Here is a 57,142-nt window from a genome sequence, read left to right as displayed (position 1 = left end):
TGTTTTCCGCTACGATGGTGTGAAGGCTGAAAAGATTGAACTTCCGGACAATAGAGGGCGATAGCGCCTACACCTCATAGACCGTGGAATTCGGCATCGGGTTTCGGCACCGGCCCCGGCAAGATCAACGTCGATCCCAACAGTGTCGGCACAGGCGCCGGCAAGTCCGGCAGTGCCGGTTCGCTCTAAGGAGAAACCGATTGCTCTGAATCGAAAGAACGCACTCTTCGCGGGGCATGACGTGGGAGCTGAGAACTGGGCCACCGTCGCCTCACTCATCGAGACCTGCAAACTCAATGCCGTCGATCCGCTGGCTTATCTGACCGCCACGCTGACCGCCATCGTCAACGGCCACAAGCAAAACCGGATCGATGACCTGTTACCCTGGAATCATGCGGCTGCGACATGAACCGTGCTTCTGAAGGGTTATAGATAGCAATCGGCCCCTCGCTGCTGGCTTAATGCAAGAGTTGATTTCTAACAGCCTTGCTGCTAACGCGGGTGATCACTCTAGGTGCGGCACGCGTTGTCCGCTTTCTTATGTCAATTGACTATAGCCTTGTTGATGGGCCGCAAGGCGGGCTCACCTTCGACTCCCTCGACTTGACGAACTCCGGCGTGACGTGAGGGGGAATGCGCCCCTGACCGCAATCATCGACAAATACGTCCTGTATGCCGGATTGATGCCGCGCAAACATCAGTTCAATCGGAAAGCACTTCTGACGTTCCTTGACAGGTTCGACAACCGCGTACGGTCAGTAATTCAACACCGCCCCTATTTGCTCATTGGCGGCATTTGACACGTAGCAACGCGATCCCATGACAAACCTTGACTGCGCCACCTTTGAGGGCATTGCCGATCTCGTCTTGGAAGTGCCCTATTCGAACAACCACGTTCGGATGGTCGTCAATGATACACTTCCATGGACGGCCGACCAGGCTCTTTTCTTTCACAAATGGTCGGACGAAGAAATCATCACCTTTCACATGGATATCCTGGAGAGAAAGATAGAAGAGTGCATCAGCGTCGCGACAAGTGAGGTGTTCCGGCTCAGGCATCCCGACACGGCTAGGGAAAACATTCGGCTCGTTCTCATGCTCCGGCATTTGCCGGTTCCAAATGCGGAGGCCTTTCTAATGCTAATCGAAAAACGAGTTAAGGACGAAGAAATGCAATTCCGATACGGTTATGGTGGCGACGCTATGTAGCGCTTCACTCAATCGAGTACTCTGCAGTTAGGGTGAATGAAGTTGGCAAATGCCGCACGGTCGGCGTGTGGGTTAAGGATTCGGTCAAGGTGTGAGTGGCACACCGGTTACGGTGCTTTCGCCTGGCCGAGACGATTTTTGACCGGTGGGACGCACAGGCCGAGAGTAACGGCGCTGTCGCGTGGAAAAGTCTGCCGCAATATCTGCCATGGCTTTCAGTCAAACTCTACAAGGCGTGGCGAGAGAGCGACGAGACCTACGATCTGGAGCCGGATGATGGAGAAATGGGTGAATTTTCCCCATTGCTCGAAACGCTCTTCGATCCGCGACCCCGTACATTCGGCGAGGCATTGGCAAAAGCTGCGGATTTCCATGCATCGGGGTGCGGGACGGATGACTACGACGTCGTCAACGAAGAAGAATTGTGGTTCTTCCCGGTCGAACTGCTAGCCGCATGCCGGCTCCGCCAGCAACGTGGCCTGGAGCTGCCGCCGCTGATTATTCCCTGTTTAACGCCACGCCGCTTTGCCGCTTCCAGAATGCGTTGCCGGTTCCGTTCGACGAAACCTAGGCAAAACTTCTGCCTGCTTACGCCGCCGCGACCAACAAATTCGATCTGAAAGCCTGAACGGGCCGTGGTATGCGATGCCGAATACAGAGACGTTGAACTACAAAGAGTTCGTGGAAAAATTCCTGCGTTTCGAATCCGGCGGAGGGAAGCGTGGTTTTGCTGATCAGTCAGTCCGCAGGGATGGCGCGCCCAGTAGCGATATGGCCGCAGCGCCTTAGCTTGAACCATTGGGCTGTTGTTATCTTCGAAGCGTCTCGGATGGTGATTCGCCGAACTGGCGCTTGTAATCGATAGCGAAGCGTCCCAGGTGGCTGAAGCCCCATTTGCGGGCGATCTCGGCGACCGACGAGCCTGGTGGCTGCGCCAGCAAATCCTGATGGGCCTGGGTCATCCTGAGTTGATGAAGATAGGTCATCGGCGTCGTCATGCGCCACTGCCGGAAACTCAACTGCAATGTGCGTATGCCGACATTGGCGGCGGCTGCGATCTCTTCGATGGTAATCGGCTGGTGAAGGTGGGCCCGCATATAGTCGATCGCCCTGTCGACATGCCGCGGCGCTGCGAGGGGCGCCGGCTGCATCAGTTCGGCCAGAAACCGATGCGGGAAGCCTTCAAGCAGCAGGCCGTTTATCGTCTCCGACAGACCACGCAGCGCAAGCGGCGAGTTCGAAAGGGCTTCGTCGCCGGTCAATCCAGCAAAACCCGTTTCGGCCAGCGATTTCAGCATCCAGCCGGCCCCCCGGGTCAAGTCGATCTCGGGATGGAAATCGAGCTCGTGTCCGATCGGCCTTTCGAGCATATCGGACAGCCGCTGGACAAGCTCCTGCTTTCTGACGATCATTGTCAAATGCTGCCGGGGACCGGATATGTGCACACCGGCATGACACCTGCCATCGGTGATCGTTCCCCGTCCTTGCGCCGAAATGACTTCACTTCCGTCGCTGTAGATACTCATCGCGCCTGCCGACGGCAGAAATATCAGGATCTTGTCGCTTTCCGCCTGCCGCTCGCACCGGAGATTCCCCTTGTAGGAGCACAGGCTGAACGAAAGCGGACCGGTCTCGACGAAATTGCATGAATATTCGATTTGTCCATTGAGTGGCTGGACGATGATCGGTGACGCCGGAGTGGAGAGCAGGGCCGCGAGTTCATCTGGATCGGTGCCGCTCACGGCGATACTTTTCCGGTTCAGTTCAGCAATTCGGGCCATCGGGTTTCCCAGGCTGGATGCCATATATCGAGCACGTCAAGCTGCAGGACGGTCCTGCTGTCCGCTGCCATGGAGCAGAAGTCGACCGGCCTACCTTCGGTTGCTTTCCTATCTAGATACTACGGGTAATCGATCCGTAAAGGCCGTGGATGCATGAACCGCCTCCTCCTGAAAGGGTGAACCGGGTGTTTTCAAAACAGATCGGGCTTTGACGCAATCGGCGGAAACGCTTGGGTTTTCTCAGGATGGCAGATGATCCCTATCGTGACCAACAAAGGTCATTTATGTATATATTGCTGGATCCGCCTATAATTAGGCTGCGCAATCTGGATATCCTTTTCGCAAAATGGACTATCGGCGCCTATCTACATGATCTTTGCTGTGGTCGACGGCAGATTAACCACATTTTAACATTAACAGATTGACGCTCCCGGATTTCGCAAATATCAATCCGCCTATATATCTCGATAAGGCTTTGAAGGAGATGCCTCGTGGCAGTGGATGCAGTGAATCCTGGTACGCCTACCGTGCTGTCGACGCCCGCCGATACCTCGGCCACGGGTACTGTCCCCTCCTCGACTCCTAGCAGCACAAAGAAGGTCGATCCCAACAGCGAACAGGAAATCTTGAGCGCTGCAGTCGAAGCGTTCCTTCCGAGCATGATCTCCAACACAATGATGCTGAACAATTCGATCTTCAATTTCGCCAAGGAAGCGATCGATGAGGGCGACAGCGAGTAGGCGCTCCCCCTTTCGTCATTTGCAATCGGTTTGTATTGAGTAGGAATTGCCGATGAGTGGAGAAGAGTGGTCCGGCCGGGCATTTGCGCTTCCCGTTGATGCCGCCCCAACCGGAAATCTGCTGAAGACGACAGAAACCATAGCCGAGCGGATTGCCCAACCGGCCGCCGGCAACATTCCGAGCGTCGAACTCGCATCCCTGCCGGATATCAGGACCCGCAAGATCACGCCGGAAGCCGAGGCCATTCCGACATTCCTCATGCCGGCAGGCGATACCAAACCCGCGTCATTCCTCGACCGCCTGACGTCGTTTTTCATGCCGGGCGCGCCGAATGCGACGCCTGAAGCGCCCTTGGTGAAATTTGCCTCGCTCTCGAGGGATGCTGGAGAAACACATCCTTCGACGGAAAAAATTACCGATGCGATGGACAGGCTGGAAAAGTCGCAGCAGTTTGCGACCGGCACTGCTCTCATGTCCTCGCTCACCCAGTCGGTGATGTCGTCTTCCAAGCGACTGACGCAAGGACAATAGAGATCATGGCTACATCGCTTTTCCAGCAGGCGCGCCGGCTTGCACCCACGACGTTCTCCGGCGCTTGCCTCCTTGTCCTATGCCTTCTTCTGTCCGCCTGCAGTGAGGATGTCGTTTCGGGCCTCGATCAGCGCGATGCTTTCGATGCCCAGGTGCTTCTCGAACGGGCAGGCATTGCCGTGGCGACGAAGAGCGAAAAGGGAGGCGCCTTCACGCTTTCGGTCGATTCCGGTGACCATGCGCGGGCAATCGAACTGCTTTCCGATGCGGGGCTGCCGCGGCAGCAGCACAGCAATGTCGCCGAGCTGTTTCCAGGCGATGGCTTCCTGGTGACGCCCTATGAACAAAAAGCCCGCATGACCTATGCTGTCGAGCAACAGCTTGCCGAGACGCTTTCGGCGCTCGACGGCGTGGCATCGGCACGCGTCCACGTCGTGCTGCCCGAGGAAAACGGCAGAGGGCTGATCAAGGAAAAGGCGAGGGCCGCTGCCCTCCTGCAATATCGCCCGGGCGCCAACCTGTCGGATATCGACATGAAGAGCCGCTCGATGCTGGTCAACAGCGTCAGGGGTCTCTCCTACGAGGATGTGTCGGTCGTTGCCAGCCCCTGGTCTGAAGTCGGTGTCCCCACGGCTGCGGAAAAGAGCCCCGCCGTCGCGTCGCCGGCGGTGCCGGGTCCCGCGGTTGCAAGCATCACATCGTTTTTGAAGGGGCATAACCTGATGGTCGCCGGATCGATCCTGCTTGCCATCGCCGCCTGCCTTCTCCTCCTGCTGCCGCAGCGGAAGGAAAGCTGAATGCGTGCCCCCAGGATCGAGGGAAACGTCATCCTGGCGGATGCGAAGCTCCGACGGGCCGCCCTGGCCTGCGCCGACCTCAGCGTCTGCGAAGCATGGCCGCCCGAATTCGATGCAGCTTCGCGCGGCCGGATGCCGCCGCGCCTCGAGAAGCGGCTTTTTGCATCCCTCGCCGAAAGCAGCGGTGATCCCGCAATGCTGGAGATGGATGCCCGGCTGCTTATCGGGATGACCGACAGTCAGCGGCACCGGGCGGCGGTGACGGCGGGCCTGATCTATCATCTCCCGGCTATGGGCGCGGTCATCGACCGCGGTGCGATGGATGCGCTGACGGCGCTCTTCGGTAAGTTGCCTCTTTCCATCGCCCTGTCCTATGCTCATCCTTCGCCCATCGCAGCCGGTTCGCTCGACGTGTCGGGCGAGGAACTGAGGCAGCTCGTCGAAGCCGACGGATGGGTCATCCTCGATCTGTGGGCGGCCGAGCAGGGCCTGGCTCGAAACTGGCGCGGGTGGAGTCGAAGGGCAGGAAGCGGTTCCCTTTCCCTGGTCGCGAGCGCAGCCGTCGCCATTGCGTCGGCAGTCGTCCGGCACGGCGAGCTCTTTCAGGGGGAGGCAAGATGACATTCGTCTCTCAAAACGGGCGCATCATACCGGCCGAACAATTCGGGCAAGTCGCGGAAGCGGCCGACATATTGAATGCCGCCCGGCAGGCGGCGGCAAAGGCCGAAACGGAGCTCGAGGCGACGCGGCAGCACGCATGGCGGGAAGGCTATGACGGCGGCTTTACCCAAGGCATTCGCGATGCCGCCGAGCGGCTGTCAGCGGTTCTCGGCAAGGCGGAAAGCGAGCTTTCCGATCTCGAAGGTTCGATCGAGACCATCGTGCTCAAATCGCTCGGCATGATCCTGGGTTCGATGGACGCCAATGAACAGACAGCCAGGATGATCCGTCAGGCCATCTCGCAGGAAACGGAAAGCCGGTCGATCACCATTCACGTGCCGCCGGAGGACGAACATGCCGTTCGCCAAGCCATTGCCGGGCTCGACGAGCGGATTTCGCTCAAGATCGATCCGTTGTTGGCGTCGCGGGAAATCATCATGGAAACGGCATCGGGACGATCGCATATCGGCCTTGCCGACCAGATCTCGGCAATGATCGAGGCATTCCGGCATGGTTGATGCACTTGTCAGAATGGAGCGGGCGCTGGAGCAGTTGGATACGCGACGCCAGAGCGGGCGCGTGACGAATGTTTCGGGCCTGATCGTGCGCGCCGCCGTTCCTGCCGTAAAGATCGGCGAATTGTGCGAATTGCGCGAGCCGGGAAAAGGCCGGATCGGCCTTGCCGACGTGGTCGGCATCGACGGCGAGACGGCGCTCCTGTCCCTGCACGGCGAGACGCGCGGCATTTCGGTGCGCACCGAAGTGGTGCCAACGGGGCGCGAGCCTGCCATTGCCGCCGGCGACTTCCTTCTTGGAGCGATCATCGACGCGCATGGCAACGTCATCCGCAAATCGTCCAATGCTTCCTCCGATGACGGTCGCGTCATGCAACCGCTTTACGGCCGTCCGGCCGATACGCTGTCTCGCCGTCCCGTCAACCGGCTCTTCAAGGCCGGGATTGCCGCGATCGACGGCCTGCTGACCTGCGGCGAAGGCCAGAGGGTCGGTATTTTCGGTCCGCCGGGCGCCGGTAAATCGACACTCGTTTCTGCGGTGATCGCCAATAGTGACGCCGATGTCGTGGTCTGCGCGCTCGTCGGCGAGCGCGGCCGCGAAGTGGGGGAATTCGTTGCCGGCGTGATGCCCGAGGGCGCGCCGTCGAACGTGGTTCTTGTGGTCGCGACCTCGGATCGGCCGGCGCTCGAGCGCTTCAAGGCCGTGCTGACGGCGACCGCGGTCGCAGAATATTTCCGGGATCGGGGAAAGCGCGTCCTGCTCGTCGTCGACAGTATCACGCGCATGGCGCGTGCGCTGCGCGAGGTCGGCCTGGCGGCGGGCGAACCGCCGGTGCGGCGGGGATTTCCGCCCTCCGTCTTTTCCGCGCTGCCGCAGATCTTCGAGCGCTCTGGCAACAGTGCGGCCGGCACGATGACGGCCTTCTACACGGTGCTGGTCGAAGGCGAGGAGCAGGAAGACCCGATCGCCGAGGAAACCCGCTCGCTGCTGGACGGTCATATCGTTCTCTCCGACAAGATCGCGCGGGCCGGGCACTTCCCGGCGATCGACGTTCTTGCCAGCCGCAGCCGTACCATGAATGCGGTGGTCAACCTCGGTCATCGCAAGGCTGCCGAGAAGCTGCGCTCGCTGCTCGCGCTCTACGATGAAGTGGAGCTGCTGATCCGCGTCGGGGAGTATCGCGAGGGGCGTGATGCGGCCGTCGACGAAGCGGTCGGCAAGCGTGACCGGATCAACCGTTTTCTCTACGGCGGCCAGCAAGAGCTGCCCTTCCAGGACATCGTCGCAGAACTTGAGGAGCTTGCCCGATGAACATGTTCGTGCCTCCTCAAAACAGCATCTCGGCCGCGCCCCGATCTCTTTCGCGTTCCTCCCTGCCGGCCCGCGAACCCTGGAAGTTTCCCTTTCGCGGCGGGTCGATCACCATTCGGCCGCTGGCTGCCGATATCGCGGCGGGCAGGATCGGCGAACCGGTGCAGATCCGCGCTGCCGTCGCCGGCCGCCAAATCCTCCTGATCGCGCCGGCGGCCACGGTTCAATTGCTCGCCGAAAGGCTGGAGCCGCTGCTCGCCTGGGAAAAACTGCCTCCCGCCGCCAGGGCGGCCGCCTTGGAGCAGTTGCTGGCCGACGTCTTCGAGACCGTCGAAGACAAGGCCGGCGCGCCGATATCGCTGACCGAAATCGGCGCAGCGCCGGAGCCGACATTTGCCGGCAATTTCGGTTTCGAACTCGGCTGGAACGGCATCACCATTCCGCTTTGCGGCCGTTTCGATGGCGAACATCTCGCCCGGCTGGCGCAATGGGCAAGCCTTTTGCCACGCCGGACGATGCCCGACCTGACCGCTCCGGTGTGCCTGCGCCGCGGCTATGCGGTCTTGTCGGTGCGGGAGCTGAGGAGCCTGCGGACGGGCGACGGCATCGTCATCGATCTGGCTGCCGGCGAAACCATCGTTGCCGTCACCGCCGAACGCTATCTCGCAGCATGCACGCGATCGGAAAAAGGCGTGGTCCTGTCCTCGCCGCTGCTGGCATCGCCAAACGGACCAATGAGGCATTTCATGACGAACGAGACCGTGGACGGGCAATTGCAGGGCGAACCTCGCCCCTCGGCCATCGACGACATCCCGGTCAAGCTGGTCTTCGATGCCGGCCGGATCGAACTGCCGCTGCGCGAACTCGAGACGATCGGCGAGGGGCATGTCTTCGCCCTCGACCGGCCGATGTCGAATGCCGTCGAGATCATCGCTCAGGGCCGCATCATCGGGCGTGGCGAAATCATCTCGGTGGACGGGCTGAGCGCCGTTCGCGTCACGGCATTGCACGACTGATGGAACAGAGCTTTCCTCTTGCCCAAAGCCTCGCGGCCATGGCGGCGATCTCGGCTCTGCCGGTCATTGCCGTGGTGGCCACGTCCTTCACGAAGATTTCGGTCGTGCTGCTGATCGTCCGCAACGCGATCGGCATCCAGCAGACCCCGCCAAACTTGCTGGTCTTCGCCATTGCGATCGTGCTTTCGGCCTTCGTCATGAACCCGGTCCTGCAGAGTTCATGGCAGCTTCTCGTCCTCCACGGCGCCGACTTCGGCACCATCGGCGGCATGGCCGAAGGCATGGTCAAGGTCGGCGCGCCGCTCAAGGAATTCATGCTGAAATTCTCCGACGAGGAGGTCCGGAATTTCTTCGTCCAGGCCTCGCAGAAGATCTGGGCCAACGCGCCGGCGACCCCGATCGCGCCCGACGACGTCACGGTCCTGACGCCGAGCTTTCTCGTCTCGGAGCTGACCCGCGCTTTCGAAATCGGCTTTCTCATTTATCTGCCGTTCCTGATGATCGATTTCGCCGTCTCGGCAATCCTCGTCGCACTCGGCATGCAGATGATGTCGCCCACTGTCGTGTCGACCCCGATCAAGCTTTTGCTGTTCGTTTCGATCGACGGCTGGCGCCGTCTGCTGGAAGGGCTGGTGCTCTCCTATGCGAACTGACCGTCGCCAGTTCACGAGAAAGCCGGCCGCCCGGGGGCGCGACGATGGGTGAGGATCAGGTCGCCGCCGAGATCGGCATGTCTGTTATGGCCACCTTCGCGCTGGCCGGGCCGTTGCTTGGGCTCGCCGCCGTTCTCGGCCTCGTCATCGCCATCTTCCAGGCGGCGACGCAGATCCAAGAACAGACGATTGCGCAGATCGTCAAGATCTTCGTGATTTCGATTGCCCTGCTGCTTTTCGGCAGGGTGCTGGCCACGCCGCTGATCGAACATTCCATCCACATCCTGAACGATTTTCCGACCATGGTTCAGTAAGGAGGGGATGGCGCTGGAGCACATTCCGCTCGTGAGTTTCGAAGTCGCCGCGCCTGCCGCCGCTATGCTCGGCGGTGCGCGGGCACTCGGCATATTGATGATTTTCCCGATCTTTTCGCTGTTCAGCATCGTCGGGATCCTGCGCTTCGGCCTCGCGATCGGCCTTTCGGCGCCCTCCGTGGCCTTCGCCTATTCGGTCCTTGCGCTGGGGGACACATCCTATTTCGACCTCGCCGCGCTCGCCATCAAGGAACTGTGCTTCGGCGCGCTGGTCGGCATGGCGCTCGGCATTCCCTTCTGGGCAGCCCAGGCGGCGGGCGATATGACGGACGTCTATCGCGGCGCCAACGCCGCCAATCTGTTCGACCAGATCAATGCGCTCGAAACAGCGCCACTCGGCTCGCTGCTGATGTCGATCGCGCTCGTCCTGTTCGTCAGTGCCGGCGGCATCATCGATCTCGTGGCGATCTTCTACCGGTCGTTCGAGCTGTGGCCGCTGTTCAAGCTCGTGCCGCAATTTCCCGGCGATCCGCTCGGCACCATCATCGATATCTTCACCAGGCTGTTCCGCAGCGGCGCCGTCCTGGCGGCGCCCTTCGTCGTCGTCATCTGCGCGCTGGAACTGTCGCTTGCCTTCGTCGGCCGGTCGGCCAAGCAGTTTCCGCTGAACGACAGCCTGCCGACCATCAAGAATTTCGCCGTCGTGGTTATCCTCGTCGTCTATACCGCGTTCATCTCGAGCTATGTCCACGAGCTCTGGACCAGCGGCTTCGAAGAGGTGAGGTCGTTCTTCGAGGTCAGCGATGGCGAAAAATGACGAGACGGAAGAGAAGAGCCTTCCGCCGAGCCGCGTCAAGCTCGACCGGCTGCGGCGCGAAGGCCAGGTGCCGCGATCGAAGGAGATTCCGGTCGCAATTTCCGTGCTGGCCGTCGCCGCTTATGTGACATGGGGAATGGGCGATATTCTCAAGGATCTTTCCCGCAGTTTCGATTTCAGCCTGCAGGCGGCAAGCCGGCTCGACGTCGCGGAGGCTGCGTCTGAAGCCTTGAAGCAGGCCGGCATGGCGCTCCTCGACCTGATCTGGCTGCCGCTGCTGCTCGGTCTCGTCGTGACGATCGCAGCCTCGATCATCGACGCCCAGGGGTTTCCCGTGTCGATGAAGAACATGCAGTTCGACTTCACCCGGCTTAATCCGGTCGACGGCATAAAGAAGCTGTTTTCGCTGCCGAGCCTGGCGGAATTCGGCAAAGGCATCGTCAAGTTCCTGATTCTGGGGGCGGCCGGCGGCGGCGCCATCCTCTATTTCCTCAACGGCATCTTCTGGGCGCCGCTCTGCGGCGAGACCTGTTCCCTCTCGACCGCGGTTCACCTCCTCGGCACCATCCTCGTCATCGCCTCGGCGGTGATGCTGCTCGCGGCCTTCTTCGATATCCGGATCTCGCGGGCTCTCTTCAAGCATGAGCATCGCATGACCAAGACCGAGGCGCGCCGCGAGTACAAGGATACACAGGGCGATCCGCACGTGAAATCGGCTCGCCGGCAGATCGGCGCGGAAATGCGCAACGGGCCGCCGCGCAAGCAGGGGCCCGGCGGGAAATAACGAAACCGCGTGTGTTATGGGACGGGCGTCGTCAGACGCCCGATTGCTTGTCCCCCACGCGCGTCCAGTTCCTGACATTGTCGAGCGCGATGTCCGATTGGAAACTGACGCTTGCAAGGGAACTGTCCGTCCGGAAGAGATTGGTGCCGTTGGCGAAGGAACCGCCGTCGATGATGACATCGGCATCGATCTGCTTGCCGCCATTGGTGCGCACCAGCGTGGTGAAACCATCGGCGGCGAAGTCCTTCAAATAGAAATGCGTATCGGCATTGATCTGGAATATCTTGTCGGTCGCGCCCTTGGCCGAACCGCCGATGATCGTGACGTCGCCGGCGCTTTTGACCGTCAGCGCGTCCTCGCCGACATTTTGCCAGTTGACGTTCTCCAGCGTCGCGCCGCCATAGACGTGAATGCCGTCGGCGCCGTTCTCACCGAGATCGACGTTCTTGAGCGTGGCGCCGTTCTTGAGGATGAAGACCGGCGACTGGCTTTCGGATTGGCCGCCGTCTCCGAGCTTCGACGATGCCGTATAGGTCGCCCCTTTCCCATCGAATACGCCGCCATCGACGACGATCGGCTCATTGACGGTGATGACATTTCCCTTATCCGACAGGTCGGACTTTTCGGTGGACGTTGCCGTCGTCTTTTTCTCGCCGTCGCTCGACGGAGCGACCTTCGTGGTGGAGGAATGCTCAGGCGAAACCGTCCGTGTCTGACGCGTGTCGGTTTCCCTGTTGCCGCTCTCGTCCGTTTTGGACGAGGTATCGGGGGAGACCCCGAGCAGACTGGTGATCAGTTCATCGACAAACGACCGAAGTTCGGGGTCGAGATTTGCAGTCGCCGGGCTGTTGCCGAGAAGATCGGCGAGCATGTCCTCGAGCGACGAATCCGACCGGTTTCTATCGGTCGCCTCGCTCCGGCTGCCGTCCGCTACCCTGTCGGTCGAGCCGGACTTGCCCTCGTCCTTCCTGGAGAGCAGAAGGGTCAGCAGCTCCTTCAGCATCGAAACGAGCGACGGATCCATCTCGGCCGTCGCCGCGTTGTTGTCGAACAGCTTGTCGATCAGCGATTTGGTTTCGCTCTGCGAGCGACCGGCATCGGATTTGCCGGTCAGCATGGCGAGAATCTCTTTCAGGAGAGACAGCAGGCCCGGATCCATGTTCGAGCCGGCGGCGCTCTTTTCGAGATTGTCGGCGAGACTGTCGAGCGTCAAGCCGGTTTCCCTGGTGCCGGGCGAATTCCTGCCCTGCATGTCGAGGACCAGCAGCACCAGCACCATCGCCAGCAGCTGTTTTTCAGAACCGTTTTCGGTCGTGTTGGCCTGCGTCTCGCCCGTCGACGACGTGCCGTCGGCATTGTCGGTCTTCCTGGAATTCGACAGCCAGTTGATCAGCTTGCGCAGGACATCCTTCAATTCGGAATCCGCGCTGCCTTCAGACGTGTTCTTCGTCTTCGGCACATAGGATGTCAGCATCGGCGGATTGCCCGAGACCTCGTCGAAGGGCGATGCCTTGCGGGTCTGGCCGCCGAAGAAATCCGGAACAGAGGTGCGGTTGGAATCGGTATCGATCTTGTTTCCGCCCCCGTGGCAACCGGAGTCGACATCGAAGCGGGAGGTTCTGTCGAAGTCTAACGGCCTTTGTCCATCCACACCATACATTGCATTCCTCCCCATCGATTGCATTGCGCCATTCATATTGCAGTTTTGCGGTCCGGCCTCGCGGTAGCCAATCCGGCAATTGACCAGCGCCGTCAGCGTTTTCCGCTGACGGCGCTGGTTTCGAAATGTCGTGTTGACGGAAGCCCGGTTTCAGCCGGCTGGACGGCGCCGACGACTTCGCAGGTGATATCCGGGTCGACTTCTTCGGCTGCCAATACCGGAATGCGGCAATTGTGCCGGATCATCAACGCCTGGGTGATAAGACGCAAGTCGTCGGCCGCGAGAATGACGGGATCGAAACCGCGTTCGTTTGCATCGGCCAGAGCCTGCCGGGTTTGCTCGGCAAGCAGCCGCAATCTGTCGCTGATCTCCATCTTTCCGCTCGCGTCATCCGTCCCGTTGTAGCTCCGGACGAGCCGTTCCCATTCCGGGGCCGGCGAGAGCACCGGCAATATGCCGCGCCGGTCGAGAAGGCCGAAGGCGATCTGGCGCGACAGCGCCCAGCGTGCCTTTTCCGCCAGCGAATCCGGGTCCTGATCCAGCCCGGCATGCAGCATGACTTCCAATAGACCTCTCGGCTGCGAGAGCGTGACGCCGGAATCGAGCAGGCGGCGAGCGACCGCGACCATCAGCATGGGCGACACCTGATCCCGCACGTCGCTCGCGAGCTTGCCAAGCCGGGGCTCGAGGCTCGAGAGCCATTGCGTGGCATCATCGACGCTGAACAGCGAGCCGATGTGCCGGCGCACGATACGGACGAGATCGTCGGCAATCCGCTCGAGCGGCCGGTCATCGCCGCACTGGATCAGTCCGGCAGGAACATTTTCAATCTGGACATGGATGAGATCGTCGCCCATGCGAGGATCGGCATTGAATGTCGGCACGGTCACGGCAACGCCGACCGCACGCGCGGCGACCCGGATCTGTCCTTCGAGGAGTGCGCCGAGGCCGCCCGCTTCCAGACGTTCGAGGGTGGCGGAGGAAAGCGTGGCGATAACAGGATCGCCATATTTTGCCCGGTCGAGCGCTTGAGCGCCGGCATCTGCTGTCGTTTCCGAGCGGTCCGCCGCCGCTGCCCCATTTTTCCGCCGCGTAACGAAGAAGGCGATCGCGGCGAGAGCCAGGCCGATCGGCCACAGAACGGCCGAAGGAAATCCGGGAACGAAGCCGACTGCAATCGTCATCGCAGCCGCGATCGCAAGCGCGCGCGGCTCGTTGGATAGCTGGCGGCCGATATCGGTGCCGAGGCTGCCATTGTCGTCATCGCTGACGCGTGTGACCACGGTGCCGGCGGCAACCGCCATCAGCATGGACGGGATCTGCGAGACGAGGCCATCGCCGATGGAGAGCAGCGAATAGAGGTGGGCGGCTTCGGAAAAGCTCAGGCCCCTCTGAAAAATGCCGATCGTCAGGCCGCCGATCAGATTGACCGCGACGATCACCAGGCCGGCGATCGCATCGCCCTTGATGAAGCGCATCGCGCCGTCCATCGCTCCGAAAAACTGGCTTTCCCGTTCCAGCCGGGCGCGCCGTTTCTGCGCCACTTCCGTCGTGACGTGGCCATTGCGGAGGTCGCTGTCGATGGCAAGCTGCTTGCCCGGCATCGCATCGAGCGTAAATCGCGCGCCGACTTCGGCGATACGCTCGGCGCCCTTCGTCACGACGATGAACTGGACGAGCGCAACGATCAGGAAGACGACGAGCCCGACGACGAGGTTGCCGGCGACGACGAACGAGCCGAAGGCCTGGATGATTTCGCCGGCATGGCCGTCGGCGAGCACCAGCCGGGTGGAGGATATCGTCAGCGCCAGCCGGAAGATCGTGCCGATCAGGATAACGGCTGGGAAGGTCGAGATCTCAAGGACGTTCTTCAGATAGATCGTCGTGATCAGGACGACGAAGGCGAAGGCAAGGTTGAAGGCGATCAGCGCGTCCAACATGATCGTCGGCAAAGGTATGACCATCATCGCCACGACGACGGCGAAAAACACCGCAAAAAGGATGTCCGTGCGGCGCGCAAGCATGGCGAGGGACGGCGAGACCATGTTCATGATCAGTTGCCTTCCGCGTCGGCGCTTTTCGCCAGCCGCAGATTTAGGTCGCCCGCGGGGAAGTTGAAGTCGATCGTGTCGGCCTCGCCATTGCGCGAGACGGTGAGTTCGCCGGGGCTGATTTTGTCGATCCGCCAGCCGCTCGCCACGGTATCGCCTTCCTGATAGCGATGGCCGTCCGCGCCGACGATGAACCTGAACGGTTCGTAGCCTGCGGCGGCAACAAATCCTGCAAGCCCGGAGGAGAGGCTGCTCCTGTCGACGATCGGAACCGGACTGCGCCGGTTCAAGGCATCGATGATATCGTGAAGCTTCGCTCTGTCGTCAAAGCTCAAAAGAGACGAATTCTCCCCGACACGGATCTCCGTCGCAAGCGGCGCCACGGTCATGTTCTCAGGCAATTGCGCAAGCCGGATCGCCTGGCGAAGTTCTTCGGCAATCGCTTCGGCGGTCGGCCGGCTCTCCGCCGTCGCCGCCGTTTTCACGGCAACCACGGCATTGCCGGATGTTTCGTCGTTGCGAAAGCCGGCCAAAAGCAGAAGTGCTGCCAGAATCAACAGCCCGGCTGCGACCATTTTGCGTCGGCCGCGCCGCAAAGGTTGCGTCAGTCCGTCCACCCGGCATTCGGTTCCATCGAATCGGATCGTCTGCCCGGCACGAAGCGGAACCGTCTCCTCCGGCTTCAGGAGCCGGTCGGCGACGATGATATCGTCCCGTAAAGCGCTGATCGAGGCGGAAACGTTGTCGGATTTTTTAGTCAGCAAAAGAGAGAAAGCCGGTTCGGAAGAGGCGCCGACAATGACGAGGTCGCATCCGGGGCCACCGCCAACGACATGGGTTCCCGGCTCCAGAGGCAGGGAAGAGGTGCGGCCGCCTTTGCTGATGCGCAATGCCGGAGTCGCAAGCCGCATTGCTTCCTGTCGTGAACCCCTGCTTTCGGCGCCCTTCCCGAATTTCGACGGCAATGAATACAAATCCGCGCGCATGCTCTTTGGAAACCGGTTCAGATGGGCTTTGGAAGCCGTCCAGAAAAAAGAAGCGAGGCAGCTTGCGCTGCCTCGCCTTTGCATTGGATCAGCCCGGGCCGATCTTCTTGATGGCGTTGGCAACGCCGTTGATCTTGGTGATCTCGGTTGCAACCTTCAGGCTCTGCTCGGTTGCTTCGTTCTGGGCGGCCTTGAAGCTGGAAATCGCGGAGCTGACGCCCGCGTCCAACGTGGAAGTGGAAGTTGCCATAAATCTATCTCCTTCATGGATTGGCGAGGAGAACTTATACGGACAAATATAAATTTCAATATGTACGTGAAAAATTCGTTAATGCGCAATCTGGACATGTAATTCGCATTTTGGATAGGAGTCGATACTTGATCGTAACTCATGTTCAGAATCGACGTGCCATGATTTACTATCATGTTTAACCTTATATTAAGATAGTCGTCGTGGATCTTTCTTAGCGCCGTCAGGCATGTTATCCCCCCGGGCTCGATAGAGATCGAAAGGTATGGCGAAATGGTCGGGCGTATAGCTGCCGGTGTCTTGATCGGTTTGGTCCTTGTTGGATCGGCCTCCGCTGAGGCCAATCAGCGCGAACTCCGTTTGAATGTCGTCTCGCAGCCGCTTGCCGATGTTGTCGAAACGCTTTCCTTCATGTCCGGAATTCCGGTGACGACGGTCGGCAAGCTGAGCGGCACGGTGCAGAACTGGTCGGTAAAGGAGAATGGTGTCGAGGCCTTCGCAAAGCTCGGAGATGCCAGCAATCTCTTCGTCGCCTTCGACGGCAGCCGGGTCATCATCGCACCGAAGCAGGAGGTGGCGACGGTGATCTTCGAGCGGAAGGGCCGGAGCTGGAAGACGATGGAAAGCGCCATTCACGCCTTGTTTCCGTTACTTCCCGCGGATGCCGTTCGCGAGGATCAAGGCAGCGGGCTCGTGCTCGTGCGTGGCCCGCAGATCTTCGTGAAAGCCGTCGAGGATGTCCTGAGCCGGCAGGCGACGAAGGAAATTCGGGTCTTCAAGGGCGGCCAGATCGAAGTGATAACGGTGGGAAACGGCACCTGAATCCGCCGCATGCCCAAGAAGTCCCCCCTCGAACAGCTACGGAAAATCCGCAACCTGCGGGCCGAGAATCTTTCCTGGCAGCTGGCGGAAGCACGCGGCGCGATCGCACGTCTGGCCGAGGAACGAAAACGGGAAGGCGCCGAATTCGAAGCGGTGCAGGCGCGGGTGGATCAGGCGTCGATCGGCCAGAACCTGGCTGCCGGCAAATTCGTGTCCGGTGCGGAAGTGCACGCGATCGTTCAAAAACAGTCGAAGCTGCGGGCGATGGAAGCGGAAGCCCAGGACAGGGGCAGGGCGCTGGAGGAAGCGGTTGCAGCCGCTGAACGGCGCGCCGATCGTCTCGAAGACGAGGTCGCGCGAGCGCGCAGGATTGCGACACGAACCGACATTCTGTCGGATATGATCAAGTCATTGGAAAACGAGTAGCTTTTGGATCTTGCCCCTTGCGTTTTCCATGGCCGATTGCCGCGCCGGTGCGCGAAATGACGCAGGAAGACGGCGGCGCCAGGACCGGTTGCAGTCCTCCCGACAAGCCGATCCCTTGTCACATAACTGAAAAACTTCTGACCTAACGAAGCGTCCGGTTCTCCGCTGCGTGCGGAGCCTTTGATCGGGAGTGATGAAAAATGGTGGAACGCGTCGGCAGTGGATTGGGAGAGGTTGAGGCTTTGGTCGTGGACCTTGGCCAGAAAGACGCGACCAGCCGTTCGGCATCGGCGAAAACCATCGACGTCAGCGACATACGCAAGATCGCTCCGACCGGCGACAGTCCGTCGATCTTCGTGCAATCCACGCCGGCCAAAAGCGGCTCTGCGATACTGGCCGATGCGGGGGCAGACAGGAGCGAAACCGGCTCGGTTGCCGATCTGAAGATCGATCTGGACGGCCTGAAGAAGGTGGCGGCTTCCGAATTCGGCAGCACCGTTCCCAACAATATCACCCACCTGTTCAACCCGACCATCCAGGCGATGGCCAATCAGTTTTACGGGGGAGACAGCGCCGAGGTTCGTGATCAGTTCAAGGCCGATGTCAAGGCACTTCTCGGCCCGCTGCTCGACAAGGTCGGCGCCGGGGAAATCGGGATCGCCGATCTCGCCGGCAATCTGGAGCGCCTGACGTCACGCCTGAGCGCCCCCGGCGGTAAGGAGGTCTGGGGTTACCGCCATTCGGTGCAGACCGCGCTCGAAGGTCTCGTCATGGGCGCCAGCCTCGTCTCGAAGCTGCCGGCCAATCCCGAGTGGGACAAGAGCGTCTCGCCGCTGCCGTCCAGCAATCTTGCCAGCTATTCGTTCAACGACGTCATGGCGGCGATCATGATCGCCACCGGAGAGGCCGGCAAGGGGATCGCCGCCAACGGCTCAGGCGACGGACGCTTTTTCGCCGGCAGCGGCGGCGACGCCTGGATTGCCGAGCGCATGTTCGGCACCAAGGACAATGGCTGGAGCAAGACCATCCAAAGTCTCGACTTGCCCTATATCGACAGCGAATATCTGACATCCAGCCTGAAGAAGATGGCCCGCGCCATGGGCGTGCAGGTCACCGAGCCCGTCGTGGAGCGCCCGATCGACGACAACGACATCCTGGAGAGCAAGGTGCTGCGCGGTTATGCGCCGTCGACGGCCTACGAACCGACGCTGAAAAAGCTCGACGAACTCAAATACGGCATTCTCGGCGACGCCGTGAAAGACGTGAACCGGGATTTTGTCGCGCCCGACAATATGGACCATCTCGACCAGCTGACGCCGGAGCAGAAGGCGACGCTGCTCTACGACCTCATCGAAATCAAGCAGCAGTTCAATGGCTATATGAACCAGTATGGCGACAGCGTTCCCGATGGCGAGCGCGTCGGCAAAGACCTCGATGCACGGATCGAAAAGCTGACGGCCGATCCCGCCACCCAGCAATATCTCTCTGACACCTTCGCAAGCGGCATGAAGGAATATCTGCAGCGCCCTGAGAATTCCGATCTGCTGACCAACATCGAGGACGCCTATCTGATCGACATCGCCGGCGGCAAGGCGATCGACAGGGCGCTTGCCGCCGGCAAGAGCTTCGACGATGCCTTGAAGGATTATTATTCCGAGCTCAACACGCTCGTCGATCTCCTGCCGCAGGATTATATCGACGAACATATCGGCGCCGCCAACGTCACCTTCTCCAACATCATCAAGGAGAAATATATCGGCGACGGGCAGAGGGTCGATCTCGGGCCGCTGCTGTCAGGCCCCGACGATGCTTTCGTGCCCGGTGCGACGAACGAGGCCATCAGCCAGCTCGCCGACAAGTTCGCCCAGGACTTCCTTAGCGCAAATGCGCCTGCAGGGAGCGAAACGGTGAAACAGAATCTGGCGCAGGACATCGCCCGCAATGTCGATGGCGTGCTTCGCCTGGTGCGCGGCGGCATGAAGCTCGACGACGCGCTCGCCTCCTTCAAGGATTCGCTCGATCTGCCGCGCCAGACCCGCACCCCGGCCGGCATCGACGCCGAGGTCTACAAGGCCGGTCTGGTGCACGCCGTGCAGATGCTGACGATGTCGAGCGTGCTGGTGGCGCGCGGCCTCGGTGTGGGCGGCAAGTGGACGTCTACCGATATCGCGGCGGCGGTCGGCTCGGCGACGCAGATCGTCGGCATGACGATGGAGGGGCTCGGCAAGAATCTCGACGTTGCCGGCAAACCGTTCAGCGTTTTCGGCAATGAGCCGGGCAGCTGGGGCAAGGGCATCTCCATGAGCTTCTCGCCCAAGACGATGGAAGCGGCGGGGAAGATACTCGGCGCGGCCGGCGGCCTCGCCATGGCCGGCCTCAGCTTCTACTCCGCATCGCGGTCGATGAAGGCCGGCGACCGCGCCAAGGGCGCTCTCGAAGTCATCGGCGGCGTTGCCGGCACTGCTAATGCGCTGATCGGCTTCTCCGAAGCGATGCTCTATCTGACCAATGCGATGTCCCGCGCCTTCTCCGGCCTCGGCACCGTGGCGCCCGAAGTGGTGACCATCTTCAGCAACGCTGCGAAGGCGGGGCTGGCTGCGGCCGGGCTGGTCACCGGCCTCATCGCTTCCGGCGTCGGGCTGGCGCTTGGCCTGTGGGATATGGCCAACGGCGTCAAGAAACTCGACAAGATGGAAAAGCAGCTGAACGAGAAGCTGGAGCGCTACATGGGCGAGTCCGTGCATCTCGAGTTCGGGCCGGATCCGTCGTTCGTCTGGTAAAAGCATTTGGCGGCATGCCGTCCCGGCAAAGCCGGGGAAGCCGCCTCTCAGAGCTCGAGTAAAGTGCGCTCTGCCCGGTTTCTCCGATGAGGGAGAGCCGCGATTCTTTTCGCCGTCGATCTCCCTCGCGTCAGGTGCCCGAACTTTTTTGCAACCGCAATGTCGCTACCGGACTTGCATTATCCCGCAAAGGTCGTTTTTATGCCTAACGTAAGGTAAACGGCGTCATCCGTGAAAAGCGGACAAGAAAATCAAAGGGAACGCATGTCTTCGATCGCACCAGCATCTTCGGATACCGACACGGTTTCATTTCTCCGGCTAAATGCCGATTCCAATGCGAAGTCCGAAATTTCCGCAGACCAGGGCAAGACCACGAGCGCCACGGTCAAGAAGACATCGCCGTTTGCCTCCGACGGGGCGACGACGGGCATGACGATTTTTACGTCCGCATCGATGCCGGCGACCAGCCCGAAATTCGTTTCGCTCGCCGGTACATCGAATACGGATTCCAGCCCGACCGCGCCGATCCAGCCGGTGATCGACCTGCTGTTCAAGTCCGACTTCATGAGCGAGATCAATCAGGGCTTCATGGAGGGGCTGAAGGACAAGGACAAGTCCTTCGAAAGCATCGACGTCGTCAAAAACCCGCAGAATTACACCGCCGAGCAGAAGCTGATCATGTATCTCGATCTGCTTCAGACCAAGGCGACCTTCGGCAAATACAAGGACAGCCTCGGCGACAACCAGCGCGGCATCTACAACGATCAGGAGATTCTGAAGGATCTCGACAAGTCGATTTCCATTCTCGGCTCGGATCCCGACGTCAACTCGCTGATGACCGAGAAGGCGCTGAAGGCCTTTAAGCTGATCTTTTCCGGTTATCGCGTCGCGCCGGCCGATACCAACAAGGATGCCTCCGAGATCATCAACGACACGATCACGCGCGATGAGAAGATGAAAGACCTGCGCGGGAAGGTCGAGGATGCCTTCGAACGCGACATCGTCAATGGCGGCATCCTCAACGACGGGCTCAAAGCCGGCAAGGATACAGCCACGATCCTCAAGGAATATAATTCCGCGCTCGGCTTCTATTCCATGGTGCTTCCCGACGATTTCGTGAAGCAGCGCTCGGCGATCGCCGACAAGACTTATGCCGAGTTCTTCGATAAGAACGTGCTGCCGACGATCTCGGATCCGACGACCGCGCTCGATGGCCTGATCCGGATGGGCCTGGCCGGCGACAAGACCGAGCGGGAGCTCAAGGGGCTCGGCTCCATCCTGCCGGTTGTGGATTCCGACCAGTCGCTCGGGCTCGGCGGCAGCCTGTTCCCCGATCTGAAGATCGATCTGGACGGCTTGAAGAAGGTGGCGGCTTCCGAGTTCGGCAGCACCGTCCCCAACAATATCACCCATCTGTTCAACCCGACCATCCAGGCGATGGCCAACCAGTTTTACGGGGGAGACAGCGCCGAGGTTCGTGATCAGTTCAAGGCTGACGTCAAGGCGCTTCTCGGCCCGCTGCTCGACAAGGTCGGCGCCGGAGAAATCGGGATCGGCGATCTCGCCGGCAATCTTGAGCGCCTGACATCGCGCCTGAGCGCGCCCGGCGGCAAGGAGGTCTGGGGCTACCGCCATGCGGTGCAGACGGCGCTGGAAGGCCTCGTCATGGGCGCCAGCCTCGTCTCGAAGCTGCCGGCCAATCCGGAATGGGACAAGAATTTCTCGCCGCTGCCCTCCAGCAATCTTGCCAGCTATTCGTTCAACGACGTCATGGCGGCGATCATGATCGGCACCGGACTGGCCGGCAAGGGGATCGCCGCCAACGGCTCAGGCGACGGACGCTTTTTCGCCGGCAGCGGCGGCGACGCCTGGATTGCCGAGCGCATGTTCGGCACCAAGGACAATGGCTGGAGCAAGACGATCCAGGCGCTCGACCTGCCCTATATCGACAGCGAATATCTGACATCCAGCCTGAAGGACATGGGGCTTTCCATGTCGGGCCTGATGAAGACGCTGATGCCCGGCACGGATGTGATCGATCCGATCATCGTCGACGGCAAGACCGCCGAAGAGGCGATCAAGAAGATCATCGCCCCGAGCCTCGACGCGCTGGCGGAAACCCTGTTCAAGGGCAACGCCGAGGCCATGGCGCAATACAAGACCAATTTCACGACGGTCTTCACCTCGCTCTGGGGGTTGATGCGTCCGGGCGGCAGCATCGAGACCATCAAGGCCGAACTCAACAAGCTGATCGACAAGACCGCGACGGCGGCGCCGGCAGGCGTCGATCCGGTCAAATACAAGGCGGCGCTGTCCTCCGGCGTGATGTCGGTGCTCACCGCCTCCCGCTCGATCTATGCCGGCCTCAACATGACCAGCCCGACCTGGGACAGCATCGGCGTCGTCGTTCTGCACGCCCTCGGCGCGCTGGCGCATATGGGCAGTGCGCTCGGCTCGGCGATCAAGGCTTCGAATTTCTCGCTGCTGGATGGCATAAGCTCGCTTGTCGGGGTTTCCGACGAACTGGCGCGGGCGCAGCGCAGCGTGCTTTCCGCCTTCTTCAAGAACACCGGGACGACGGTCTTCGCTGTTGCCGGCGTCGCCTGGCTGCCGGTGGAATATTACCAGTTCCTGCAGGGCCTCACGAGCGGCAAGGGCGACCCCGTCGATCTCATCTTCATGGGTATCGGAACCGTGGCGGACACGATTGGCGCGATCGAGGGCATTGCGGGCGTGGCCAACATGCTGGTGAATTCCACCTTCCTCGGACGCACCGGCGCAACGGTCGCGCTGGTCTCCGGCGGCTTCTCGCTCGGCTTTGCCGTTGCCGGCGCGGTGTCCTGGGCGGCCTGGTCAGGCTTTACCATCTACCAGAGCATCAAGCAGGAAAAGGCCTTCCACAAGCAGACCGACATGATGAACGACATGCTCAAGCGCACGGTCAACGACACGGTCGGCATCTACGCCAAGACCGGCCCGATCGTCGGCGCCAAGGGCGGCGTCAGTCCGCCGCCCCGCGAGCCCGACCAGCGCGAGCTCACCCCGGAAAACTGGGATGCGATCATTTCCGATATCGAGAAGCGCCGAGGTACGCCGGTCGGCTGATCTGGAGGCGTTTCGGAATCTCCATCGTCGGGTGCCGAAACGCCTGGTTCGCCCGACGTCGCGAGCCTTGCAGAGGATGGTCGGATCGTCGCGGTCGATTTCGTGCCGAACGAAGATCGCGTGTCGCCGCCTTTTCCCGCGGCGTTTTCCTGGGAGATGCTCGCCAGCACGCCGGCGGGCCAGGCTTATACGCAGAGTGAGCTGACCGAGATGGGAAGGCTGGCAGGCCGTGCGGGTTAGGGTCAAACCGATGCCGCCGACTCCGGCGAGCCTCATTGTCTTTAAATAGCCGGCCACGCCGTCTTGCTGCCGGCGGATGATCCGCCCTCTCACTCTCGGTGGGAATCGGACCGCGCTGCCCTCTTGCCCGCGGATGAGCTTCTAGAAAGCAAAGCAGCCAACCGTCACGCCCTGGCCACGGAGCGACATGCGCTCGCCCTCAAAGCCCCCATAGCTTCATCAGTTCGCGTGGCGCAGAGACGCCTGCCGGTAACACGAACCTATCTCGCCCGCCCTTCACGCCTGCCAGGCTGTCCTTGCCGACGGGCAATCCGTGGCCGAAGCCGTCGAGCCGATAATAGCTGATCGGATCGCGGCCACCGGCCTGCCATCGCTCCACGCGGCCCCAGGGCTTCATTCGGAGGATTGCGGCGTTCCTTTCTAGGCCGGTCACATCGAGCCACTGTGACAAAATCGCCTCCGCATTTGCAGGATGGACGGTGCGGTCGTCGCTGCCCTGCCAGATCGATAAGGGCGGCCACAGGGTGGCGCCGGGAGAGGCCAAGCGGACCAAATCGCCCCATGCCAGCGCAGACCTTTCGACGCTCGATCGCATGAGCGAAAGCGCGGAAACTGCATCCCGCGCCGCGCCGAAGGGAAGGCCGGCGAAGATCGCGACGCCATCGAACATATCGGGGTAGGTAGCCGCAAGCGCACATGCCATGGCGCCGCCTGCCGAGAGCCCAGCTATATAGACACGTGATCCATCAAGCCGGTGGTCTGAGATGGTGGTGTCGATCATCTGCTTTATCGACATCAATTCGCCGCGGTCGCGGGCGACCGCGCTCGGGCGAAACCAGTTGAAGCAGAGATTGGCGTTGTTGCTGCGGCTCTGCTGCGGACAGAGGAGCGCAAACCTTCGCCGGCCAGCGAGCGCGCTGAAGCCGCTGCCAGCGTCGAAACTTTCCGGGGTCTGCAGGCAGCCGTGCAGCAACACGACAAGCGGCGAGTTGCGTGCCAGCCGGGGCGGAACATACACCTTCATCTTGAGCCTTCCGGGATTGCTGCCGAAACCAATCCGTTCGACGAACTGCGGCCGGACGTGCTTTTTCTTCGCCTTGGTTGACTTTGCCAACGGCCAGCTCTGGCGTGCGACCTTCTCGACCAGGCGGCGCAATTTTTTCTGCGCTTTTAAGGCGCGGCTCAATGAAAACGGAGATTTCAGCGTCATGCAAAGAGGCTCCTTTCGACGGATGACGCTTCTCCCGCAACTCTGCCGCCATCGCTCGCCATCATATAGGCTTGCTTCGATGTCCTGACCGTGAAGGCTGCTCACCGCCTTTTCCCGCGGTGTTTGGCGGGCCAAGCTTATACGCAGAGTGAGCTGACTGGGGTGAAGCCGCGCCGTGGCGCAGCTGGTCGAGAATTGACGCGCGCCTGGCTTTGGTGCGATCCGTATGCTGCAGCTCACGCTTTGCATGGCTGGTTTTGCTGAGGATCAATATGAAGCGGTTTTCGAACGTCCGAACCTTGTTCTTCGCACCGATCGTCCTGATCGGGCTCGGCGCTCCGGCGGCATTGGCGGGGCAGGATGAATGCGCCGGCCGTGCGGCAGACATCATTCGGCGTGCCTATCCGAGCGCGACAAATGCCGACGATCGTACTCTTCTGTTCGAGGGGGCAACCATCACGCTACCCAAGGGCGACAGTGTTGATGGCGATCCGCATGCGGTGATCTGCCGGGTTTGGCCGGCTCAGCCCCAGCTGACGCTGATTGCGGTTCCGTTGATGACAGAGCAGTCGGATTCGGAAAACGAAGGGGATATCGAACTGCTCGTCGTCGACAGCGCCAACCTGCAAGTAAGGCAGCGGTTGCGTCTTGACGGCCTTATGTCCGACGACGCCTTTCGTGTACGAAGCGTCGCCTTCGATACCGCACGCTATCAGCTCGCTCCGAAGAGAACGGCTTTCGGCCTGCGTGTTTCGCTGGACGGCAGCTCGCGCGCCAATCCATTTGGTGAAACGACCTTATGGCTCTTCGCGATCGAAGGTGATGGGCTGAAGCCGGTTCTCGACAACATCGTCGTCGGCGAAAGTCACGGAGAATGGGATACCGTCTGCGCCGGTGAGTTTAGCGAAACCACGCGCACGCTTTCGATGGTTCCATCAGCGAAAGCCACGGTTGCCGACATCGTCGTCACCGAGAAAACGACGACATCCGTCAATCGGGTCGGAACGGATAATAATTGCAACAGCGAAGATAAGACGACGATCGACAAACGCCGGCTGCGGTACGACGGATCGGCATATGGCGTTCCCAAAGACCTGAAGCGGGTCGATTAGGAGGAGCTGACCGGCATGGTGGTCCAGGCCGCCGGATCATGGTCAAAAAACGCTGATGCTGTCCGTTCTGCGCAGCAAATATCCTGTAGTAGAGGCGAGGAAGGACTTTTTTAAAGCGTTGCTGCCTTGGATGGTCCTGCTTTTGGCAAAGCTGGCGCCGGCGCACTCATGAGCGGCAGCGGCGCAATTGGTCAGCGGGGAATAGAATATGGTGCATGGCATTGCTGCTCTCTTGATCTGTCGCGAGTCCGATGACGGCGGCGTGTTGCGCTAAGGCTGGTGCGTGGTCGAGACAATGAACAGCTCCGGACCGAACACGACGCATCAAGGCCGAGATCCCCGCGATCTCGACAGTGAGGATCAGAAGGCCCGATTCTGCGCTGACATCGCGGCATTCGCCGATGCTGCCATGAACGGCGATCTGACGCGGCGAATGAATGCCGACTATACGGACCCGAATTTCAGGCGTTCGGCGACGATGCTCAATGAACTGATGTCGTCGATCGGCAATAACCTCGCTGATTTCAACGATGCGATGGCCGCTCTCGCCCAAGGCGATCTCCATCGCGGCATGCGGGACAAGCACCGCGGCGCATTTGGACCGCTGCAGAAGAACTTCAATCTGGCCATGGCGACAGTCCGCACCGTGCTCGGAGAACAGGGCGCGGAGCGTTTTACCAACAAGGCTTCAAAATTCCGGCGAATGCTGACGGCGGTCGGACCGGACGAGGTCGCTGGCGAAATCCGGGCCAGCGACGACGGTACGCGACCAGTTCCGTCGCCGCCACACGATCTTTGGCTGAAGCTTGCCGAGGCGCTGAACGGCTCCCGGCGCTGAAAGCCGCGAGCATCGATGCAAGTCATCGGAGCGAAGATGGCCGGCGCCATGGCCGCAATCGCGGTCATGGCGTGACCCGCCGTCGCAGGCGACACCGTCGACGGTCAGAAGGGATAATGCTGGGCGGAATCCTCGACCGTGATCCAGCGCAGGTCGGTGAATTCGGCGATCGCCGCCTTGCCGCCGAAGCGGCCGTAACCGCTGCCCTTGACGCCACCGAAGGGCATTTGCGCCTCATCATGCACCGTCGGACCGTTGATGTGGCAGATGCCGGATTCGATCCGCGCCGCCACCGCCATGGCCCGCTGGACATCGCGGCTGAAGACGGCGGATGACAGGCCGTATTCGGTGTCGTTGGCAATGCGGATCGCTTCCGCTTCGCCGGAGACGCGAATGATCGGCTTGACCGGACCGAAGGATTCTTCCGCATAAACGCGCATGTCAGGCGTGACGTGATCGAGCAGTGTGGCTTCGACCACGGTGCCCGAGCGCTTGCCGCCGGCCACGAGTTTTGCACCCTTGGTCGTCGCATCGGCGATCAGCTCTTCCATTTTCTTGGCGGCGTCGAGGCTGATCAGCGAGCCGAGGACGACGTGGCCGCGCGGGTCGCCGGCCGGCAACTGGCTGGCGCGGGCGGCCAGCCTGGCGACGAACTCGTCGGCGATCGTCTCGTCGACGATGATCCGCTCGGTCGACATGCAGATCTGCCCCTGATGCATGAAGGCGCCGAAGATGGCGGCGTTGACGGCACCGTCGAGATCGGCGTCGTCAAGGATCACAAGCGGCGCCTTGCCGCCGAGTTCGAGAAGGGCAGGCTTGAGATATTTGCCGCAGGTCTCTGCAATGATCCTGCCGACTTTGGTTGAGCCGGTGAAGTTCACGCGCCTGACGGCGGGATGGGCGATCAGCGCCGCGACGATTTCAGGCGCATCCTCCGGCGCGTTGGTGATGACATTGATGACGCCGGCGGGCAGGCCTGCTTCGGTCAACACGGTGGCGATCAGCCGGTGCGTGCCCGGGCACTGTTCCGATGCCTTGAGAATGACGGAATTGCCGCAGGCGATCGGCATGGCGATGGCCCGGGTGGCGAGGATAACGGGCGCGTTCCAGGGCGCGATCGCAAGGCACACGCCGGCCGCCTGGCGGACGCCCATGGCGAGCGCGCCGGGCTTGTCGGAGGGAATGATCTCGCCTGATATCTGCGTCGTCATGGCGCCGGCCTCGCGCAGGATGTTGGCGGCAAGCATGACGTTGAAGCCGGCCCAGGGTGCAGTGGCGCCGGTTTCCTCGATCATCAGCCGGGTGAATTCGCCCGCCTTGGAATCCATGATGTCGGCGGCCTTCATCAGGATCGCGCGGCGCTGGCCGGGGCCGGTCTTCGACCAGGTGGCGAAGGCGGCGGAGGCGGCATCGACGGCGGCGGCGACATCCTCCAGGCTTGCGGCGGCAGCGCGGCTCGCGAGCTTCTCGGTGAAGGGATCGAGACGATCATAAGTCCGGCCGCCGGAAGCTGCGCGGTCGGCGCCGTTGATGAGCAGGGAAATATTCATGGGAGTCTCCTGAGGGATGGAACTAAAAGCCGAGGACTTCGGCATTGATCGATGCTTCGAGGCCGCCGTCGGCGGCCAGATTGGCGCCGTTGATCCAGCGTCCGCCGTCCGAGCAGAGGAAGAGCACGGCGGGCGCGATATCGGCGGCGGTGCCGGCGCGGCCGACGCGGGTAATGTCGCTGTTGACCCTGGCATCGCCGAGCACGGCGCGGAACTGTTTCAGGATCGGCGTTTCCACCGGCCCGGGGCTCACCGCATTGACGCGGATGCCGCGGTCCTTGAACAAGGGCTGGTGCGCCGCGCGCATGGTCCAGAGCAGGAGCAGTTCCTTGGAAAGCGGATAGCCTTCCTCGTCCCTGAGGCCGTGTTCGGCGGCGACCGCCGAGACATCGGGAAAGCCTTCTATGCCGGTCAGGATCTTTGCCCGCTCGAGATTGGCGCGCCAGCCATAGCCGGCAATCGAGGCGACGTTGACGACGACGCCGCCTTCGCGCAGGCGCGGTGCCACGGCTTCCGACAGGGCGCGAAGGCCGTAGAAATTGACGGCGAGCGTCGAGACGACGCCGGTGTTGCCGGAAAGGCCGGCAACATTGGCGAGCGCGTCGAGGCGCGACGGAAGCTGGGCGACGATCTCCGCGACGCCCGATGGGGTGGACAGATCGCCCCTGATGAAGGCGGCACTTCCATTGGCGGGTTCGCGCACGTCGACGCCGATCACCTCGGCACCCATCTGGCCGGCCAGTTCCGCCGTGCGCGCGCCGATTCCGGAAGCCACGCCGGTTACCAGGATCGTTTTACCAAAAAGCATGCATGTCACCTTTCACAAGAGAAACTGGAGGCAAGCCGGCTCATTCTTCCCATTTGATCTTGTTCGGACCGGGAAGTTTCAGCCGATAGCCGACGGGCAGAAGCTGGAAATCGAAGCGGCGTTCGATTTCGCCCCACAGCCCGCGCGGCAAGTAGAGCGAGAAGATCAGGGCGGTGGCGCCGAGGCCGATCAAGTACCAAACGCCGGCTGAGCCGAAGAAGGTTTCGATGACGAAGAACAGGATGGCGCCGAGGATCGCGCCCTCGAACTTGCCGATCCCGCCGACCAGCACCATGAAGATCATGTAGGCTGTCCATTGGACGCTGAAATAGGTCTTCGGCTGGAAGGTCGTGGCGGTCGCCAGCCACAGGCCGCCGGCGACCGCGATGCCGAAGGCGGCGAGCACGAAGAGCAGCCGCTTGGTCGCGATCACCCGCACGCCGACCGAGGTCGCCGCCTCCTCATTGTCGCGGATCGCCTGCATGGCCGCCCCCGCGCGGCTTCTCATCAGCATGAAGAGCGCGCCGAGCAGGGCCGCCATGGAGGCGAGGGCGAGCCAATAGATCGCCGCCCGCCGCATGCCGCTGTCATAGAGGTTGAGCGAGATCAGCGAGGTTCCCGTTTCGCCCTGGATGAGGCTGTCGAGATTGACGAGGAGGTGGGCGAGGGTGGCCACGACCCACATGCCGATCGCGAACTCGCCGCCTTTCAGCCGCAACATGAAGAGCGAAAGCGGCACCGACAGCGCACCGGTCACGATCGCGGCGACAAAGATCGAGACGAAGGGATCGAGCCCGGCATCCGCAAGCCGGATGGTGAAATAGGCGCCGAGGCCGAAGAACACCTGCTGGCCGACGGAGACGAGCCCGCCGAAACCGGCGAGCGCATTCCACATGGCGGCCAGGATCACATAGATGAACAGGGCCGTCATCCGGTCGATCGCGCCGGCGCCGAGCATTATGGGAGCGAGCGCTAGCAGGGCGAGCAACGCGGCCATGGAGCAGATCGCCATCCGTGACGATGTCGTCCAGCGTTCTATCGATATTCCGTTGGAGACGAGTGTCATGTCGGGCTCCTGAGACGTGCTCGAACGTTGAAGAAGGCGCCGAGCCTGTCGAGCCGAGGCATGCCGAACCGGGACAGCCTCACGAAAAGGACGAGCAGGAACACGGCATGGCCGCCAATCAGGAAGCCTTGCGGATGCAGTTGCGCGCCGAGCGACTGGGCAAGGCCGAGAATGATGCCGCCGGCAAGCGTGCCCCAGAGCGATCCGGCTCCGCCGATGACGGCTGCCTCGAAGGCGAAGAGCAGCTGCGGTCCGCCCGCATAGGGGCTGAAGGTTGCCCGCATTCCGAGAAAGGCGCCGGCGATCCCGATCGTGACCATGGTAATTGCGGTGGCGACGGCATTCACCCCACGTGCATCGATGCCGACGAGCCCTGCCGTATCGGGATCTTCGGCCGTGGCGCGGATGGCGCGGCCGAGCGCAAAACGGCTCAGGAAGAATTGCAGCGCGCCGAGAAGGAGGATCGCCGTCACCATCATCATCACGGAAAGTTTGCCGACGAAGATATGGCCCGGAAGTTGCCATGACGCATAGGAGAGATTGCCGATGAAGGGCGCGAGTGAGCGGGTGTCGGCGCCGAACTGTTCGAACAGCAGGTTGTCGATGACGATCGACAGGCCGAAGGTCGTGAGGATCGGCAGCAGCGTGCCGCCGCGGGCGCTGCGTTCCAGGATGAAGCGCTGCAGCAGCCAACCGAGGACCGCCATGACCGGCAGCACGATCAGCAACCCGGAGAAAGGTGAAATGCCGGCTTTGGCGGCGAGCAGCCACAGCCCGTAGGCGGCGGCGATCGCCAGGCTGCCATGCGCGAGATTGATGATCCGCATGACCGAAAACATGAAGGACAGACCGCAGGCGATGACGGCGTAATAGCCGCCGAGCAGAATGCCCTGGAGCAGGGAGTTGATCACGATGCGCTCCTTTCGCCGGCAGCCCGGTGCAAGCCGAAATAGGCCTGGGTGACATGCTCGCGGGTGACGGCCGCCGCCGGCCGATCAAGGACGATGCGTCCCTCCAGCATGCAGATGACGCGGTTTGCGACGCTCATGGCGCGGGTGAGATCCTGTTCCACCAGCACGATGGTGGTTCCCGAGGTCAGCAGTGCCTGCAACTGGGCATAGACGCGGTCGACGACCAGGGGCGAAAGCCCGAGCGAAACCTCGTCGAGCAGAAGAATATCGGGATTGCTCATCAGCGCCCGGCCGATGGCGGTCGCCTGCTGTTCCCCGCCCGAGAGGTGCCCGGTCTTGGCGCGACGGCGGGGTTTCAGGTTCGGGAAGGCGTCGAGGACACGATCGATGCTCCAGTCGCCCTTGCGGCCGCAGCTCTTTCCGAGAAGCAGGTTCTCCTCGACGGTCATCTGGGAAAACAGCCGGCGGCCTTCCGGCACCAGAGCGATGCCTTTAGCGATGCGCTTGTGAGAGGGGACGGCGGCGAGGTCTTCGCCGTCGAGAAGGATCTGGCCGGCAGCTGGGAGATGGGCGCCGGCGATCGATCGCAGCAGCGTCGTCTTGCCCGCGCCGTTGGCGCCGACCAGCGCCAGCACCTCGCCTTTGGCGATATCGAAACTGACGCCGCGCACCGCCTGGAGCAGGCCGTGGCGAACGTCGAGGTTGCGGATCGAGAGAAGGCTCATGCCGGCGTCCCCCCGAGATAGGCTTTGACCACGTCCGCATTGCTCATGACTGCTTGCGGCTCGCCATCGGCGATGATCCGGCCGGCATCCATGCAGATCAGCCGCTCGGCCACCTGCAGGAGGATATGAACGATGTGCTCGATCCAGACGATGGCGATGTCGCGGCGGCGCAGTTCGAGGATGGTGTCCACGAGTTCGCTTGCCTCGCCGTCGGTGAGCCCGCCGCCGATCTCGTCGAGCAGCAGCAGCCTCGGCTGCGTGGCGAGCGCGCGGGCCAGTTCCAGACGTTTGCGATCGAGAAGGCCGAGCGTATCGGCCGGGCGATTGGCGACGGCGAGCATGCCGCAGAGCGAAAGCGCATCGACCACACGATCATAGGCCTCGTCGCGGCTTGCGGCATTGCCGTGCGATGCAGCGACGAAAACATTTTCGAAAGTCGTCATGCCGCTGAAGGGTTTGGGGATCTGGTGGGTTCGCACGAGCCCGGAGCGGCAGCGCTGCGCCGCCGTGTGGCGCGTGACGTCGGCGCCATCGAAGGTGATGCTTCCGGCACTCGGCGGGAAGGCGCCGGCAAGCACGGAGAGCAGCGTCGTCTTGCCGGCGCCGTTCGGCCCGACAATGCCGACCGCATCGCCATCACCCATGGAAAAGTCGAGGTTTTCGAGAACGACGAGCGCGCCGAACCGTTTGTGGATTCCCCTGGCCGAGAGAAAGGTTCCTCCCGGCCGATTGTGAGCTCGCTGTTGCACTGTCGACTATCCGTTGTAAGCGGTGAGCTTGGCGCCGACCGGGACATTGGGATCGGTGGCGTTTTCGGTGACGACGTAGTCGAGCGCGAATTTCGAGCCCTCCGCCGCTTTCACCCATTGCGTGCCGATGATCGGTCCGGGAGAGACGTTGGCGACGGGCCCGCTGGTGAAATCGACCTTGCCGGCGATCGTCGTCGTCTTGAGCGTGGCGATCGCCTTGGCGACGGCCTCCTTGCTCTTGACGTCGCTGCTCGCCTTCAACGCATCGAAGCCGGCGTCGAGAAGCGCAAGGCTGGCGCCGAGCTGCTGCGTCCACTGCTTGCCGCTTGCCGTTTCATAGCCGTCGGCGAGTTCGGTTCCGGAGACGCCTGTCAGCGTCGACTTGTAAGGGAAGGCCTTGTGCCAATAGGCGGCGCTGCCGATGTTCATGCCGAGATCGCCGAGCGCCTCGATGTCGGAGGGAAAGAGGCCCGTCTTGGCGATCTGGCAGATCTTGATCTGCTGGGTGAGACCCTGCTGTGCGGCCTGGCGCCAGAAGGCGGCAAAGTCGGGCGGGATCGGGAAGGAGTTGAAGATCTCGACGCCCTCCTGCCGGAAAAGGGCGATCTGGGCGGTAAAATCGGTGGTGCCGGTTTCATAGGCGCCGGGATCGACGATGGTGAAGCCGGCTTTGGCAAGCGCCGGCGCCAGATGGGCGCGGATCGCATTGCCATCGGCGTCGTTGGGATACATGACGCCGACCTTCTTGTTGGTGTCGATCAGGCTCCATTGCGAGACGTAGGCCTTGTGGAATTCTTCGACGCCGAAGCCGAAATGATAGGTCCATTTGAAGGGCGAGGGCGCGCCGGGCTTGGCGCCGCGGCCGAAATACCAGGCTTCCCAGGGCATGACCGTCGAGAGGCAGGGGATGCCGGCCGCCTCGCAGGCATCGGCCACCGGATTGATGGTTTCGGGCGTCGAGACGGCGAGCATCAGGTCGATGGCCTGGTTGTTGATCAGCTCCTTCGCCAGCTGGCCGGCGCGCGAAGGATCGGACTGGGTGTCCTGATCGAGAATCTCCACCTTCCAGGTCTTGCCGCCTACCTGCAGGCCGTTCGCCAGCGCCTTGCGCGCCAGGTCCAGGACATAGCCGTCGGTCTCGCCGAAGCCGCCGAGCGGGCCGGTGCGCGGGCTGATGAAGCCGACCTTCAGCGTATCGCCGCTTTGGGCGAAGGCCGCGCGGCCGGAAAGCGCCAGTACTGCGCCGCCTGCCGCGGCCGATGCGATGAAAGAGCGGCGGCTCAGCAATGCCGCGTTGAATTTTCCGCTCATGAAATCATTCCTCCCTCTTGATGGGCCTCCCAGCCCGTTCCCATTCTTCATTTCGGCCGATCTGTCAGATCGGGTAGTGCCGTTTTCCCGATGCCATGGTGACCCATCTGAGCTCGGTGAATTCATCGATCGCCGCCTTGCCGCCGAAGCGGCCGTAGCCGCTCGATTTGACACCGCCGAAGGGCATTTGCGGCTCGTCGGAAACCGTCGCCTCGTTGATGTGGCAGATGCCGGATTCGAGCCGCATGGCGGCGGCAAGGGCGGCGTTGACGTCGGCGCTGAAGACGGCGGCCGAAAGCCCGTATTCGTTGTCGTTGGCAACCGTCACGGCCTCGTCGACGCTGCCGACCCGGATGATCGCCGCGACCGGTCCAAAACTCTCCTCGCGATAGATGCGCATGGCAGGCGTTACGTGATCGATGACGGTCGCATCCATCAGCGTGCCGTGAGCCTCGCCGCCGCAGATAAGCACCGCGCCTTTCTGCAGGGCGTCGTCGACGAGCGACCTGACGCGCCGGACGGCCTCGGCATTGATCAGCGCGCCGAGCGGCGTGTTGCCGTCCTTGGGATTGCCGGCAACGAGGGTTGAGGCTTTCGCGCGGAATTTGCCGACGAAGCCATCGGCGATCTCGTCCATCAGGATGATCCGTTCGGTCGACATGCAGATCTGGCCCTGATTCATGAAGGCGCCGAAGGCGGCGGCACGCACGGCCTCGTCGATATCGGCGTCGGCAAGCACGATGAACGGCGCCTTGCCGCCGAGTTCGAGCAGGCAGCGCTTGAGATGCCGGGCCGAGGATTCGGCAATGATCCTGCCAACACGGGTAGAGCCGGTGAAGTTGATGCGGCGCACGGCCGGGTGGGCGATCAGGGCGTCAACGATGGCGGCGGCATCGCCCGGCGCATTGGAGACGACATTGACGACGCCGCGCGGGAAACCGGCGTCGCGCAGGATTTCGCCGATCAGGCTGTGGGTCTTCGGGCAGAGTTCGGAGGCTTTGAGGATAACCGTATTGCCGCAGGCAAGCGGCATGGCGACGGCGCGCGTGCCGAGGATGATCGGCGCATTCCAGGGGGCGATGCCGACGCAGACGCCGGCCGGCTGGCGCACCGCCATGGCCATGCTTCCGGGAATGCCTGAAGGAATGAGTTCACCCGAGATTTGCGTCGTCATTGCCGCCGCCTCGCGAAAAATATCTGCGCCGAGCCCGCAATTGATCGCTGCCCATTGCGCGGTGGCGCCGGTCTCGCCGGTCATGGCTTCGATGAGTTCGGGCGTGCGGGCTTCGAGAATGTCGGCGGCGGCATTGAGCAGCCTCCGCCGTTCGCCGGGGCCGGTCTGCGACCAGTCCGGGAAGGCGGCCGCAGCGGCATTGGCCGCCCTGGCCATGTCGGCGACGGATCCTGCCGAGGCAATCGTCGCGACATCACCGGTGAGCGGATCGATGCGTTCGAAGGTGGCGCCTTCGGAAGCATCCATCACCTGATTGTTGATCATCAGCTTTGCCGAGAACACGGTTTTTCCTCATCCGCCACGGACTGGCGCTTGCTTTTTTGCCATGGGAGAAAACGAGCGGATGCCGCGGCCCAAAGGCCGCCCGGCGGTTTCCGCGTCTGTTGGAGTGCCTCCTCCCAAAGGCTGATGAAGGGTAGGTTACGCCGATCGTTTCAGGATGGAATGCGATTTATTGGGTTAATATTGTAATTATCCGGCGATTGTCGCAGTGTTTGATCCCAGAGCGGAGGAGAAGCATTGGCGACCGACGGCGGCATTCATCACTATGCAAGGGGCGAGTGGCACGGCCCGTCGCTATCGCACCGGCGCATCCGGCTGCAAAAAGGTCTCTATGCCGATTTCTACCATTTTCTTCTGCTTGGGGAGGGAAGTGCGGAGCTTCATTTCGACAATGGCGAAGATCGGCCGCTGCAGGGGGCGCTGCTTGCCTTCCTGCCGCCGCAGGCCGGCTGCGACCTTTCGATCGCCGCCGGAAATGCGGCTCATCTGGTCGGGGCGTCGCCGCAGATCATGGTCGATGCGATCGGCGAGAAGGTGGAATCCTATTCGCTGCGTATCTTCACCGAGCAGCGCAAGCTCGTTGAGGTATCGGATCCGCCGCTGGTAGCCGAAATCAGTCCGCTGATTTCAGGCTTGGTGCGCGAACTCGGCGATCCCTCGCGTTCCTCCTGGATGGTCGCATCCGCTTATATCAGGCTGATGTTGATGGCGCTGTGGCGGGGCGCAGGCGGCGAGAGAAGCGAGCAGCGAGGGCAGGGCGAAACCGCGTCCATTCTGCAGCGATATCGGCAACTCGTCGAGGCCGGTTTTCGTCGGCACCGGCCGATCAGCGATTATGCTGCGGAGCTCGGCGTGACTGCCGACCGGTTGCATTCCATCTGCCAGAGGGCGCTCGGCCGTTCGCCAATCCAGCTGCTGCACGAGCGGGTGGTGCAGGAGGCGAAGCTCAGATTGGAGCGTTCGGCCCGCAATATCCAGGAAATTTCCGACAGCCTCGGCTTTCGCGACCCGACCTATTTCAGCCATTTCTTCAAGCGCAAGACCGGGCTTTCGCCCGCCGGCTATCGCGAGATCGCCCGCGCTTCGGCCGGCTCCGAAAACAGCATGCTGTCCTCGGGCTACGCCGATTGGCCCTAGAACAGGATGATTTTAGGCCCGGTCGGCCCAGGCTCCAGGAACGAGCCCGTCAATTTCCCCTGTAAATCCGCCTCAGCGCAGCAAGCAGCCCGTCCATTTCCTCGCGTGAAAACAGGGTGATGAAACGCTGTTCGTGCCTGTCGATTCGCTCGCGCGCCTGCACGAGCATCGCGTGACCGGCCGGCGTCAGATGCAGTTCCTGACGGCGGCGGTCTGCTGCGGAAGGGCGGCGCTCGATGAAGTCGCGGCCGGCCAGACGGTTGACGAGAGCCATCATGGTGGCGCGATCGGTGCCGAGCGTATTGGCGAGGTCGATCTGCGATGCGCCCGGATTGCCGGCCAGCAGTTCCATCACAGCGAGCTGCTTCTGCGTCAGCCCCAACTCCTCCATGGTTGCTGCGAAATCGCGATAGATCGCGACATGCGCCATGCGCAGGTGAAAGCCCAGAAGATCGCCAAGCCGGCCGACGTCGAGCGGCGGCGCCAGCGAGGTCTCTTCGCCCTCCAAATCGTCCTGCGGTGGTTTTGCAGCCATCGTTCCTCTCGCGTCGTCAAGCGTCATAACCATCAAAATCAGCGGGTTAGTCAATATCGGCTATGCCGATTCCGAGGTTGAAATCGAATGACAGGATTGCCGCGAACAGCCTCTTGCATTGCCGGAGAAAAATAATAGTATGTGTTACATACAAATTTGATGCCTGCTGGAGGAGCGGCGGGCATGGGAGGAGAAAATGGCGCATTCCTTTTCCGGGGTGGTTTCGTCGGCGGATTGCGGGCTGGTCACGGATGATCCGGTCCTGTACCGCGCCCGTGTCGCCCCGGATCGCCGGGCACTGTTCGAAATCGCCACCGGCCGGCAGCTGACCTACGCCGAACTCGATCTGCGGATCGCCCGCTGCGCCGGGTTCCTCAGCGCGGTGCTCGGCCCGCGGCGGGATGGCGCACGTGTTGCCATGCTGGCGCGCAATGCGATGGATTCCGTCGTGCTAGCCTTTGCCTGCCAGCGCGCGGGCGCCATTTACGTGCCGCTCAACTGGCGCCTCAACGCCGCCGAGCTTCGCCCGATCCTTGCCGATTGCGCTCCGGCTCTCCTGGTTCGCGATGACGAGTTTGCGGCAACGGCAGCGGACATCGCCGCGGCTGATGCCGAGATGATGGTGATATCGACGGGCGACGGATCGGCCGGTCTTGCGGCACGGATCGAGGCGAGCCTTCCGGCTTCTCCGGTGCCCGGCGATGCGGATCAGCCTTGCGTTCTCCTCTACACGTCGGGCACGACGGGACAGCCGAAGGGCGTCATCATCACCCGCCGCAACGCCTTCTTCGCCGCCGTCAATTTCTCCTTCGTCGGAGAGATCGGGCAGGGCTCCGTCGCACTCTGCGACCTGCCGTTCTTCCACACGATCGGGCTGATCGCGGTGGCGCGCACGACATTGATGCTGGGCGGCACGCTCGTCGTCTCCGACCGCTTCACGCCGGCGCGAACGCTTGCCGCCCTTGCCGACCGGCAGCATGCCATCACCCATTATTTCGCCGTGCCGCAGATCGCGCTCGCCCTGCGCAACGACCCTGCTTATAGCGCCACGGCTCTTTCAGGCCTGCATGCGCTCTTCGTCGGCGGTGCGCCGCTGACGCGGGCGCTGATCGAAAGCTATCTCGAGGACGGTGTCGCGCTGGTCAACGGTTATGGCATGAGCGAGGCGGGAACCGTGCTGCATGTGCCGATCGACCGGCGCGCGGTGCAGGAAAATCCCGGCAGCGTCGGTCTTCCGGCGCCGCTGCTCGACATCCGTGTCGTCGGCGAGGATGGCCGCGACGTGGAGGACGGCGAAATCGGCGAGTTCTGGCTGCGCGGGCCGGCGGTGACGCCGGGCTATTGGAACAAACCGGCCGAGACCGCCGCCGCCTTCGCCGACGGCTGGTATCGCACCGGCGATCTCGGCCGGCGCGAAGCCAACGGTTTCTATCGCATCGTCGACCGGTTGAAGGACATGTATATCAGCGGCGGTGAGAATGTTTATCCCGCCGAGGTCGAGGCGGTGCTCGCAAGCCATCCCGATATCCTCGATGCCGCGGTCGTCGGCGTTCCCGACGACAGGTGGGGCGAATGCGGCATTGCCTATGTCGTGCTGCGGCCGGGGGCTGCGGCAACGAGCGAGGGCGTTGCCGGCCATTGCGCGGCAAGGCTCGCCGCCTTCAAACGCCCGGCGCGCATCCTTTTCGTCGACGCCATCCCCCGCACCGCCTCCGGCAAGGTGCAGAAACATCTGCTGCGCCAGTTCCATTCCGAAGCCCTTCAACGACAGGCCTTGTGACGCCGAGCCCGGCATCATGCCGAAACCAATGGAGTGACCCATGACTGAAAAGACATCGCCGGTTCTGGTCGAATTCGACAGCGGCATCGCTTTCGTGACCCTCAACAGACCTGAAAAGCGCAATGCGATGAATCCGGCACTCAATGCCAGGATGCTCGAGGTACTCGACGAACTCGAAGGCGACGAGCGCTGCGGCGTCCTCGTGCTGCGCGGCGCCGGCGAGTCCTGGTCGGCGGGCATGGATCTGAAGGAATATTTCCGCGACAACGACGACAAGCCGCGCGACGCCACGCTGAAGGCACGCCGCCAATCCGGCGGCTGGTGGGGCCGGCTGATGTATTTCGAAAAGCCGACGATCGCCATGGTCAACGGCTGGTGCTTTGGCGGCGCCTTCACGCCGCTCGTTTCCTGCGACCTCGCCATTGCCGCCGAGGAGGCGAATTTCGGCCTCTCCGAGATCAACTGGGGCATTCTGCCGGGTGGCAACGTCACACGCGCCGTCGCCGAGGTGATGCGCCATCGCGATGCCCTCTATTACATCATGACCGGCGAATTGTTCGGTGGGCGCAAGGCCGCCGAAATGGGCCTCGTCAACGAGGCCGTGCCGCTGGCGGAACTTGAAACCCGCGTGCGCAAGATCTGCGCCAGCCTGCTCGAAAAGAACCCGGTGACGCTGAAGGCCGCCAAGGACACCTACAAGCGCGTGCGCAATCTGCCATGGGAGCTTGCTGACGACTACATCTACGCCAAGCTGGAGCAGATGCTGTTTCTCGACAAGACCAAGGGGCGCGATGAAGGGCTGAAGCAGTTCCTCGACGACAAGACCTATCAGCCCGGGCTCGGCGCCTACAAACGCGCGCGCTGACTGTCGCGAGGATTATCGGGAGGAGGAAAGCGATGAAAATCCATGCCGCGGTGGCGCGTGCGCCGCATATGCCGTTTTCGCTGGAAAGGCTCGATCTGGAAGAGCCGAGAGAAGGAGAGATCCTGGTTCGCGTGATGGCGACAGGGGTCTGCCACACCGACATCGTCATGCGCGACCAGCACCTGCCGGTGCCGCAGCCGGTGGTGCTCGGCCACGAAGGTGCGGGCATCGTCGAGCGTGTCGGTCCGGGTGTCGCCAAGGTGAAGCCCGGCGATCACGTGGTCATGACCTTCAATTCCTGCGGCCATTGCCCGAGCTGCAATGAACATGAGGAGACCTATTGCCATGAATTCTTCCCGCGCAATTTCTTCGGCGCACGCGCCGACGGTTCGAGCGGGCTCTCCTGCGAGGGAGAGCGGATTCATGGCAATATATTCGGACAGTCCTCCTTTGCGAGCCATGCGCTCTGCCATGAGCGCAATATCGTGAAAGTGCCTGAGGACGCCGATCTGGCGCTGCTCGGGCCGCTCGCCTGCGGCATCCAGACCGGCGCCGGCGCGGTCATGAATGCGCTGAAGGTCGAGCCGGGAAAAGTGCTTGCGGTTTTCGGCATGGGCTCGGTCGGCCTTGCCGCCGTCATGGCGGCGCGGATCGTCGGCGCTTCCAGGATCATCGCGGTCGACGTCAATGCGGCGCGGCTGGCGCTTGCGGCCGAGCTCGGCGCGACCGACATTGTCGACGGCAAGGCCGGCGATGCGGTCGCCGCGATCATGGCGCTGACCGGCGCCGGCGTCGATTATTCGATCGATGCCTCGGGCGTGCCCGCCGTCATCGACCAATGCGTACAAGTGTTGGCCCCGCGCGGCACCTGCGGCATCGTCGGGGCTTCGCCGCACGGTGCGACGCTGACGCTCGATCTTACCCACATCCTGTCCGGCGGACGCCGGGTCCGCGGCATCGTCGAGGGCGATTCCAATCCCGACGTGCTGATCCCGCTCTTGATCGACCTCCACAGACAGGGCCGCTTCCCCTTCGACAGGCTCGTCACCTTCTATGATTTCGCCGACATCAACCAGGCGGTGGAGGATGCGGAAAAGGGCATCGTGCTGAAACCGGTCGTGCGTCAGCCGGCCGCCTGACATCGTTCAAGGGAGGAAAGAATGAACACCGTCAGCCCAATCTCGACCGATACCAGCCCCGACGCCATGAAGGCGCTGCTTGCCCGGCAAAGGGCGTCCTTCCTCAAGGAAGGGCCGCCGAGCATAGCGACCCGCATCGATCGCATCGACCGCGTCATCGCCCTTCTCGTCGATCATAAGGACGCAATTGCCGCCGCCCTGTCGGAGGATTTCGGCAGCCGCAGCGTCGAGGCGAGCCAGCTTCTCGACGTTTTCACCTGCGTCGGTTCGTTGAAATACGCCAAGGCCCATGTGGCCGAATGGCTGAAGCCCGAGCAGCACGAGGCCTTGTTCCCGGATGCGGTCGCCGAGGTGGTCTACCAGCCGAAAGGGGTGATCGGGATCCTCAGCCCGTGGAATTTTCCCTATCAGCTCGCCCTTGCCCCGCTGGCCGGGATTCTCGCCGCCGGCAACCGCGCCATGATCAAGCCGTCGGAGGTTACTCCGGCATCGGCAGCCTTGATGGCGCAACTTATCGCCGGCGCCTTCGACGAAACGGAAATCGCCGTCATTCAGGGCGGGCCGGCCACGGGCACGGCGTTTACATCGCTTGCTTTCGACCACCTGATCTTTACCGGCGGCACGGCGATCGCCCATCACGTCATGCGTGCGGCGGCGGACAACCTGACGCCGTTGACGCTCGAGCTCGGCGGCAAGTCGCCCGTCGTCGTCGGCCGTTCGGCCGACCTTGCAGATGCGGCGCGCCGGGTCATGACCGTCAAGACACTGAATGCCGGCCAGATCTGCCTGGCGCCGGACTACGCCTATGTGCCTGAGGAAAGCGTGGCGGCCTTCGCCGAACATGCAGTGGCCGCGGTCGGCGCGATGTATTCGGGATTGAAGGAAAATCCTGATTATACCTCGATCGTCAATGCCCGCCATCACGCCCGCGTCCAGGGGTTGATCGACGATGCCAGGGCCAGGGGCGCCCGTGTCGTCGAGATCAACCCGGCGGCCGAGAATTTTTCCCAGCAATCGGCCCACCGTATGCCGCCGACCCTGATCCTCGATCCCACGGAAGACATGCGCGTGCTGCAGGAGGAGATTTTCGGGCCGGTGCTGCCGGTCATCGCCTATCGGGATATCGCCGACGTCATCGACCGCATCAATGCCAAGCCGCGCCCGCTTGCGCTCTACTATTTCAGCCGGGACCCCGAAGAGGAGCGCCGTGTGCTCGACAACACGACCTCCGGCGGCGTGACCGTCAACGACTGCATGAGCCACGTAACGGCGGAAGGCCTGCCCTTCGGCGGCGTTGGCCATTCTGGCATGGGCGCCTATCACGGCAAGTTCGGCTTCCTCGCCTTCTCGCATCCACGCGCCGTCTATCACCAGAGCAGGATGGTGGAAGCCGAATACATGATGCGGCCGCCTTTCGGCGAGGCGATGCGCGGCTTTCTGGCCGCGGCGATCTGCAAGTAGGGGCATGACGGGCGTCTCGCGCTGCCGATGCGGTGTCGGTGGTGGCAGGCAAAGCGGTGTGGCGCGGGCTTCAGCAGGAACGCCCAAAGCCAGCCGCTTCGCCGCCGCTTAACCAGCGGCTGATCCTTATCGCGCCAGCCTATCCGAATAGCGCACTATTTGCGTCCTGGGCTTGCATATCCAGCTGCATCGGCAGCAAATGAGGCATCCGGCGCTCCGATTTAACGAAGCTCAAACCAGTCTCGTCGTATGAATAGGTTTGTTATGTGGGTTTGGAAGGTGGATCCAGCGCGGTGAACGGCAATTGGACGCAATTCGGTGGCAACCTTTCTTTCGTGTGCCTGGCGATTTCGCTGTGGGCGCTTTTTTCGATCCAGTTTCAGCGCCGTTTCTTCAACCAGGAAAAAATCGCATTCGGGATCGTCGCCGGCGGCGCCTCCATCGGATCGATATTGCTGGCCGTTGAGTTTCATCCGGGCATCTATATCGATCTGCGTTTTTCGCCGCTTGCATTGGCCGGCATGTTCGGCGGGCCGATCGCGGCGGCTTTTGCCGCATCGCTGGCGATGGCCTTTCGATTTGCCGTCGGCGGCACGGCGATGGTCGACGGGATCATCACGATGGCTGTTGCCGCCGGCATCGGCGTGGCCGGTCATTTCTGGACCCGCAAGAGATCTCCGGTGCTCGTGGACGTTGCGCTGCTGAGCCTCGCCCTTGGCGTCGCATTGGTCCTATCCATGGCCATCCTTCCCACTCTAGTGAATGCTCATGTGCTCGCCGGCGTCGGTTTTCCCCTGACCGCGTTGAATTGCCTGGCAACCGTTCTCGGCGGTTTCGTTCTGCTGAAGACACAGCAATGGGAACTCGAACGAAGCATTTTGGTGACGGCATTTTCGCAGTCGCCCGACTATCTCTATGTGAAGGACCGAAACAGCCGGTTCATAACGGTCAATGAAAACATGACCCGGCTTTTCCGCTTCAGGACGACGGCGGAGATGACCGGATTGTCGGATTTCAATCTGATGTCGCGACCGCTCGCCGAGCAACTCTACTATCTCGAGCAGCAGGTCATAGACACCGGAGTGCCGCTGATCGATTCCACCGAATATATCGAAGGCAGATTCCTGCTTGCCTCCAAGGTGCCGCTCCGGGACAGGCAGGGCCGAGTGATCGGCCTTGCAGGCGTGACACGCGATGTGACCGAGCGCACGGCGCTGGAGCGGGAATTGCGCGAAAGCAAGAACCTCTTGTCGCATGCGATGGCCGGCATGTCCGATGGTATCGCCATGTACGACAGCAAGGGTTTTCTTGTCTTTTGCAACGATCAGTACCGCAGCGCCTTTCCGTTGTCTGGTGATGCCCGGGTGGTCGGCGCGCATATCAGCGACATCCTGCGCCGCGTCGTCGAAACCGGCGAGCGGCCAGGCGTGGTGGAGGGTGATCCGGAAGAGTGGATCAAGCTCGCCAGCGCGACGCTGCACAGCAACAAGGACGAAGAGGTGCAGCTTCACAACGGCGACTGGCGCAGCATCCGTACGAGACTTGCCGAAGACGGCACGGCGATGGCTGTCGTCTCGGACATCACGGCGACGAAGCAGGCGGAAATCGCGCTCAGGCTGTCGGCCGAGCAATTGAGGAATCTGGCCGAGACCGACGGGCTGACCGGCATCGTCAATCGCCGCGCCTTCGATGAAAGCTTCGCGCGTGAGACCGCCGGCAGCGCCAGAAAGAACACGCCCTTCAGCCTGCTGATGGTCGATATCGACCGCTTCAAGGCCTATAACGATACCTATGGGCATCCCGCCGGCGACCAATGCCTGCGCGTCGTCAGCAAGTGTCTGCGCCAGTCCGTCAGCCGGCCGGCGGATATCGTCGCGCGCTACGGCGGCGAGGAATTTGTAGTGTTTCTTCCCGATACCAGCGCCAAGGGGGCAATGATCGTCGCCGAGCAATTCGCCCGCCGCCTGACCAAGGAGAATATCCTTCATTCCGGCAGCGAATTCGGGCGGGTCACAGCCAGCATCGGCATATCCTGCGCGACAGGGGCAACGCTGCGGGCCAGCCCGAACCGGCTGCTGGCCGAGGCCGACGCCGCGCTTTATGAGGCCAAGACCCAAGGCCGCAATCGCATCCTGGCACATTCGCGCGAGAATGGGCACGCGCTAAAGGAAACCGGCTAAAGCGCGCCGCTTCGCCGCGCCAATCCGTGCGTTCGATAGGATTTTTCTATCAAGCCATCGCGCGGACGGCCTTGATGTTTGCCGCGCTTCGACAATACAGGGGCGCATGGACACAAAATTTATCGGGAAGAAATCGGCGGCAGCCGGCGGCTGGGGCGCTTTGAAGAGCTGCGGGAAGCAGTTGCTTCAAAGCGGGATGCCGATCTCCGGAGCGCGAACGATGCTGAAGGCGAACCAGCCGGATGGCTTCGACTGCCCCGGCTGCGCCTGGGGCGATCCGGAACACGGATCGTCGTTCGAATTCTGCGAGAACGGCGTGAAGGCCGTCGCCTGGGAAGCGACGGAGAAGCGGGCAACGCCGGCTTTCTTCGCGGAGAAGACGGTATCGCAGCTTCGCCGGTTGTCGGATTACGAGCTTGAGCTCAGCGGCCGCCTCACCCATCCGATGCGCTATGACGCCAGCAGCGACCGTTACCTGCCGGTGGCGTGGAAGGACGCCTTTGCCGAGATCGGCGGTATCCTCAAGGGCCTCGGTGACCCGGATCGGGCGGAATTCTATACGTCCGGCCGGGCCAGCAACGAGGCCGCCTTCCTCTATCAGCTGTTCGTGCGCGTCTACGGCACCAACAATTTTCCCGATTGCTCCAATATGTGTCATGAGGCGAGCGGTATCGCCATGCGCCAGGCAGTCGGGGTCGGCAAGGGCACCGTTCTGCTGGAGGATTTCGAAGAGGCCGACGCGATCTTCGTGATTGGGCAGAACCCGGGCACCAACCATCCGAGGATGCTTGGCGATCTGCGCCGGGCGGCACTTCGCGGCGCGCGCATTGTTGTCCTCAACCCCATTCGCGAGCGTGGTCTCGAGCGCTTCTCCGATCCGCAGGACAAGATCGAAATGCTGCGTGGCGCGTCCACCGATATCGCCAGCCACTATCTCCAGCCGCATCTCGGCGGCGACATGGCCGCGGTTCGCGGGATGGCCAAGGCCGTGCTGGCTGCGGAAGACGCCGCCGTCGCCGCCGGTCTGCCGTCGGTCCTCGACCATGCATTTCTTGCCGAACACTGCGCGGGTTTTGCCGAATACCGGGCAGCGGTGGAGGCGACGAGCTGGGCCGACATCGAAGACCAATCGGGATTGCGCCGAGAGGAGATCGAACGGGCCGCCGATGTCTATATCGCTGCCGAACGGGTCATCTGCACTTGGGCGATGGGCGTGACGCAGCATCTGCATTCGGTGGCGACGATCCGAGAGATTGCCAATTTCATGTTCCTGCGCGGCAATATCGGCCGGCCCGGCGCCGGCCTCTGCCCGGTGCGCGGCCATTCCAACGTGCAGGGCGACCGAACCGTCGGCATCAACGAACAGCCGTCGGACGATTTTCTCGATGCGCTGGGGACGCACTTCCGCTTCACCGTCCCGCGCCAGCACGGCCACAATGTGCTCGGCGCGATCGCGGCGATGCTCGACGGCTCGGCCGAGGCTTTCATCGGGCTTGGCGGTAACTTCGCCCGCGCCACGCCCGACAGCGCACTCGTCGAGAAAGCGCTTCGGCGGCTGAAACTGACGGTGCATATCGCAACCAAGCCGAACCATTCGCATCTGATGCCTGGCGAGACGGCCTTTATCCTGCCGTGCCTCGGACGGACCGAGATGGACCTCAACGCGGCCGGCAATTCCCAGCTCGTCAGCGTCGAGGATTCGATGAGCATGGTGCATGGTTCCGCCGGCATCAATCGTCCGGCCTCACCGCATCTCCTCTCGGAAGTCGCCATCATCGCTGGCATTGCGCAAGCGACGGTCGGCTCTTCCGTAGTCGGCTGGGCGGAACTTGCCGAGGACTACGATCGCATCCGCGATCATATCGAGGCGACCATTCCCGGTTTCGAACACTACAATGCGCGCCTGCGCAAGCCGCGCGGTTTCCACCTGCGCAACGCCGCCGCCCAACGGGAGTGGCAGACGCCCAGCGGCAAAGCGTCATTCGCCTGCCAGGGGCTTCCCGAACAGACGGTGCATCAGCGCGCGCGAAAAGGCGAGGGACGTTTCGCCCTGCAGACGTTCCGCTCGCACGACCAATACAATACCACGGTCTACGGCCTCGACGACCGATACCGCGGCGTCTACGGAGAGCGGCAGGTCATCTTCATTCACCCTGAAGATCTGAAGGCGATCAATGCCGAGGCCGGCGACCGCGTCGATGTGGTCGGCGAGCATGATGACGGCATCGAGCGCGTCGCACTGGATTTCCGCTTCGTGCCCTATGACATTCCGCGGGGCAGCATCGCCGGCTACTATCCCGAGCTGAACGTGCTCGTGCCGCTTGGCAGCGCCGGCGAGGAAAGCGATACGCCGACCTCGAAATCGATCATGGTTTCCTTCCGCCGGCGACATACCGCGTGAGTGAAGAGGCATCCGACGCCGGCCGATTTCTCGCCCTTGTCGCTGCGGCGCAAGACAGGGATGCCGGGCTGACGTCGATACAGGCCGGCCTGCTCGTCGCCGCGGAGCTCGACATAGCATCTGACAGTCGCGCTTTCGCACGCAGTCTGGGGATCGCGCATGCGCTGGTGCTGCGGGAACTCAACGCGCTGGCCGAGCGAGGCGATACGCTTGAGATCGTCAAGCGGGATCCGAGGACGATGCGAGCGTTTTACAGATTGGCCAAGTCCTGAAGCAGTCGGGCAAAACTGTGCAGTGATTTTGCGACGACGACGATGCAGGCCGGCTTATCGACGGTTCACGCGCTTCCTCGTGTCGGAGGGGTATTCCCCATAGGTCGTTTTATAAACCGCGGAAAAGCGGCCGAAATGAAAGAAGCCCCATTTGAGGCAGACGGCCTTCATCGTCTCCTTGCTTTCGGGATCGAGCAGATCCTGGCGCGCCGCGCGCAGGCGAAGCATCAGCAGGTAGGCGGCGGGAGACGTTCCCTTGAAGGCGCGGAAACCGGTTTCGAGCGCCCTGCTCGAGACGCCGGCCGCTTCGGCAACCTTCGGCATGGTGATCGGCTGATCGATGTTGGCCTGCATGAACTCGATCGCTCTGCGCACATGCCTCGGAGCAATCAGGGCCGGCCCCTTGTCGAGGAAATGCGACAGCCGGTGCGGCACCATGCGCACGACCAGATCGGCCAGCGCCTGCGTCATGTGCGCCATGGCGATCGGCGACTGCAGCAAGGGGCCGTCATCGCGCATTCCTGATATGATCGTTTCGGTGAGATTGCCGATCGTCCGGCCAACCGGCGTCGACAGATCCAGTTCCGGCAGCAGGTCGAGCGATCCACTGAACGGCATTTCGAACGTCTGGCCGATTGTCTGGAGGATAACGGGCCAGTTGATCAGCAGTTCGTCGATGACGTTCCCCTGCCCATGCATGAGAACACTATCGGGTTCGAAATTGTTGTAGAGCAGCAATTTCCCTTGCCCGGCCTCGGCCTTGCGCGCGCCATAGGTCACTCCCATGCCGCCGCGACGCGGGACGACGAGCGACAGATACTCCGCCGTGCTGACGGTCGGCTCGATGTTGAACTGGAACTCGGCCTCATGATAGCCGGTCAGCAGGACCGCGCTGTCCGCCACCGAAAAATCCAATCCCCAATGGAAGTCTTTGGCGCGGCCGACAGGCTCGGCATCAAACGCGCCGAATGCACCGCCGAGCGTTTCCACCATGTTGTCGAAGGACGAACCATGGAATCGGAAGGAGAATGGCTTTGCGCTGTTTTCCGTCATGCTGTTCCCGTTATTTCTTCTGACCGAACACGGCACGAGGCATCGCTCGCATGGAGATCGACATGATGTACGTCCCTCTTTCTGGCCGCAGTCGCTGGCATTATCCTTCTCCTCCGCGCCTGGTCAGGGCCTGTTGGATGAAACGATGTGCGAGGCCTGGGCGCATATTAGCGAAAATGAGGGCTCAGCGCAGCACGTCGCGGCGCAGCGGCCAGGCTTCAACCGGATGCGGGCGTCGAAAGCTGTCCGGCCAGGCGAATTCGAGTCGAGAGCGAACCTGGCAGACGCCGGAAAAGCGAAGATTTCGAATGTTTTGTCGATAATGCCCATGGGGTCGGACTTTCCTGGCCGGTCGGCAGGAACTGACAGAGCCGGCAGCACTTGGCAACCCTTGGCGCTGCTGCTTTTGATGGTTATCCGATGATGAAACGATTAGCCAGCTTGCATGGGCGGCGTGCTTTAATGCGCCATGCGAAAGTCGCCTGCCGAAGGTTCTAAAGTGGACCGCTCGAGATAGCCTTCGGCAGGCTGACAGGCAGTTGGCATACGCACGGGATGGGGTGCGTATGGATGCAGCCCCTCCCATCATTTGGGGTGATCGATGGAGGGGTTTGGCTTTCAGACCGTAGACCATCATGGCCCCGATCACGGTTACTTTAGTGTTCCGCTGCCATGGAGCAATTGTCGCGCGTCGATATTGTCGGTCGATCGGCTTTTCGCGACGCAGTCTGGACTGGTCCTGCGCAAAATGTATAGGTCGGCGCTCCGCTCTCCCGTCTTCGCCGCTGCGCATCAGAGCTCCAATGCGACTCGCCGGCCCTCGTAGAAGGCATAGGGTGCCGCGCGGTGCGGCGCAGTCGCCGATCTCCATGGCATCGATACCCTGCGAGCGCAATTCCTGGCCCAGCCAATCGGCCGCGCCGTTGGTGGTGGCGAGCACCAGGCTGTCGCCTTCCTCGAAGAAACGCTCAAAGGTAACGGACGAACATGCGGAAAAGTTTCGACATCGTGATCGCTCAGACAACCGGCTTGCCGGTTGAGTGGCACGGCGAGGCACCGAAACTCGGTGTCGCCGTCCAAACCGAAAGAGGCCGCGCGGAGCGTCAGAGCGCGACCGAAAGGGTATTGTCGCGTCGGGCAGCAACCTCCTGCGAGTTCACCATTGCGCCGGCGAGCTGGCGGAAGGTGACGAGCCCCAGGGTTTCCCCCGATGGCGACACCACCCTGGCATCGTCGTCCGGCGTGGCGGCCAGCATGCGGACGGCTTCTTCGACCGTTGTGCCCGAGACGATCGTCAATCCGCCGGGTGCGGCGGAATGCAGCGGCGTCATGACGGCTTCGACATGGACGACCCGTCCCCGGTTCACTTCCTTGACGAAGTTGGCGATGTATTCGTCGGCCGGGCGCAGCACGATGTCCTGGCTGGTGCCCTGCTGGATGACTTCGCCGTCGCGCAGGATGGCGATCTGGTCGCCGAGGCGCAGCGCCTCGTCGAGATCGTGGGTGATGAAGACGATGGTCTTCTTGATTTCCTTTTGGATGTCGAGAAGCACCGTCTGCATATCGGTACGGATCAGCGGGTCGAGGGCCGAATAGGCCTCGTCCATCAGAAGCACCGGCGCATCGTTGGCCAGCGCCCGCGCCAGGCCGACACGCTGCTGCATGCCGCCGGAAAGCTGGTTGGGATAGCGCTGCTCGAAGCCTTTGAGCCCGACCCGCTCCAGCCAGCGCATGGCGATGTCGATGGCTTTGGCCCGCTCCATGCCCTGCACTTCGAGGCCAAAGATGGTGTTGTCGAGGACGTTGCGGTGCGGCAGAAGCGCAAACTTCTGGAACACCATCGCCGTCTGCTGCCGGCGGAACGTCCGCAATTCGGTCTCGTTCATCTTCACGACGTCGACGCCGTCGACCAGCACTTCGCCGGAGGTCGGGTCGATCAGCCGGTTGATATGGCGGATCAGCGTCGATTTGCCCGATCCCGAAAGGCCCATGACGACCTGGATGCAGCCGGAGGGGATCTCGATATTGATATCCCGCAGGCCGAGCACGTGGCCGTATTTCTGGTTGAGCTCGGTCTTCGTCAGGCCTTTCTGCACCGCCTCGACATGGGCGGCGGGGTTGGGGCCGAAGATCTTGTAGAGGTGGCGGATCTTGATGCCGCCGAAATGCTGCTCAGCCATGGACGGTCTCCCGATGCTTCTGGAGCCTTTTGCCATATGCCTGGCTGACCCGGTCGAAGATGATGGCGATGCCGACGATGGCAAGGCCGTTGAAAATGCCCAGCGTGAAGTACTGGTTGGCGATCGCTTTCAGCACCGGCTGGCCAAGGCCCTGGACGCCGATCATCGAGGCGATGACCACCATGGCGAGTGCCATCATGATCGTCTGGTTGATGCCGGCCATGATGGTCGGCAGCGCCAGCGGCAGTTGCACCTTGAACAGCTTCTGCGACCGCGAGGTGCCGAAGGCGTCGGCAGCTTCGAGCACGTCCTTGTCGACGAGCCGGATGCCGAGATCGGTCAGGCGGATCATCGGCGGGATGGCGTAGATGACGACGGCGATCAGGCCGGGCACCTTGCCGATGCCGAGCAGCATGACGACCGGAATGAGGTAGACGAAGCTCGGCATGGTCTGCATGACGTCGAGGATCGGGTTGACGATGCGCTGCAGCCGGTCGGAGCGGGCCATCAGGATGCCCATCGGAATGCCGATGGCGATGGAAAGAACCGTGCAGACGAAGATCATCGAGACCGTCCGCATCGTGTCGTCCCACATGTCGAAATAGCCGATCAGCATCAGCGTCACCAGACAGCCGGCGACAATCTTCAGGCTGCGGCTGGCAAACCAGGCGATGGCCAGGATGATCGCGGTGATGATCGGCCACGGCGTCTGCGTCATGAAGCGCTCGGCGGCGATGAGGAAATGCTGCAGCGGCACGAACAGGCTTTCGATGCCGTCGCCATAGCTGCGGGTAAATCCGCGAAAGCCGTCATCGATCGCCTTCTTCAGATTGCGAAGCGCGTCATCGTTCATGTGCGGGAATTTGTAAAACCATTCCATCTCGGTTCCCCTTTCGTCAAACAGCCGTGGCAGTCTTTTTGATTTTGTCGGCGCGTGAGAAGCGGTGCGCTTTTCGCGCACCGCAATTTTTGGTTTTAGAGAGCAGCTTCGATCTTCGCGGCTGCCTCCGGCGAGACCCACTTGGTCCAGATGTCCTTGTTTTCTTTCAGGAAGTGCTTGGCACCGTCTTCGCCGGTCGCCTGGTTGTCGGTCATCCACGACATCAGCTTGTTGACCGTGTCGTTGCTCCAGGAGCGCTTCTTCAGATAATCCATGACCTCGGGGCCGACCTTTTCAGAAAAGGGCTTTGCGACGAGGGTCACGACGTGATCGACGGGCCAGGCCGCCGGCTTCGGATCGGGGCAATCGGCAACAGTGATGCAGCGCTTCCATTCGGCGGCATCCTCCGGCACACCGGCTTCGAGCTTGACCATCTGATACTTGCCGAGCAGCGCGGTCGGCGCCCAGTAGTAACCGACCCAGCCTTCCTTGCGTTCGTAGGCCTTGGCGATCGAACCGTCGAGGCCGGCAGCAGAACCGGTGTCGACGAGCGTGAAGCCCGCCTTCTCGGCTCCGAACGCCTTGTAGAGCTGCGAGGTGACGACCGTGCCGCCCCAGCCCTGCGGGCCGTTGACGATGGCGCCCTTCTTCGGGTCCTCCGGATCAGGGAAGAGTTCCGGATGCTTCAGCACGTCGCCGATGGTCTTGACGTCGGGATGGGCGTCGGCGACATATTTCGGAATCCACCAGCCCTGCACGCCGCCGTCCGGCAGCGGCGAGCCGACCTGCACGATGCGGCCTTCTTCCGTGCCCTTCTTGACGACATCCGGCAGCAGATCGATCCAGGCTTCAGGAGCGATATCTGGCTGGCCCTTTTCTGCCATGGAGGTGATCGTCGGGACGGTGTCGCCGACGGTGATGTCGGCGCTGCAGCCATAACCTTCGTTCAGGATGAACTTGTCCAGGTTGGAGAGAACTTCGGCGCTCTGCCAGTTCATGCTGGCGATGGTGACGCTGCCGCATTCGGCAGCGCTGACAAAAGACGCGCCGCCGAGCAGGCCGAGCGTCAAACATGTCGATGCAAGTAGTTTCTTCATTCTCGTTCCCTCTATTTAGCGGCTGATCTAGCCAGGTGGGGTGCCGCAGTACCCACCCTCAACGGTCGTCAGGAAGCGTCTCCCATACTCACCGATTTCTTGAATGCTGCCGATAGTCCATCTGCCACCGCAGCGTCGAACCCGGCGTCGCGCATGCCTTCGATGGCTGCCGCGGTGGTGCCGCGATAGTCGAGAAAGGCCGCAACGGTATCGTCAGGAGATTCGTCGCGACGTTCCAGAAGGTGGCCGGCGCCGACCAGCACCGTATTGACGGCGCGCCGCGCAATCTCCGCCGAAAGGCCATGGGCGACAGCGTCGCTCATCATGGCAGCAGCGAGCAGTGCCGGAAATGCCGGACCGGATCCGGAAAGACCCGTGAGGTAGTCGATGTCGCTTTCGCTTGCGACTTCGTCCTGTGACCCGCAAGCCTCGAAAATGGCGCCGACAAGGGCCCGGTCATCTGCGGTGACACCGCTCGCGCCGATCCAGGGCGTATAGGATCTGGCCACTTCGGCGGCGGCGTTCGGCAGCGCGCGGACGACGCGACCGGTGTTATGGCGCTCTGAGAGGGCGTCCAGTCGGATGCCCGCCATGACTGAGACCACCAGTTTGCCGCCGGCATCGACCTTCAGGCCATGCCAGTCACCGGGGCGAACGGAGAGAATGATCACGTCGGAGCGGTCGGCAAGCGCCTGATTATCCGAAGTCCAGGAGGAGTTCGGGAAGCGGCGCGGCTGCTCGCCGCGATAGGAGAGGCAAAGATTTCGAGAATCGACCAGGCCGGCATCAATGATCGAGCCGGCGAGTGCCCCGCCAAGCCAGCCGCCGCCACCGATTATGCCGATCCTCAAGGAAACGCTCATCTCCGGCCTTCCTCTAACTGGGCCTATAGCCGTGCCGAGAGAAGAAGCGGTCAAGCTCTCTCTGCTGCGGCACTTCGCCCGTGTAGATCGCAATATACTCCGGAATCCGTTTCATGCGGACGGCGATATCCTCCCTCGACTGCATGGAGATGTACCCGATCTGCACGAGGTATGTTGTTCGCGCTCTGACATCTGATGTCGTTTCTGGTAACCCGAACCGCATAAACATGCGCTTCAGCGCCTCGAGCCGGATCTGGTCGGCCTGCTGAACCTCGGCCAAGAGCTCGTCCGACTGCAGCGCCCAGCTGCGGATGGCGAACTCGAATTTCGCGTCGAAGAGATCGGTGTTGAGCCAGCAATCGAAGACGTTGAGCATCGCCTCGGCCAGCGATTCCGCATAAGCCTCGGACTGCTTGATGATGTTGCCGGTGTTTTTGTCGCGCCACCGCGCCACCAACGCGCTCAACAATTCCTCCCGATCCTTGAAGAACCAGTAGAAGCTCGTCCGCGACAGATTGAGCTTCTTCGCCAGCGGCAGAATTTTCACCGAGTCGACGCCCGATTCGAGCAGGGAGTGGTAAGCTGCTTCCAGCCATCCCTCCTGCGATCCGCGCCAGCCAGTGTCATTCAAAGCCTGATCCATGAATTATCTCCTATCAAATTACGAGGCGGCGCACAAGAAAAATGTACATATGTGTCGAAAATAACGACCCATGTGTTTTCTGCGTTGACACATATGTACATTGCGCTTAGCGTTCCCCTGTCGTTTTTAATCGGAACCACGGCCCATGTCGAATGATCCACTCCTTCAGCCTTACCAGCTCAAGCATCTGAAGCTGCGCAACCGTATCATCGTGACGTCTCACGAGCCGGCCTATCCGGAAGACGGTATGCCGAAGGAAAAGTATCGCGCCTATACGGTGGAGCGGGCAAAGGGCGGCGTGGCCTTGACGATGACGGCGGGTTCGGCGGCCGTCTCCAAGGACAGTCCGCCGGTCTTCAACAACCTGCTCGCCTATAAGGACGAGATCGTGCCCTGGATCAGGGAGATGACCGATGCGGTGCACGAGGAGGGGGCGGCGATCATGATCCAGCTCACCCATCTCGGCCGGCGCACGCGCTGGGACAAGGGCGACTGGCTGCCGGTCGTGGCGCCGTCGCATCATCGCGAGGCCTCCCATCGCGCCTTCCCGAAGAAGATGGAAGACTGGGACATCGAGCGTATCATCAAGGATTTCGCCGATGCGGCCGAGCGCATGAAGGCGGGCGGCATGGACGGTGTCGAACTCGAGGCCTACGGCCACCTGATCGACCAGTTCGTGTCTCCGCTCACCAATGAGCTCGATGGCCCCTATGGCGGTTCGCTCGACAACCGTCTGCGCTTCTGTTTCGACGTATTCAAGGCGATCCGGAAAAGGGTGGGCGACGATTTCATTCTCGGCCTACGCTATACTGCCGACGAATGTCTTCCCGGCGGCACGGGCAAGGCCGAAGGCATCGAAATCTCCAAGCGACTGAAGGAAAGCGGCCTCATCGATTACCTGAACGTGATCCGTGGCCACATCGATACCGACGCCGGTCTGACAGACGTGATCCCGATCCAGGGAATGGCGAATTCCCCGCACCTCGATTTCGCCGGCGAAATTCGCGCCGCGACCGATTTTCCGACCTTTCATGCGGCGAAAATCCCGGATGTCGCCACGGCCCGCCATGCGATCGCGGCCGGCAAGGTCGACATGGTCGGCATGACCCGCGCCCACATGACCGACCCGCACATCGTTCGCAAGATCATCGAAAAGCGGGAAGAGGAAATTCGGCCCTGCGTCGGCGCCAATTACTGTCTCGACCGCATCTACCAGGGCGGAGCCGCCTACTGCATCCACAATGCCGCCACCGGCCGCGAGCTGACCATGCCGCATATCCTGGCCAAGGCCGATGTGAAGAAAAAGGTCGTTATCGTCGGCGCCGGTCCGGCCGGTCTTGAGGCGGCGCGGGTCGCCGGGGAGCGCGGCCACAAGGTGGTCGTTTTCGAGGCGGCGAACAATCCCGGCGGCCAGATCCGCCTCACGGCGCAGAGCGAACGCCGCAGGGAGATGATCAGCATCATCGACTGGCGCATGAGCCAGTGCGAGAAATACGACGTGACCTTCCACTTCAACACCTGGGCGGAAGCCGACACGATCGAAGCCGAAAACCCTGATGTCGTCATTATCGCGACCGGCGGCCTGCCGCATACCGAAGTTCTTTCGAGAGGCAATGAGTTGGTGGTCTCCTCATGGGACATCATCTCCGGCGACGTGAAGCCCGGCACCAACGTCCTGATTTTCGACGATGCCGGCGACCATGCCGGCCTTCAGGCGGCGGAATTTCTCGCCAAGGCGGGCGCCAAGGTCGAGATCATGACGCCCGACCGGTCCTTCGCACCGGAGGTTATGGCGATGAACCTCGTGCCCTATATGCGCTCCCTTCAGAAGCATGACGTGACCTTCACCGTCACCTATCGCCTGGAGGCGGTCGAGAAGAGCGGCAATCAACTCGTCGCCCATGTCGGCAGCGATTACGGCGGGATTGCCAAGCAGAGCAGCTACGATCAGATCATCGTCAATCACGGGACCATTCCGCTCGATGAGCTCTATTTCGAACTGAAGCCCAATTCGAGCAACTTCGGCGAGATGTCGCACGACCAGCTTCTGGCCGGCGAACCGCAGTCGGTCGTTCGCAATCCCGAGGGCAAATTCCAGCTGTTCCGGATCGGCGACGCTGTCGCTGCGCGCAACACGCATGCCGCGGTCTATGACGGCCTGCGTCTCGCGAAAGATATATGATTGCAGGAGAGGCCACTGGCTGGCCGGGCTAAAATCGTCCTGTTCTAGGGAGGGGATGGCATGAGTTTACGCGGGGAGAGCCTGCAGCTTTTCCTGGACGCAGCGTCTCAGGCTTTCCAGAGGTTTGCGACGGCCCCGGAAGCCCGGCGCTCGATCCGGCAGTTTCTCGCAAGGCTGGAGCAGCCGGGGGCCAGACGGGCGGGGGACGGGAGCCGGTTGCCGGTCTGCGCTCACCTTGATGTGGCACTCGCGATTGATACCTCCTATGATCCTTCGCTGGGGCGATTGGTCGAGGTGTTCAAAGGCATCGAGCCAATGCTTGAATGGCGTCGGCGCACCAAGTATGACCACTCCGCCAGCGACAATTTTGCCGATGGGCATGCCAATGCGATGATCATCGGCCCCGGCGGATTGGAGGAGCGGAGCGACCTGTGGCTCGGAGTGACGTTGATGGCGCCGCATGTGCGCTATCCGGATCATGATCATGCGCCGGAGGAGGTCTATCTCGTGCTTTCCGAGGGGGAGTTCAAGCAGGGGGAGGGGAACTGGTTTTCGCCTGGCATCGGCGGATCGTTCTATAATATCCCAGGGATCAAACACGCCATGAGGTCGGTCGACACACCGCTCTTTGCCTTCTGGGCATTGCTTTCTGATCGGCCGCACTAGCGCAAGGCATAGGTCTCGCGGTGTCCTTAGCTTGTCTGGCAAGACGCCGGCGCTGTAAGGGCCCAACATTCGGAATAACAAAGGGGATTGCAAATGAAGATTCTCGTGCCCGTCAAACGGGTTGTCGACTACAACGTGAAGATCCGTGTGAAGCCGGATGGTTCGGGTGTCGAGCTTGCCAATGTGAAGATGTCGATGAACCCGTTCGACGAGATCTCGGTGGAAGAGGCGCTGCGGCTGAAGGAAGCCGGCAAGGCCGAAGAAGTGGTGGTGGTGTCGATCGGCCCGGCCAAGGCCGAGGAGACGCTGCGCACGGCGCTGGCCATGGGTGCCGACCGGGCGATCCTCATCGAGACCGACGATCAAGTCGAGCCGCTCGCTGTCGCCAAGATCCTCAAAGCGGTCGCCGATGCCGAACAGCCGGGGCTGATCATCACGGGCAAGCAGGCGATCGACGACGATTCCAACCAGACCGGCCAGATGCTGGCGGCGCTGCTGGGTTCGGCCCAGGCGACCTTCGCCTCGAAGATCGAGATCGGCGACGGCAAGGCTGAGGTCACCC

Annotated in this window: 53 protein-coding genes and 3 pseudogenes (1 of these 56 cut by a window edge); 33 read left to right on the top strand and 23 right to left on the bottom strand. The window is 62.0% G+C overall.

The window, feature by feature from the left end:
• The 4 genes and pseudogenes from CO671_RS18870 to CO671_RS33390 all read left to right on the top strand — a co-directional run.
• Positions 1-64, top strand: the end of a protein-coding gene (locus CO671_RS18870; protein ID WP_097607182.1) for a hypothetical protein. It extends 962 nt beyond the left edge of the window; only the last 64 of its 1,026 coding nucleotides appear in the window; its start codon lies beyond the left edge, outside the window; it ends in the stop codon at positions 62-64.
• Positions 65-193: 129 nt separating this feature from the next.
• Positions 194-409: pseudogene (locus tag CO671_RS18865) on the top strand (transposase domain-containing protein); the annotation flags it as partial.
• 410 nt (positions 410-819) lie between these two features.
• Positions 820-1,209, top strand: coding sequence for a DUF6572 domain-containing protein (locus CO671_RS18860; protein ID WP_097607181.1), 390 nt, complete (start codon positions 820-822; stop codon positions 1,207-1,209).
• A gap of 95 nt (positions 1,210-1,304) precedes the next feature.
• Positions 1,305-1,829, top strand: coding sequence for a hypothetical protein (locus CO671_RS33390; protein WP_141514475.1), 525 nt, complete (start codon positions 1,305-1,307; stop codon positions 1,827-1,829).
• A 189-nt stretch (positions 1,830-2,018) separates the two neighbouring features.
• Here the strand turns inward: CO671_RS33390 and CO671_RS18855 are convergent, their stop codons facing one another.
• Positions 2,019-2,990, bottom strand: coding sequence for an AraC family transcriptional regulator (locus CO671_RS18855; RefSeq protein WP_097607180.1), 972 nt, complete (start codon positions 2,988-2,990; stop codon positions 2,019-2,021).
• A gap of 527 nt (positions 2,991-3,517) precedes the next feature.
• Here CO671_RS18855 and CO671_RS18850 point away from each other — a divergent pair.
• From CO671_RS18850 to CO671_RS18800, 11 genes are read left to right on the top strand one after another with little or no spacing between them, the layout of a single operon-like run.
• Positions 3,518-3,730: a hypothetical protein gene (locus tag CO671_RS18850; protein ID WP_348627719.1), complete on the top strand. Its 213-nt coding sequence runs from the start codon at positions 3,518-3,520 to the stop codon at positions 3,728-3,730.
• Between the two features lie 52 nt (positions 3,731-3,782).
• Positions 3,783-4,262, top strand: coding sequence for a hypothetical protein (locus tag CO671_RS18845; RefSeq protein WP_097607178.1), 480 nt, complete (start codon positions 3,783-3,785; stop codon positions 4,260-4,262).
• 5 nt (positions 4,263-4,267) lie between these two features.
• Positions 4,268-5,059 (top strand): type III secretion inner membrane ring lipoprotein SctJ, encoded by a 792-nt coding sequence (sctJ, locus tag CO671_RS18840; RefSeq protein ID WP_097607177.1) that lies wholly within the window; start codon positions 4,268-4,270, stop codon positions 5,057-5,059.
• On the top strand, positions 5,060-5,680 hold the full coding sequence (locus tag CO671_RS18835; protein ID WP_097607176.1) for a hypothetical protein: 621 nt from the start codon (positions 5,060-5,062) through the stop codon (positions 5,678-5,680).
• Positions 5,677-6,237, top strand: a complete 561-nt coding sequence (gene sctL, locus CO671_RS18830; protein WP_097607175.1) for a type III secretion system stator protein SctL — start codon at positions 5,677-5,679, stop codon at positions 6,235-6,237. The genes CO671_RS18835 and sctL overlap by 4 nt, the downstream gene beginning before the upstream one ends.
• On the top strand, positions 6,230-7,546 hold the full coding sequence (locus tag CO671_RS18825; protein WP_097607174.1) for a FliI/YscN family ATPase: 1,317 nt from the start codon (positions 6,230-6,232) through the stop codon (positions 7,544-7,546). Before sctL ends, CO671_RS18825 begins: the two co-directional genes overlap by 8 nt.
• The gene (gene sctQ, locus CO671_RS18820) at positions 7,543-8,562 is read left to right on the top strand and encodes a type III secretion system cytoplasmic ring protein SctQ (protein ID WP_097607173.1); all 1,020 of its coding nucleotides are present in this window, start codon (positions 7,543-7,545) and stop codon (positions 8,560-8,562) included. Before CO671_RS18825 ends, sctQ begins: the two co-directional genes overlap by 4 nt.
• A complete protein-coding gene (gene sctR / locus CO671_RS18815; RefSeq protein WP_097607172.1) occupies positions 8,562-9,215 on the top strand; it encodes a type III secretion system export apparatus subunit SctR in 654 nt (217 codons plus the stop codon). The genes sctQ and sctR overlap by 1 nt, the downstream gene beginning before the upstream one ends.
• A gap of 44 nt (positions 9,216-9,259) precedes the next feature.
• Positions 9,260-9,529, top strand: coding sequence for a flagellar biosynthetic protein FliQ (locus CO671_RS18810; RefSeq protein WP_097607171.1), 270 nt, complete (start codon positions 9,260-9,262; stop codon positions 9,527-9,529).
• A gap of 7 nt (positions 9,530-9,536) precedes the next feature.
• Entirely contained in the window at positions 9,537-10,346 is an 810-nt protein-coding gene (locus CO671_RS18805; protein WP_097607170.1) for a flagellar biosynthetic protein FliR, read from the top strand.
• Positions 10,333-11,130, top strand: a complete 798-nt coding sequence (locus CO671_RS18800) for an EscU/YscU/HrcU family type III secretion system export apparatus switch protein (protein ID WP_097607169.1) — start codon at positions 10,333-10,335, stop codon at positions 11,128-11,130. Before CO671_RS18805 ends, CO671_RS18800 begins: the two co-directional genes overlap by 14 nt.
• 31 nt (positions 11,131-11,161) lie before the next feature.
• On the opposite strand, the gene CO671_RS34250 is transcribed toward CO671_RS18800, so the two are convergent.
• The 4 genes from CO671_RS34250 to CO671_RS33780 all read right to left on the bottom strand — a co-directional run bounded on the left by CO671_RS34250 (position 11,162) and on the right by CO671_RS33780 (position 16,077).
• Entirely contained in the window at positions 11,162-12,790 is a 1,629-nt protein-coding gene (locus CO671_RS34250) for a pectate lyase (RefSeq protein ID WP_245424997.1), read from the bottom strand.
• Between the two features lie 92 nt (positions 12,791-12,882).
• Entirely contained in the window at positions 12,883-14,841 is a 1,959-nt protein-coding gene (locus CO671_RS18790) for a flagellar biosynthesis protein FlhA (protein ID WP_097607168.1), read from the bottom strand.
• A gap of 2 nt (positions 14,842-14,843) precedes the next feature.
• Positions 14,844-15,752, bottom strand: a complete 909-nt coding sequence (locus CO671_RS18785; protein ID WP_097607167.1) for a hypothetical protein — start codon at positions 15,750-15,752, stop codon at positions 14,844-14,846.
• 163 nt (positions 15,753-15,915) lie between these two features.
• Positions 15,916-16,077, bottom strand: a complete 162-nt coding sequence (locus CO671_RS33780; protein ID WP_170965006.1) for a hypothetical protein — start codon at positions 16,075-16,077, stop codon at positions 15,916-15,918.
• A gap of 273 nt (positions 16,078-16,350) precedes the next feature.
• On the opposite strand from CO671_RS33780, the gene CO671_RS18780 reads away from it, so the two are divergent.
• The 3 genes from CO671_RS18780 to CO671_RS18770 all read left to right on the top strand — a co-directional run bounded on the left by CO671_RS18780 (position 16,351) and on the right by CO671_RS18770 (position 20,105).
• Positions 16,351-16,899, top strand: coding sequence for a hypothetical protein (locus tag CO671_RS18780; RefSeq protein ID WP_097607166.1), 549 nt, complete (start codon positions 16,351-16,353; stop codon positions 16,897-16,899).
• A gap of 9 nt (positions 16,900-16,908) precedes the next feature.
• Positions 16,909-17,325 carry a hypothetical protein gene (locus CO671_RS18775; protein ID WP_097607165.1) on the top strand — a complete coding sequence of 139 codons (417 nt, stop codon included), beginning with the start codon at positions 16,909-16,911 and terminating at the stop codon, positions 17,323-17,325.
• Positions 17,326-17,525: 200 nt separating this feature from the next.
• Entirely contained in the window at positions 17,526-20,105 is a 2,580-nt protein-coding gene (locus tag CO671_RS18770) for a hypothetical protein (RefSeq protein ID WP_097607164.1), read from the top strand.
• A 251-nt stretch (positions 20,106-20,356) separates the two neighbouring features.
• On the opposite strand, the gene CO671_RS34245 is transcribed toward CO671_RS18770, so the two are convergent.
• Complete coding sequence (locus CO671_RS34245) at positions 20,357-20,659, bottom strand: hypothetical protein (RefSeq protein WP_245424996.1); 303 nt, start codon at positions 20,657-20,659, stop codon at positions 20,357-20,359.
• Between CO671_RS34245 and CO671_RS18765 the strand changes: the two genes are divergently transcribed.
• Together CO671_RS18765 and CO671_RS18760 are read left to right on the top strand one after the other, a co-directional pair.
• Positions 20,640-23,210, top strand: coding sequence for a hypothetical protein (locus tag CO671_RS18765; RefSeq protein WP_245424995.1), 2,571 nt, complete (start codon positions 20,640-20,642; stop codon positions 23,208-23,210). The genes CO671_RS34245 and CO671_RS18765 overlap by 20 nt on opposite strands.
• A 57-nt stretch (positions 23,211-23,267) precedes the next feature.
• Positions 23,268-23,499: pseudogene (locus tag CO671_RS18760) on the top strand (SAM-dependent methyltransferase); the annotation flags it as partial.
• A 150-nt stretch (positions 23,500-23,649) separates the two neighbouring features.
• Here the strand turns inward: CO671_RS18760 and CO671_RS18755 are convergent.
• Entirely contained in the window at positions 23,650-24,660 is a 1,011-nt protein-coding gene (locus CO671_RS18755) for a PHB depolymerase family esterase (protein WP_097607162.1), read from the bottom strand.
• A gap of 347 nt (positions 24,661-25,007) precedes the next feature.
• On the opposite strand from CO671_RS18755, the gene CO671_RS18750 reads away from it, so the two are divergent.
• Both CO671_RS18750 and CO671_RS18745 read left to right on the top strand, forming a co-directional pair.
• Entirely contained in the window at positions 25,008-25,772 is a 765-nt protein-coding gene (locus tag CO671_RS18750) for a hypothetical protein (protein WP_245424994.1), read from the top strand.
• Between the two features lie 295 nt (positions 25,773-26,067).
• Entirely contained in the window at positions 26,068-26,610 is a 543-nt protein-coding gene (locus tag CO671_RS18745) for a chemotaxis protein (RefSeq protein ID WP_245424993.1), read from the top strand.
• Positions 26,611-26,714: 104 nt separating this feature from the next.
• Here the strand turns inward: CO671_RS18745 and CO671_RS18740 are convergent, their stop codons facing one another.
• The 8 genes from CO671_RS18740 to CO671_RS18705 form a co-directional block, all read right to left on the bottom strand.
• Positions 26,715-28,160, bottom strand: coding sequence for an aldehyde dehydrogenase (locus CO671_RS18740; protein ID WP_097607160.1), 1,446 nt, complete (start codon positions 28,158-28,160; stop codon positions 26,715-26,717).
• A 22-nt stretch (positions 28,161-28,182) separates the two neighbouring features.
• Positions 28,183-28,968, bottom strand: coding sequence for a coniferyl-alcohol dehydrogenase (locus tag CO671_RS18735; RefSeq protein WP_097607159.1), 786 nt, complete (start codon positions 28,966-28,968; stop codon positions 28,183-28,185).
• 40 nt (positions 28,969-29,008) lie between these two features.
• Entirely contained in the window at positions 29,009-30,034 is a 1,026-nt protein-coding gene (locus CO671_RS18730; RefSeq protein WP_097607158.1) for a branched-chain amino acid ABC transporter permease, read from the bottom strand.
• Positions 30,031-30,945, bottom strand: a complete 915-nt coding sequence (locus CO671_RS18725; protein WP_097607157.1) for a branched-chain amino acid ABC transporter permease — start codon at positions 30,943-30,945, stop codon at positions 30,031-30,033. The genes CO671_RS18730 and CO671_RS18725 overlap by 4 nt, the downstream gene beginning before the upstream one ends.
• Positions 30,942-31,670: an ABC transporter ATP-binding protein gene (locus CO671_RS18720; protein WP_097607156.1), complete on the bottom strand. Its 729-nt coding sequence runs from the start codon at positions 31,668-31,670 to the stop codon at positions 30,942-30,944. The genes CO671_RS18725 and CO671_RS18720 overlap by 4 nt, the downstream gene beginning before the upstream one ends.
• Positions 31,667-32,419 carry an ABC transporter ATP-binding protein gene (locus CO671_RS18715; RefSeq protein WP_097607155.1) on the bottom strand — a complete coding sequence of 251 codons (753 nt, stop codon included), beginning with the start codon at positions 32,417-32,419 and terminating at the stop codon, positions 31,667-31,669. Before CO671_RS18715 ends, CO671_RS18720 begins: the two co-directional genes overlap by 4 nt.
• Before the next feature lie 6 nt (positions 32,420-32,425).
• On the bottom strand, positions 32,426-33,730 hold the full coding sequence (locus CO671_RS18710; protein WP_097607154.1) for an ABC transporter substrate-binding protein: 1,305 nt from the start codon (positions 33,728-33,730) through the stop codon (positions 32,426-32,428).
• 64 nt (positions 33,731-33,794) lie between these two features.
• Positions 33,795-35,228 (bottom strand): aldehyde dehydrogenase, encoded by a 1,434-nt coding sequence (locus tag CO671_RS18705; RefSeq protein ID WP_170965010.1) that lies wholly within the window; start codon positions 35,226-35,228, stop codon positions 33,795-33,797.
• A 255-nt stretch (positions 35,229-35,483) separates the two neighbouring features.
• Here CO671_RS18705 and CO671_RS18700 point away from each other — a divergent pair, with 255 nt between their 5' ends.
• Positions 35,484-36,383 carry an AraC family transcriptional regulator gene (locus tag CO671_RS18700; protein ID WP_097607152.1) on the top strand — a complete coding sequence of 300 codons (900 nt, stop codon included), beginning with the start codon at positions 35,484-35,486 and terminating at the stop codon, positions 36,381-36,383.
• A gap of 49 nt (positions 36,384-36,432) precedes the next feature.
• Here CO671_RS18700 and CO671_RS18695 read toward each other — a convergent pair whose 3' ends face one another.
• A complete protein-coding gene (locus CO671_RS18695; RefSeq protein WP_097607151.1) occupies positions 36,433-36,918 on the bottom strand; it encodes a MarR family transcriptional regulator in 486 nt (161 codons plus the stop codon).
• 196 nt (positions 36,919-37,114) lie between these two features.
• Between CO671_RS18695 and CO671_RS18690 the strand changes: the two genes are divergently transcribed.
• The 7 genes from CO671_RS18690 (at position 37,115) to CO671_RS18660 (ending at position 47,016) form a co-directional block, all read left to right on the top strand.
• Complete coding sequence (locus tag CO671_RS18690) at positions 37,115-38,698, top strand: AMP-binding protein (RefSeq protein ID WP_097607150.1); 1,584 nt, start codon at positions 37,115-37,117, stop codon at positions 38,696-38,698.
• Positions 38,699-38,738: 40 nt separating this feature from the next.
• Positions 38,739-39,563 (top strand): p-hydroxycinnamoyl CoA hydratase/lyase, encoded by an 825-nt coding sequence (locus tag CO671_RS18685; protein ID WP_097607149.1) that lies wholly within the window; start codon positions 38,739-38,741, stop codon positions 39,561-39,563.
• 32 nt (positions 39,564-39,595) lie between these two features.
• On the top strand, positions 39,596-40,702 hold the full coding sequence (locus tag CO671_RS18680; protein ID WP_097607148.1) for an NAD(P)-dependent alcohol dehydrogenase: 1,107 nt from the start codon (positions 39,596-39,598) through the stop codon (positions 40,700-40,702).
• Between the two features lie 21 nt (positions 40,703-40,723).
• Positions 40,724-42,163 carry a coniferyl aldehyde dehydrogenase gene (locus tag CO671_RS18675; RefSeq protein ID WP_097607147.1) on the top strand — a complete coding sequence of 480 codons (1,440 nt, stop codon included), beginning with the start codon at positions 40,724-40,726 and terminating at the stop codon, positions 42,161-42,163.
• 293 nt (positions 42,164-42,456) lie between these two features.
• Positions 42,457-44,343 carry a diguanylate cyclase gene (locus CO671_RS18670; protein WP_097607146.1) on the top strand — a complete coding sequence of 629 codons (1,887 nt, stop codon included), beginning with the start codon at positions 42,457-42,459 and terminating at the stop codon, positions 44,341-44,343.
• Between the two features lie 106 nt (positions 44,344-44,449).
• Complete coding sequence (locus CO671_RS18665) at positions 44,450-46,744, top strand: FdhF/YdeP family oxidoreductase (protein ID WP_097607145.1); 2,295 nt, start codon at positions 44,450-44,452, stop codon at positions 46,742-46,744.
• Entirely contained in the window at positions 46,741-47,016 is a 276-nt protein-coding gene (locus CO671_RS18660; RefSeq protein ID WP_097607144.1) for a hypothetical protein, read from the top strand. The genes CO671_RS18665 and CO671_RS18660 overlap by 4 nt, the downstream gene beginning before the upstream one ends.
• 54 nt (positions 47,017-47,070) lie before the next feature.
• Here CO671_RS18660 and CO671_RS18655 read toward each other — a convergent pair whose 3' ends face one another.
• From CO671_RS18655 to CO671_RS18615, 7 genes and pseudogenes are all read right to left on the bottom strand, one after another.
• Positions 47,071-48,069, bottom strand: a complete 999-nt coding sequence (locus CO671_RS18655; RefSeq protein WP_097607143.1) for an AraC family transcriptional regulator — start codon at positions 48,067-48,069, stop codon at positions 47,071-47,073.
• Between the two features lie 792 nt (positions 48,070-48,861).
• Positions 48,862-49,045: pseudogene (locus CO671_RS34240) on the bottom strand (hypothetical protein); the annotation flags it as partial.
• A 127-nt stretch (positions 49,046-49,172) separates the two neighbouring features.
• On the bottom strand, positions 49,173-50,249 hold the full coding sequence (locus CO671_RS18635; protein WP_097607141.1) for a glycine betaine/L-proline ABC transporter ATP-binding protein: 1,077 nt from the start codon (positions 50,247-50,249) through the stop codon (positions 49,173-49,175).
• Entirely contained in the window at positions 50,242-51,129 is an 888-nt protein-coding gene (locus tag CO671_RS18630) for a proline/glycine betaine ABC transporter permease (RefSeq protein ID WP_096764180.1), read from the bottom strand. The genes CO671_RS18635 and CO671_RS18630 overlap by 8 nt, the downstream gene beginning before the upstream one ends.
• 95 nt (positions 51,130-51,224) lie before the next feature.
• Positions 51,225-52,226: an ABC transporter substrate-binding protein gene (locus CO671_RS18625; protein ID WP_097607140.1), complete on the bottom strand. Its 1,002-nt coding sequence runs from the start codon at positions 52,224-52,226 to the stop codon at positions 51,225-51,227.
• Between the two features lie 68 nt (positions 52,227-52,294).
• On the bottom strand, positions 52,295-53,089 hold the full coding sequence (locus CO671_RS18620; protein WP_097607139.1) for a pyrroline-5-carboxylate reductase dimerization domain-containing protein: 795 nt from the start codon (positions 53,087-53,089) through the stop codon (positions 52,295-52,297).
• Positions 53,090-53,102: 13 nt separating this feature from the next.
• The gene (locus CO671_RS18615) at positions 53,103-53,732 is read right to left on the bottom strand and encodes a TetR/AcrR family transcriptional regulator (RefSeq protein WP_010030486.1); all 630 of its coding nucleotides are present in this window, start codon (positions 53,730-53,732) and stop codon (positions 53,103-53,105) included.
• A 145-nt stretch (positions 53,733-53,877) separates the two neighbouring features.
• On the opposite strand from CO671_RS18615, the gene CO671_RS18610 reads away from it, so the two are divergent.
• From CO671_RS18610 to CO671_RS18600, 3 genes are all read left to right on the top strand, one after another.
• Complete coding sequence (locus CO671_RS18610; RefSeq protein ID WP_097607138.1) at positions 53,878-55,914, top strand: NADH:flavin oxidoreductase; 2,037 nt, start codon at positions 53,878-53,880, stop codon at positions 55,912-55,914.
• Between the two features lie 60 nt (positions 55,915-55,974).
• Positions 55,975-56,580: a dimethylsulfoniopropionate lyase gene (locus CO671_RS18605; RefSeq protein WP_097607137.1), complete on the top strand. Its 606-nt coding sequence runs from the start codon at positions 55,975-55,977 to the stop codon at positions 56,578-56,580.
• 93 nt (positions 56,581-56,673) lie between these two features.
• Positions 56,674-57,142, top strand: a 469-nt coding sequence (locus tag CO671_RS18600) for an electron transfer flavoprotein subunit beta/FixA family protein (protein ID WP_141514474.1), incomplete at its 3' end; no start/stop codon positions are given.

The organism is Rhizobium sp. M10 (assembly GCF_002531955.1).
GTDB classification, from domain to species: Bacteria; Pseudomonadota; Alphaproteobacteria; order Rhizobiales; family Rhizobiaceae; genus Rhizobium; species Rhizobium etli_C.
Note: the sequence above shows the minus strand (reverse complement) of the source record. Positions and strands in the feature narration are given on the sequence as shown.

What these genes read in the sequence shown, in the direction of transcription:
- CO671_RS18860 (WP_097607181.1), top strand. Translation starts at nt 820, where the DNA reads ATGACAAACCTTGACTGCGCCACCTTTGAGGGCATTGCCGATCTCGTC.
- CO671_RS18855 (WP_097607180.1), bottom strand. Translation starts at nt 2,990, where the DNA reads ATGGCCCGAATTGCTGAACTGAACCGGAAAAGTATCGCCGTGAGCGGC.
- CO671_RS18845 (WP_097607178.1), top strand. Translation starts at nt 3,783, where the DNA reads ATGAGTGGAGAAGAGTGGTCCGGCCGGGCATTTGCGCTTCCCGTTGAT.
- sctJ (WP_097607177.1), top strand. Translation starts at nt 4,268, where the DNA reads ATGGCTACATCGCTTTTCCAGCAGGCGCGCCGGCTTGCACCCACGACG.
- CO671_RS18835 (WP_097607176.1), top strand. Translation starts at nt 5,060, where the DNA reads ATGCGTGCCCCCAGGATCGAGGGAAACGTCATCCTGGCGGATGCGAAG.
- sctL (WP_097607175.1), top strand. Translation starts at nt 5,677, where the DNA reads ATGACATTCGTCTCTCAAAACGGGCGCATCATACCGGCCGAACAATTC.
- CO671_RS18825 (WP_097607174.1), top strand. Translation starts at nt 6,230, where the DNA reads ATGGTTGATGCACTTGTCAGAATGGAGCGGGCGCTGGAGCAGTTGGAT.
- sctQ (WP_097607173.1), top strand. Translation starts at nt 7,543, where the DNA reads ATGAACATGTTCGTGCCTCCTCAAAACAGCATCTCGGCCGCGCCCCGA.
- sctR (WP_097607172.1), top strand. Translation starts at nt 8,562, where the DNA reads ATGGAACAGAGCTTTCCTCTTGCCCAAAGCCTCGCGGCCATGGCGGCG.
- CO671_RS18810 (WP_097607171.1), top strand. Translation starts at nt 9,260, where the DNA reads ATGGGTGAGGATCAGGTCGCCGCCGAGATCGGCATGTCTGTTATGGCC.
- CO671_RS18805 (WP_097607170.1), top strand. Translation starts at nt 9,537, where the DNA reads ATGGCGCTGGAGCACATTCCGCTCGTGAGTTTCGAAGTCGCCGCGCCT.
- CO671_RS18800 (WP_097607169.1), top strand. Translation starts at nt 10,333, where the DNA reads ATGGCGAAAAATGACGAGACGGAAGAGAAGAGCCTTCCGCCGAGCCGC.
- CO671_RS34250 (WP_245424997.1), bottom strand. Translation starts at nt 12,790, where the DNA reads ATGTATGGTGTGGATGGACAAAGGCCGTTAGACTTCGACAGAACCTCC.
- CO671_RS18790 (WP_097607168.1), bottom strand. Translation starts at nt 14,841, where the DNA reads ATGAACATGGTCTCGCCGTCCCTCGCCATGCTTGCGCGCCGCACGGAC.
- CO671_RS18785 (WP_097607167.1), bottom strand. Translation starts at nt 15,752, where the DNA reads ATGCGGCTTGCGACTCCGGCATTGCGCATCAGCAAAGGCGGCCGCACC.
- CO671_RS33780 (WP_170965006.1), bottom strand. Translation starts at nt 16,077, where the DNA reads ATGGCAACTTCCACTTCCACGTTGGACGCGGGCGTCAGCTCCGCGATT.
- CO671_RS18780 (WP_097607166.1), top strand. Translation starts at nt 16,351, where the DNA reads ATGGTCGGGCGTATAGCTGCCGGTGTCTTGATCGGTTTGGTCCTTGTT.
- CO671_RS18775 (WP_097607165.1), top strand. Translation starts at nt 16,909, where the DNA reads ATGCCCAAGAAGTCCCCCCTCGAACAGCTACGGAAAATCCGCAACCTG.
- CO671_RS18770 (WP_097607164.1), top strand. Translation starts at nt 17,526, where the DNA reads ATGGTGGAACGCGTCGGCAGTGGATTGGGAGAGGTTGAGGCTTTGGTC.
- CO671_RS18755 (WP_097607162.1), bottom strand. Translation starts at nt 24,660, where the DNA reads ATGACGCTGAAATCTCCGTTTTCATTGAGCCGCGCCTTAAAAGCGCAG.
- CO671_RS18745 (WP_245424993.1), top strand. Translation starts at nt 26,068, where the DNA reads ATGAACAGCTCCGGACCGAACACGACGCATCAAGGCCGAGATCCCCGC.
- CO671_RS18740 (WP_097607160.1), bottom strand. Translation starts at nt 28,160, where the DNA reads ATGAATATTTCCCTGCTCATCAACGGCGCCGACCGCGCAGCTTCCGGC.
- CO671_RS18735 (WP_097607159.1), bottom strand. Translation starts at nt 28,968, where the DNA reads ATGCTTTTTGGTAAAACGATCCTGGTAACCGGCGTGGCTTCCGGAATC.
- CO671_RS18730 (WP_097607158.1), bottom strand. Translation starts at nt 30,034, where the DNA reads ATGACACTCGTCTCCAACGGAATATCGATAGAACGCTGGACGACATCG.
- CO671_RS18720 (WP_097607156.1), bottom strand. Translation starts at nt 31,670, where the DNA reads ATGAGCCTTCTCTCGATCCGCAACCTCGACGTTCGCCACGGCCTGCTC.
- CO671_RS18710 (WP_097607154.1), bottom strand. Translation starts at nt 33,730, where the DNA reads ATGAGCGGAAAATTCAACGCGGCATTGCTGAGCCGCCGCTCTTTCATC.
- CO671_RS18705 (WP_170965010.1), bottom strand. Translation starts at nt 35,228, where the DNA reads ATGATCAACAATCAGGTGATGGATGCTTCCGAAGGCGCCACCTTCGAA.
- CO671_RS18695 (WP_097607151.1), bottom strand. Translation starts at nt 36,918, where the DNA reads ATGGCTGCAAAACCACCGCAGGACGATTTGGAGGGCGAAGAGACCTCG.
- CO671_RS18690 (WP_097607150.1), top strand. Translation starts at nt 37,115, where the DNA reads ATGGCGCATTCCTTTTCCGGGGTGGTTTCGTCGGCGGATTGCGGGCTG.
- CO671_RS18685 (WP_097607149.1), top strand. Translation starts at nt 38,739, where the DNA reads ATGACTGAAAAGACATCGCCGGTTCTGGTCGAATTCGACAGCGGCATC.
- CO671_RS18680 (WP_097607148.1), top strand. Translation starts at nt 39,596, where the DNA reads ATGAAAATCCATGCCGCGGTGGCGCGTGCGCCGCATATGCCGTTTTCG.
- CO671_RS18675 (WP_097607147.1), top strand. Translation starts at nt 40,724, where the DNA reads ATGAACACCGTCAGCCCAATCTCGACCGATACCAGCCCCGACGCCATG.
- CO671_RS18665 (WP_097607145.1), top strand. Translation starts at nt 44,450, where the DNA reads ATGGACACAAAATTTATCGGGAAGAAATCGGCGGCAGCCGGCGGCTGG.
- CO671_RS18655 (WP_097607143.1), bottom strand. Translation starts at nt 48,069, where the DNA reads ATGACGGAAAACAGCGCAAAGCCATTCTCCTTCCGATTCCATGGTTCG.
- CO671_RS18635 (WP_097607141.1), bottom strand. Translation starts at nt 50,249, where the DNA reads ATGGCTGAGCAGCATTTCGGCGGCATCAAGATCCGCCACCTCTACAAG.
- CO671_RS18630 (WP_096764180.1), bottom strand. Translation starts at nt 51,129, where the DNA reads ATGGAATGGTTTTACAAATTCCCGCACATGAACGATGACGCGCTTCGC.
- CO671_RS18625 (WP_097607140.1), bottom strand. Translation starts at nt 52,226, where the DNA reads ATGAAGAAACTACTTGCATCGACATGTTTGACGCTCGGCCTGCTCGGC.
- CO671_RS18620 (WP_097607139.1), bottom strand. Translation starts at nt 53,089, where the DNA reads ATGAGCGTTTCCTTGAGGATCGGCATAATCGGTGGCGGCGGCTGGCTT.
- CO671_RS18615 (WP_010030486.1), bottom strand. Translation starts at nt 53,732, where the DNA reads ATGGATCAGGCTTTGAATGACACTGGCTGGCGCGGATCGCAGGAGGGA.
- CO671_RS18610 (WP_097607138.1), top strand. Translation starts at nt 53,878, where the DNA reads ATGTCGAATGATCCACTCCTTCAGCCTTACCAGCTCAAGCATCTGAAG.
- CO671_RS18605 (WP_097607137.1), top strand. Translation starts at nt 55,975, where the DNA reads ATGAGTTTACGCGGGGAGAGCCTGCAGCTTTTCCTGGACGCAGCGTCT.